This window comes from Aeromonas sp. RU39B (assembly GCF_900156095.1).
In the GTDB taxonomy this organism is placed as follows: Bacteria; Pseudomonadota; Gammaproteobacteria; order Enterobacterales; family Aeromonadaceae; genus Aeromonas.
On sequence record NZ_FTMJ01000020.1, the window covers coordinates 1 to 48,056 of the forward strand.

The 48,056-nt window shown below is 57.3% G+C and carries 43 protein-coding genes and 5 tRNA genes; 40 read left to right on the forward strand and 8 right to left on the reverse strand.

Annotated features, from left to right (window positions below; translation table 11 throughout):
* Positions 1-166 precede the first annotated feature (166 nt).
* The 3 genes from BW958_RS19215 (at position 167) to BW958_RS19225 (ending at position 1,564) form a co-directional block, all read left to right on the forward strand.
* Positions 167-243, forward strand: a tRNA-Asp gene (locus BW958_RS19215).
* Between the two features lie 473 nt (positions 244-716).
* Positions 717-1,358 (forward strand): sigma-70 family RNA polymerase sigma factor, encoded by a 642-nt coding sequence (locus tag BW958_RS19220; RefSeq protein WP_218641786.1) that lies wholly within the window; start codon positions 717-719, stop codon positions 1,356-1,358.
* Positions 1,358-1,564 carry a zf-HC2 domain-containing protein gene (locus BW958_RS19225; RefSeq protein ID WP_076577525.1) on the forward strand — a complete coding sequence of 69 codons (207 nt, stop codon included), beginning with the start codon at positions 1,358-1,360 and terminating at the stop codon, positions 1,562-1,564. Before BW958_RS19220 ends, BW958_RS19225 begins: the two co-directional genes overlap by 1 nt.
* Before the next feature lie 34 nt (positions 1,565-1,598).
* Here BW958_RS19225 and BW958_RS19230 read toward each other — a convergent pair whose 3' ends face one another.
* Genes BW958_RS19230 through BW958_RS19245 form a run of 4 tightly spaced genes read right to left on the reverse strand, consistent with a single transcriptional unit; the run spans position 1,599 to position 4,091 of the window.
* The gene (locus BW958_RS19230) at positions 1,599-2,093 is read right to left on the reverse strand and encodes a DoxX family protein (protein ID WP_076577526.1); all 495 of its coding nucleotides are present in this window, start codon (positions 2,091-2,093) and stop codon (positions 1,599-1,601) included.
* Positions 2,090-2,872 (reverse strand): HvfC/BufC N-terminal domain-containing protein, encoded by a 783-nt coding sequence (locus tag BW958_RS19235; protein WP_076577527.1) that lies wholly within the window; start codon positions 2,870-2,872, stop codon positions 2,090-2,092. The genes BW958_RS19230 and BW958_RS19235 overlap by 4 nt, the downstream gene beginning before the upstream one ends.
* A complete protein-coding gene (locus tag BW958_RS19240) occupies positions 2,859-3,779 on the reverse strand; it encodes an MNIO family bufferin maturase (RefSeq protein WP_076577528.1) in 921 nt (306 codons plus the stop codon). The genes BW958_RS19235 and BW958_RS19240 overlap by 14 nt, the downstream gene beginning before the upstream one ends.
* A gap of 12 nt (positions 3,780-3,791) precedes the next feature.
* A complete protein-coding gene (locus tag BW958_RS19245) occupies positions 3,792-4,091 on the reverse strand; it encodes a BufA1 family periplasmic bufferin-type metallophore (protein WP_076577529.1) in 300 nt (99 codons plus the stop codon).
* A 956-nt stretch (positions 4,092-5,047) separates the two neighbouring features.
* Between BW958_RS19245 and arcA the strand changes: the two genes are divergently transcribed.
* From arcA to BW958_RS19275, 6 genes are all read left to right on the forward strand, one after another.
* Positions 5,048-6,268, forward strand: a complete 1,221-nt coding sequence (gene arcA, locus BW958_RS19250; protein ID WP_076577530.1) for an arginine deiminase — start codon at positions 5,048-5,050, stop codon at positions 6,266-6,268.
* Between the two features lie 61 nt (positions 6,269-6,329).
* A complete protein-coding gene (gene arcC / locus BW958_RS19255) occupies positions 6,330-7,256 on the forward strand; it encodes a carbamate kinase (RefSeq protein WP_076577531.1) in 927 nt (308 codons plus the stop codon).
* Positions 7,257-7,305: 49 nt separating this feature from the next.
* Positions 7,306-8,310: an ornithine carbamoyltransferase gene (argF, locus tag BW958_RS19260; protein WP_076577532.1), complete on the forward strand. Its 1,005-nt coding sequence runs from the start codon at positions 7,306-7,308 to the stop codon at positions 8,308-8,310.
* A 120-nt stretch (positions 8,311-8,430) separates the two neighbouring features.
* Positions 8,431-9,834 (forward strand): YfcC family protein, encoded by a 1,404-nt coding sequence (locus tag BW958_RS19265; protein WP_076577533.1) that lies wholly within the window; start codon positions 8,431-8,433, stop codon positions 9,832-9,834.
* Between the two features lie 113 nt (positions 9,835-9,947).
* Positions 9,948-10,436, forward strand: a complete 489-nt coding sequence (locus BW958_RS19270) for a GNAT family N-acetyltransferase (RefSeq protein WP_076577534.1) — start codon at positions 9,948-9,950, stop codon at positions 10,434-10,436.
* Between the two features lie 4 nt (positions 10,437-10,440).
* Positions 10,441-11,316, forward strand: a complete 876-nt coding sequence (locus BW958_RS19275; RefSeq protein ID WP_076577535.1) for an AraC family transcriptional regulator — start codon at positions 10,441-10,443, stop codon at positions 11,314-11,316.
* 42 nt (positions 11,317-11,358) lie between these two features.
* On the opposite strand, the gene BW958_RS19280 is transcribed toward BW958_RS19275, so the two are convergent.
* Positions 11,359-12,261: a DMT family transporter gene (locus tag BW958_RS19280; RefSeq protein WP_076577536.1), complete on the reverse strand. Its 903-nt coding sequence runs from the start codon at positions 12,259-12,261 to the stop codon at positions 11,359-11,361.
* Between the two features lie 166 nt (positions 12,262-12,427).
* On the opposite strand from BW958_RS19280, the gene BW958_RS19285 reads away from it, so the two are divergent.
* From BW958_RS19285 to BW958_RS19305, 5 genes are all read left to right on the forward strand, one after another.
* Entirely contained in the window at positions 12,428-13,978 is a 1,551-nt protein-coding gene (locus BW958_RS19285) for a sensor domain-containing diguanylate cyclase (RefSeq protein WP_076577537.1), read from the forward strand.
* Positions 13,975-15,114, forward strand: coding sequence for an endonuclease/exonuclease/phosphatase family protein (locus BW958_RS19290; protein ID WP_076577538.1), 1,140 nt, complete (start codon positions 13,975-13,977; stop codon positions 15,112-15,114). Before BW958_RS19285 ends, BW958_RS19290 begins: the two co-directional genes overlap by 4 nt.
* Before the next feature lie 49 nt (positions 15,115-15,163).
* A complete protein-coding gene (locus BW958_RS19295) occupies positions 15,164-17,026 on the forward strand; it encodes an ATP-binding protein (protein ID WP_076577539.1) in 1,863 nt (620 codons plus the stop codon).
* Entirely contained in the window at positions 17,023-17,514 is a 492-nt protein-coding gene (locus BW958_RS19300; RefSeq protein ID WP_076577540.1) for a response regulator, read from the forward strand. Before BW958_RS19295 ends, BW958_RS19300 begins: the two co-directional genes overlap by 4 nt.
* 61 nt (positions 17,515-17,575) lie before the next feature.
* Positions 17,576-19,504 carry a DNA topoisomerase III gene (locus BW958_RS19305; RefSeq protein ID WP_076577541.1) on the forward strand — a complete coding sequence of 643 codons (1,929 nt, stop codon included), beginning with the start codon at positions 17,576-17,578 and terminating at the stop codon, positions 19,502-19,504.
* Positions 19,505-19,536: 32 nt separating this feature from the next.
* On the opposite strand, the gene BW958_RS19310 is transcribed toward BW958_RS19305, so the two are convergent.
* Together BW958_RS19310 and BW958_RS19315 are read right to left on the reverse strand one after the other, a co-directional pair.
* Entirely contained in the window at positions 19,537-20,892 is a 1,356-nt protein-coding gene (locus BW958_RS19310; protein WP_076577542.1) for a TrkH family potassium uptake protein, read from the reverse strand.
* Positions 20,889-21,542 (reverse strand): potassium channel family protein, encoded by a 654-nt coding sequence (locus BW958_RS19315; protein WP_076577543.1) that lies wholly within the window; start codon positions 21,540-21,542, stop codon positions 20,889-20,891. The genes BW958_RS19310 and BW958_RS19315 overlap by 4 nt, the downstream gene beginning before the upstream one ends.
* Before the next feature lie 127 nt (positions 21,543-21,669).
* Here BW958_RS19315 and murB point away from each other — a divergent pair, with 127 nt between their 5' ends.
* From murB to BW958_RS19330, 3 genes are all read left to right on the forward strand, one after another.
* Positions 21,670-22,707: a UDP-N-acetylmuramate dehydrogenase gene (gene murB / locus BW958_RS19320; RefSeq protein ID WP_076577544.1), complete on the forward strand. Its 1,038-nt coding sequence runs from the start codon at positions 21,670-21,672 to the stop codon at positions 22,705-22,707.
* Positions 22,704-23,666 carry a bifunctional biotin--[acetyl-CoA-carboxylase] ligase/biotin operon repressor BirA gene (gene birA / locus BW958_RS19325; protein ID WP_076577545.1) on the forward strand — a complete coding sequence of 321 codons (963 nt, stop codon included), beginning with the start codon at positions 22,704-22,706 and terminating at the stop codon, positions 23,664-23,666. Before murB ends, birA begins: the two co-directional genes overlap by 4 nt.
* Before the next feature lie 129 nt (positions 23,667-23,795).
* Positions 23,796-25,118 (forward strand): Na+/H+ antiporter family protein, encoded by a 1,323-nt coding sequence (locus BW958_RS19330; protein WP_076577546.1) that lies wholly within the window; start codon positions 23,796-23,798, stop codon positions 25,116-25,118.
* A gap of 60 nt (positions 25,119-25,178) precedes the next feature.
* On the opposite strand, the gene coaA is transcribed toward BW958_RS19330, so the two are convergent.
* Positions 25,179-26,117: a type I pantothenate kinase gene (coaA, locus tag BW958_RS19335; RefSeq protein WP_179078885.1), complete on the reverse strand. Its 939-nt coding sequence runs from the start codon at positions 26,115-26,117 to the stop codon at positions 25,179-25,181.
* A 262-nt stretch (positions 26,118-26,379) separates the two neighbouring features.
* Here coaA and BW958_RS19340 point away from each other — a divergent pair.
* The 23 genes from BW958_RS19340 (at position 26,380) to gmhB (ending at position 47,734) form a co-directional block, all read left to right on the forward strand.
* Positions 26,380-26,464, forward strand: a tRNA-Tyr gene (locus BW958_RS19340).
* 36 nt (positions 26,465-26,500) lie between these two features.
* A tRNA-Gly gene (locus BW958_RS19345) sits at positions 26,501-26,575 on the forward strand.
* Positions 26,576-26,579: 4 nt separating this feature from the next.
* A tRNA-Thr gene (locus tag BW958_RS19350) sits at positions 26,580-26,655 on the forward strand.
* 96 nt (positions 26,656-26,751) lie between these two features.
* Positions 26,752-27,936, forward strand: coding sequence for an elongation factor Tu (gene tuf, locus BW958_RS19355; RefSeq protein WP_076577548.1), 1,185 nt, complete (start codon positions 26,752-26,754; stop codon positions 27,934-27,936).
* 52 nt (positions 27,937-27,988) lie between these two features.
* Positions 27,989-28,065: transfer RNA gene (locus BW958_RS19360), tRNA-Trp, on the forward strand.
* 60 nt (positions 28,066-28,125) lie between these two features.
* Positions 28,126-28,500, forward strand: coding sequence for a preprotein translocase subunit SecE (gene secE / locus BW958_RS19365; RefSeq protein ID WP_076577549.1), 375 nt, complete (start codon positions 28,126-28,128; stop codon positions 28,498-28,500).
* Positions 28,501-28,509: 9 nt separating this feature from the next.
* The gene (nusG, locus tag BW958_RS19370; protein WP_076577550.1) at positions 28,510-29,061 is read left to right on the forward strand and encodes a transcription termination/antitermination protein NusG; all 552 of its coding nucleotides are present in this window, start codon (positions 28,510-28,512) and stop codon (positions 29,059-29,061) included.
* A gap of 131 nt (positions 29,062-29,192) precedes the next feature.
* Positions 29,193-29,621: a 50S ribosomal protein L11 gene (gene rplK / locus BW958_RS19375; RefSeq protein WP_076577551.1), complete on the forward strand. Its 429-nt coding sequence runs from the start codon at positions 29,193-29,195 to the stop codon at positions 29,619-29,621.
* Between the two features lie 4 nt (positions 29,622-29,625).
* Entirely contained in the window at positions 29,626-30,327 is a 702-nt protein-coding gene (gene rplA / locus BW958_RS19380) for a 50S ribosomal protein L1 (protein WP_076577552.1), read from the forward strand.
* Positions 30,328-30,568: 241 nt separating this feature from the next.
* Positions 30,569-31,066 carry a 50S ribosomal protein L10 gene (gene rplJ / locus BW958_RS19385; RefSeq protein WP_076577553.1) on the forward strand — a complete coding sequence of 166 codons (498 nt, stop codon included), beginning with the start codon at positions 30,569-30,571 and terminating at the stop codon, positions 31,064-31,066.
* A gap of 51 nt (positions 31,067-31,117) precedes the next feature.
* The gene (rplL, locus tag BW958_RS19390) at positions 31,118-31,486 is read left to right on the forward strand and encodes a 50S ribosomal protein L7/L12 (RefSeq protein ID WP_076577554.1); all 369 of its coding nucleotides are present in this window, start codon (positions 31,118-31,120) and stop codon (positions 31,484-31,486) included.
* 220 nt (positions 31,487-31,706) lie between these two features.
* Entirely contained in the window at positions 31,707-35,735 is a 4,029-nt protein-coding gene (gene rpoB / locus BW958_RS19395; RefSeq protein WP_076577555.1) for a DNA-directed RNA polymerase subunit beta, read from the forward strand.
* 93 nt (positions 35,736-35,828) lie between these two features.
* The gene (rpoC, locus tag BW958_RS19400) at positions 35,829-40,133 is read left to right on the forward strand and encodes a DNA-directed RNA polymerase subunit beta' (protein WP_076577556.1); all 4,305 of its coding nucleotides are present in this window, start codon (positions 35,829-35,831) and stop codon (positions 40,131-40,133) included.
* Positions 40,134-40,318: 185 nt separating this feature from the next.
* Entirely contained in the window at positions 40,319-41,035 is a 717-nt protein-coding gene (locus tag BW958_RS19405; RefSeq protein ID WP_076577557.1) for a helix-turn-helix transcriptional regulator, read from the forward strand.
* A 24-nt stretch (positions 41,036-41,059) separates the two neighbouring features.
* Complete coding sequence (locus BW958_RS19410) at positions 41,060-41,440, forward strand: RidA family protein (RefSeq protein WP_076577558.1); 381 nt, start codon at positions 41,060-41,062, stop codon at positions 41,438-41,440.
* Positions 41,441-41,531: 91 nt separating this feature from the next.
* Positions 41,532-41,924 carry a sulfurtransferase complex subunit TusD gene (gene tusD / locus BW958_RS19415; RefSeq protein ID WP_076577559.1) on the forward strand — a complete coding sequence of 131 codons (393 nt, stop codon included), beginning with the start codon at positions 41,532-41,534 and terminating at the stop codon, positions 41,922-41,924.
* A gap of 12 nt (positions 41,925-41,936) precedes the next feature.
* Positions 41,937-42,293, forward strand: a complete 357-nt coding sequence (tusC, locus tag BW958_RS19420) for a sulfurtransferase complex subunit TusC (protein WP_076577560.1) — start codon at positions 41,937-41,939, stop codon at positions 42,291-42,293.
* Between the two features lie 7 nt (positions 42,294-42,300).
* Positions 42,301-42,579 (forward strand): sulfurtransferase complex subunit TusB, encoded by a 279-nt coding sequence (tusB, locus tag BW958_RS19425; protein ID WP_076577561.1) that lies wholly within the window; start codon positions 42,301-42,303, stop codon positions 42,577-42,579.
* A 145-nt stretch (positions 42,580-42,724) separates the two neighbouring features.
* Positions 42,725-43,099, forward strand: coding sequence for a 30S ribosomal protein S12 (rpsL, locus tag BW958_RS19430; protein WP_076577562.1), 375 nt, complete (start codon positions 42,725-42,727; stop codon positions 43,097-43,099).
* Positions 43,100-43,191: 92 nt separating this feature from the next.
* Entirely contained in the window at positions 43,192-43,662 is a 471-nt protein-coding gene (gene rpsG, locus BW958_RS19435) for a 30S ribosomal protein S7 (protein ID WP_076577563.1), read from the forward strand.
* Positions 43,663-43,738: 76 nt separating this feature from the next.
* On the forward strand, positions 43,739-45,844 hold the full coding sequence (gene fusA / locus BW958_RS19440) for an elongation factor G (RefSeq protein WP_076577564.1): 2,106 nt from the start codon (positions 43,739-43,741) through the stop codon (positions 45,842-45,844).
* Positions 45,845-45,899: 55 nt separating this feature from the next.
* Positions 45,900-47,084: an elongation factor Tu gene (gene tuf / locus BW958_RS19445; protein WP_076577565.1), complete on the forward strand. Its 1,185-nt coding sequence runs from the start codon at positions 45,900-45,902 to the stop codon at positions 47,082-47,084.
* 110 nt (positions 47,085-47,194) lie between these two features.
* Positions 47,195-47,734, forward strand: coding sequence for a D-glycero-beta-D-manno-heptose 1,7-bisphosphate 7-phosphatase (gene gmhB / locus BW958_RS19450; protein WP_076577566.1), 540 nt, complete (start codon positions 47,195-47,197; stop codon positions 47,732-47,734).
* Positions 47,735-48,056 lie beyond the last annotated feature (322 nt).

The window sequence follows — 48,056 nt, forward strand, 5'->3', positions numbered from 1 at the left end:
CCTGTATCCTTGCCGAACACAGAAGTGAAACGCCGTAGCGCCGATGGTAGTGTGGCAGATGCCATGTGAGAGTAGGACACTGCCAGGCACCCAATAAGCGATTACGCGGATGCGTAATTGGTCTACGCGAGTGGACAGAGAAATTAGCGAGAAGCTAACCGAATGCGGAGCGGTAGTTCAGTCGGTTAGAATACCGGCCTGTCACGCCGGGGGTCGCGGGTTCGAGTCCCGTCCGCTCCGCCACATTAAAAACAAAAAGCCTAGTCTTGCGACTGGGCTTTTTTTGTTTTTAACGCGGCGTCGCTGGACGACGTGAGGACGTCGGACTGATGTCCTTCGCTTCCAGCCGCTGGCGCGGCTGCCACTCCGCCAACATATTGAAGCCCTGAGGAAGCCCTCAGGGCTTTTTGCTTTGCGGACGACGTTAGGAAGTCGGACTGATGTCCTCCGCCTCTAGCCGCTGGCGCGGCTGCCACCTCGTCTCTGAATTAAGCCCTGGGAAAGATCTCAGGACTTTTGTCTTCGTGTTGCTCTCATTATTTTAATTTCCAAAAGTCGATATACCGATCCGCTCTGTTTGTATCTTGTCCATTCGATGAAATTGAGTACTTCTGCACTTAAAAACGTGGGCGCCCTCATTCTCAGAATGTGATAGGTGACTTCTTGGCAATGTCATGATTTTCTTGAGATCTAGCGATTGAACAGGAGGCGCAGGGATGGAGGAGAGAGGTCCGCAGGAACCAACATCCCGTGTCGTGATGTCGGAGTCTGCCAAAGGAGCCAGCGAGCAGGAGATCATTGATCTGCGTGAGCAGATGCTGCGGTTTGCCCGCTTGCAACTGAAAGACTCTCATCTGGCGGAAGATGCGGTGCAAGAGGCTCTGATTTCGGCCTTACAGGCACGCGAACGATTTTCCGGACGTTCATCGCTGCGGACCTGGGTGTTTGGCATTCTGAAAAACAAGATTGCCAATCAGTTGCGGCAATCCCCTCCCTGGATAACGCTGAGCCAGATGTCGGGGGCGGGGGATGATGAGCAGGACGATCAGGCTCTGCTGGATCAACTGTTTGACCATCATCATCACTGGCAGCCGGCACAGCGTCCCGTTCGCTGGAATCAACCGGATGCCCACGTCGAGGATGGTCACTTCTGGCGAGTATTTGAAGCCTGTCTGGAGTATCTGCCGGATGCACAGGGGCGAGTCTTTATGATGCGTGAGTTTGTGGAGCTGGAAACGTCGGAGATCTGCGCAGCCACCGGAGTTAGCGTCAATAATCTCAACGTGATGTTACATCGTGCTCGCTTGCGGCTACGCCATTGTCTGAAATCGAATTGGTTTGAACAGGAGACGACGTGATGAATTGTGTACAGGCCACCCGTTTACTGTCTGAAGCCATGGATCGTCCGCTGACCTGGCAGGAGCAGGCCCGTTTGAAAGTTCATCTGGCCATATGCACTGGCTGTCGCCAGTTTGGTCAACAGATGCCGGTTTTGCGCCGCATCAGCCGTCTCTATGCTGAAGGAGAAGGCAGTGAGGCCGGCGCTGGAACAAAACATGAATAAAAACAAAGAGCCAGCAATCTGCTGGCTCTTTGGCTTAAGCGGCCTGATAACCAAGGCGCTTGGCTAACCAATGGTCGATGGAAAGCCAGCCGGGACCCCGAAAGATCAATATCAGCAATGCAGTTGCCCAGATACCGTGGGTGGGGTAGGCATCGGGATAAACAAAGATTTCGATGACAGCAGTCATCACTAATAATCCTGCCGCGGCGATCCGGCTTCCCATACCCAATAACAGCATCAGTGCCAATACATGCTCAGCCATTGCCGAGATGATGGCGGCGGGCTCTGGCGATAGGAAAGGGAGGCGGTACTCCTCGGCAAACAGATAGGTGGCTGCGTCGTTAAGATGTGGCCATCCCCATTGCCAGAGTCCGGCCAGAGGATCGACCGCAAAGCCAGTGACTTTGGTTTGACCCGAGCGCCAAAACAGCGCTGCCAGCGAGAAACGCGCTAGCATCGCCAGTGGCCAATACGGCGCTTGTGCCAGGTTAGTCGTGAGTTTCTGCCACGCATCGATGATTGCGCTCATGCCGCAACCCCCAGCGCACTGAAAAGCGGCAGCCGAATCCAATAGGCTAACATCTCGATACGCAGTTGCTCATCGTCCACCGGCATCAACGCTTCTTGCAACGATAAGCCGGCAGCAATGCCGTTGAGGGCAAGGGCAGAGCTGGTACTGAGCTCTATCACCGCAACGCCTTGATCTTCGCGGATAACGCAGAGGGTATGGGGGCGCTGTTGTGGCTCGGGGAGGCGCCCTTGATGATCCAGAGAATAGCCGCTGCGTGCCGCATTCTGACTGGCGGCCCACAACGGCAGGATCTCGTATTGAACATCAATCAGCTGCAGCGCTGGATGCAGCCGAGGTTGGCAGCGTGCCAGCTGCTCTTCATCTTCCAGCAAGCTCTGCCAGTCGCTCAGTGACGGCACGGTAGCATCGGCCGCGTGAAAGCTATTGATGTAGGCTCGCTCCAGTCGTGCCATATCGACACACCAATTCGGTAGTTGCCATTGCGTTTGTTCACTCAACCAACTGGGGAAGCTCTCGCCGTAATGAGCCAGAATGGCTGACTGGGGCGGGTGCTGACACAGATAGTCGAGTGCGAGAGCTGAAAAAGTTTCATGTCCGAGATGATCACGCAACGCTGGAAACGTGTCTGCCAAGGCATCACGCAGTGAAACCAGTACATTGTTGCTATAGACCGCAAAGCGCTGCGCCGGGTCTGAGCCATTCCAGCTGGACAGGCCATCCGGTGCTGCGGCTCCTCGGCTGAGCAGCGCATCGCGCCAATCGTCATACCAGCTCATGATGTGTCTCCTGATGCGCGGGATGGTGTGAGCCTTCGGGCCAGCATTCGGCGGCCAACCGAGCTTCATCCAGCAAGATGCTCAGCTCGGGGATATTCTGATCCCACTCAATCAGGGTCGGGATCGGCCCCGCCAACGCAATCACCAGACGATACAGCTCCCAAACTTCATGGCAGACCCGGCGGTCATGGCTGTCGATAAGGAGTGGTGCACCAAGGCTATCTTGGCTAATAGAGTGGCCAGCGAGATGAATCTCACCGATCTTGGCCAGTGGTAATTGACCCAGATAGGCGAAGATGTCGCGGCCATGATTCTGGGCACTGATCCAGGCGTTGTTGACGTCCAGCAGCAAACCACAGCCGGTGCGGGTGAGCACTTCACCAATAAAGTCTGTTTCGCTGTACTCGGTTGCGGCAAACGAGACATAGGTCGCCGGATTCTCGAGCAAAATGGTCTGGCCGAGCGCTTCCTGCGCTTGGTCTACATGGTCACAGACCCGCGTCAGGCTCTCTGCGGTATAAGGCAGCGGCAGCAGATCGTTGAGGTAAGCCGGATGGTGGCCACTCCAAGCTAAATGTTCGGAAAACTGTGCTGCGCCATAGCGATCCATCAAATTGAGTATGGCCTTGAGATGCTCTCGGTCAGGTACGTGAGCACCACCAATCGACATGCTGACGCCATGCACGGACAGGGCGTAATGCTCCCGAATTTGTGCCAAGTGTCGGTGGAAGGGGCCGCCCGCCACCAGATAGTTTTCGGCATGGATCTCGACAAATCCGATGGCAGCCGGCTGGCTGACCAATTCATTGACATGTTGAGGCTTGAGTCCTATCCCGCAGGCCAGCGGCAATCTTGCCGCCGGCCCACAGAATCCGCCTCGTTCAACCTTGTTGTGACGGGTCGGCATTCAGTGTCTCCATTACATTTTTTCAGCGAAGGCTTCCAGCTGACCGTGGCCAGTCGGAGAGGTGGGAGACTTGAGCGTGGTGCAGGTGCCCGCGGTGACAACCTTGAATGCATTACCCTGATAGTCCTTTTTGGCGGTACCGGCACAGGTGGTTCCAGCGCCCGCCTTGCAATCATTTTGTCCCTTGAGAGCGACCCCGAAGCACTTCTCCATGGCCGGTTTATCGGCTGCGTGAGCCGGCAGAGAGGCCAATGCGATGGCACCGGTCAAGGCGAGGGTCAGGGAGGCGGTCAGGTTGCGGATATTGCTCATGTTGTTTTCTCCTTGGATGTTTGGGTTATCAGAAGGCTGTGCGGCCTTCCTGAGGGTCAGTCGCAAGGAGAAGGGCAGTTATTACAGAGCCACAGAAAAATTTTTGGAAAAAAATCGTACGACCGGGAATGGAGGCATGGTCAAGGCGCTGCGTACGGGCGCCAACGGAAGCGGTGCTGTTGTGGGAAGCCGGTTTCTGGGTTTTCGCTGGCCTCGTGAAACGCGCGATAAGGTAATGACGTTTGTCATATATTCATGTGAGTCATCTCACACAAATTCACGGGATTTCATATCCCAGGACCGCAGTGAAAAAAGTGAATTGCAGCATGGTGAATGAGATGGTGTTTAAGGATGAAACAATCAGCATATTGACTGAATAACTATATGGACGTCGATGTTAAATCGCTTTTCAAAAGTGTTAATGGAAAGGGTGTCCGGGCAATTCAATGATCTGGCTCAATAAAATATCTATGCGGGTGCTATGCAGTCGGTGACTATTTATCTTGGTTTATTCCCAGGTGTGAATGTGTGAATATTCAAATATTTGAATAAAAGATGCCGATTTTGTTTTTGTGCAGCATAAGATGATGATTATTAAATATTTTTTGTTTTTGTTCTTGATAGAAAAAACTGAGGCTTTGTGGATGATGTGGCATGTAAAAGAGAGGCTGAGCGCTTTCTCTGCATGGTTAGTCGATTGCCTTTTTCCGGAAAAGTCAGGATTTGCTATCCCTTTCAAAGAATAAAACCAGAAATTATTCACGCCCGTTCTTATGTGATCCCGCTCTATTTTATCGCTGGTTTGCACAGCTAATCTTCGCTGCGAAAGGCAAAGGCAGGATAGAACATAAGCCAAATACCCTACATACGATATATCCCGCCTTCAGCCATCGAGAACGAATGGAAGGACTCTATTCATTCACTCGCAAGGACCATTGCTAGGACGGAATATCGCCATGAGTAAATTCTTTGTCGGTTCTGAAGTTGGCCAACTGCGTCGTGTCATGCTGCACCGCCCCAACCTCAGCCTGAAGCGCCTCACCCCCTCCAACTGCCAGGATCTGCTGTTTGATGACGTATTGTCAGTTGAGCGCGCTGGCCAGGAGCACGACAAGTTCGCCCAAACCCTGCGTGACCAGGGTGTGGAAGTATTCCTGCTCACTAACCTGCTGACTGAAACCCTGGATGTGCCGGAAGCCAAAGCCTGGCTGCTGCAAAACCAAGTTTCCGATTATCGCCTCGGCACCTCGTTTGCCAATGATGTGCGCTGCTACCTGGCTGACCTGCCCCACCGCGAGCTGGCTCGCACCCTGACCGGCGGTCTGACCTACGGCGAGCTGCCCTACAGCGGCGTCAGCATGGTTGTTGGCATGCATGCTCCGACTGATTTCATCATCGAGCCGCTGCCCAACCATCTGTTTACCCGTGACACCTCCTGCTGGGTGTACGGTGGCGTCTCCATCAACCCGATGGCCAAGGCAGCCCGCCGCCGCGAAACCAACAACGTGCGTGCCATCTACCGCTGGCACCCGATGTTCGCCAACCAGGATTTCACCAAGTACTTCGGCGATGAAGAGCGTGACTACGACAACTCCACCATCGAAGGCGGCGACGTACTGGTTATCGGTCGTGGCAGTGTGCTGATCGGCATGTCCGAGCGCACCACCGCCCAAGGTGTTGAGCACCTGGCTCGCGGCCTGTTCAAGCATGGTCAAGCCAAGCAAGTCATTGCCCTGCAACTGCCGAAACACCGCAGCTGCATGCACCTCGACACCGTGATGACCCATATGGACGTCGATACCTTCTCCGTCTATCCGGAAGTCATGCGCAAGGACACCAAGTGCTGGACTCTGACCGCCGAAGGCTCTACCGGCCTGCGCGTGAAGGAAGAAGGTTACTTCGTCAATGCCATCGAGAAGGCGCTGGGTGTGGATCAGCTGAAGATCATCACCACAGGTGGTGACAGCTTCGAAGCCGAACGTGAGCAGTGGAACGACGCCAACAATGTACTGACCGTGCGTCCGGGTGTGGTCGTTGGCTATGAGCGCAACACCTACACCAACGAGAAGTATGACAAGGCCGGTATCAAGGTTCTGCCGATTCCGGGTGACGAACTGGGTCGTGGCCGTGGCGGTGCTCGCTGCATGAGCTGCCCGATGGAACGCGACGCCATCTAATCAAACTCGAACGGGCGCCCGCTGCGGGCGCCCTGGCAAGAATCTGAACGAGACACCAATCATGAACAAACCAACTGTTGTCGTCGCCCTGGGTGGCAACGCCCTGCTCCGTCGCGGTGAGCCGCTCGAAGCCGATATCCAGCGCAAGAACATCGCTACCGCTGCCAAGACCATTGCCCGCATTGCCGAAGATTACAACGTGGTGCTGGTACACGGTAACGGCCCGCAAGTCGGTCTGCTGGCCCTGCAAAACAGTGCCTATACCAAGGTCTCCCCCTATCCGCTCGACGTACTGGGTGCCGAGTCCCAGGGCATGATCGGCTACATGCTGATTCAAGAGCTGAAGAACCTGATGCCGAGCCGCAATGTCACCGCTCTGCTGACCCAGGTTCAGGTCGACAGCGCCGATCCGGCCTTCACCAATCCAACCAAGTTTATCGGCCCGGTTTACGAAGAAGCCGAAGCACAGCATCTGGCTGCCGAGAAGGGCTGGGTGGTCAAGGCTGATGGCAAGTTCTTCCGCCGCGTGGTGCCGTCCCCGCTGCCCCAGCGCATCGTGGAAGGCGACGCTATCGAATCCCTGATTGCCCAAGGTCACCTGGTGATCTGCACCGGTGGTGGTGGCATTCCGGTGACGTGGGATGGCGAGCGCCTGACCGGTATCGAAGCCGTTATCGACAAGGACATGTCTGCTGCCTATCTGGCCAAGCAGATCAAGGCCGACGCCCTGCTGATCCTGACCGACGCCAATGCCGTCTATCTGGATTGGGGCAAGCCGACCCAGCGTCCGCTGAGCGCTACCACGCCGGTTGAACTGGCTGACATCAAGTTCGACGCCGGCTCGATGGGGCCGAAGATCGACGCCTCTTGCGAATTTGTAAAAGCAACCGGTGGCATGGTCGGGATCGGTGCTCTGGAAGATGGCCTGGCCATCCTCAAGGGTCAAGCCGGTACCAACATCATCCCCCAAGCAACTGTAACAGCGTAGTCAAACCTACTGCCCATTGGTCTGAAACAAATATAAGAGAGAAAACATCATGGCTTATAACCTGCGTAACCGTAACTTCCTGAAACTGCTGGACTTCACCCCGCGCGAAATTCAGTACTTCATCGACTCCGCCATCGAGCTGAAGAAGGCCAAATACGGTGGTTACGAGCAACAGCGCATGAAGGGCAAAAACATCGCCCTGATCTTTGAAAAGACCTCTACCCGTACCCGTTGCGCGTTTGAAGTCGCAGCCTTTGACCAAGGCGCCCAAGTCTCCTACCTCGGCCCGAGTGGTTCCCAGATTGGCCACAAGGAGTCCATGAAGGACACCGCCCGTGTTCTGGGCCGCATGTATGACGGTATCGAGTACCGTGGCTACGGTCAGGAGATCGTGGAAGAGCTGGGTGCTCATGCCGGTGTACCGGTATGGAACGGTCTGACCAACGAATTCCACCCGACCCAAATCCTGGCTGACTTCATGACCATGCTTGAGCACGGCGAAGGCAAGCGTCTGAACCAGATGAAGTTTGCCTACCTGGGTGATGCCCGTAACAACATGGGTAACTCCCTGATGGTCGGCGCCGCCAAGATGGGGATGGATATTCGCCTGGTTGCTCCAAAGGCCTTCTGGCCGGAAGAGGAGCTGGTTGCCAAGTGCCAGCGTATCGCAGAAGAGACCGGTGCTCGCATCACCCTGACCGAAAACGTCAAGGACGGTGTGAAGGGCGTCGACTTCCTCTACACCGACGTATGGGTATCCATGGGTGAGTCCAAGGATGCATGGGATGAGCGCGTCAAGCTGATGACCCCGTATCAGGTCAACATGGACGTGATCAATGCCACCGGCAACCCGAAAGTGAAGTTCATGCACTGCCTGCCCGCGTTCCACAACGATGAAACCACCATGGGCAAGGAAGTGGCTGCGAAGTATGGCATGAAGGGTCTGGAAGTGACCGAGGAGGTGTTCGAGTCTGAGCACTCCATCGTGTTCGACGAGGCCGAAAACCGGATGCACACCATCAAGGCAGTGATGGTTGCTACGCTGGGCGACTAAGGTCGCAGTAGTGGTACCGGGGGGAAACCCCCGGTTTTTCCCCATGTGCAGGCGGCATATTACCTCCAACCCTACAACCACGCCGCCCCATGGTCTACCACCGCACTAGGACAAAGAACTATGACAAAATTCAAGTTCCCATCAGCCTACACCATTCTGTTTGTGCTGATCGCTCTGGTAGCCGCCCTGAGCTGGATTGTGCCCGCCGGCAAATACGACATGACCATGAACGAAGCCCTGGGCAAAGAAGTCCCGGTGGCCGGAACCTACAAGCAGGTCGACTCCAACCCGCAAGGGGTGGTGGATGTTCTGCTGGCTCCGATCGATGGTCTCTACAACCATGAATCCTATGAAGCCGGTGCCATTGACGTCGCCCTGTTCATTCTGATCATCGGTGGCTTCCTCGGCATCGTGACCAAGACCGGTGCCATCGACGCCGGTATCGAGCGCGTGACCGACCGTCTGCGTGGCCGTGAAGAGTGGATGATTCCGATCCTGATGGCCCTGTTTGCTGCTGGCGGTACCATCTATGGCATGGCCGAAGAGTCGCTGCCCTTCTACACCCTGTTGGTGCCGGTGATGATGGCTGCCCGCTTCGACCCGGTCGTGGCTGCGGCTACCGTTCTGCTGGGTGCCGGTATCGGTACGCTGGGCTCCACCATCAACCCGTTTGCCACCGTTATTGCGGCTAACGCTGCCGGTATCGCCTTCACCGACGGTATCTGGCTGCGTGTCGGCATCCTGGCTGTGGGCTGGATCATCTGTGTTGGCTACGTCATGCGTTATGCCAAGATGGTGCGTCAAGATCCGAGCCGATCCTTGGTCGCCGACAAGATGGAAGAGAACAAGGCACACTTCCTCGGCAACAAGGGCCAGGAAATGCTCGAGTTCACCACCACTCGCAAGATCGTGCTGGCGCTGTTCGCTGGTGCCTTCGGGGTGATGATCTACGGTGTGGCCGTGCTGGGCTGGTGGATGGCCGAAATCTCCGGCGTCTTCCTCGCTTCCGCCATCATCGTGGGCCTGATTGCCCGCATGAGCGAAGAGCAGATCACCTCCAACTTCATTGACGGCGCCCGTGACCTGCTTGGCGTGGCCCTGATCATCGGTATCGCCCGCGGTATCGTGGTCATCATGGACAAGGGCATGATCACCCACACCATCCTGCACAGTGCCGAAGGCATGGTGACCGGTCTCTCCACCGTGGTGTTCATCAACGTCATGTACTGGCTGGAAGTGGTGCTCTCTTTTCTGGTGCCGTCCTCTTCCGGTCTGGCCGTACTGACCATGCCGATCATGGCTCCGCTGGCCGATTTCGCCAACGTCAGCCGCGATCTGGTGGTGACTGCCTATCAGTCTGCCTCCGGTATCGTTAACCTGGTGACCCCGACTTCCGCCGTGGTCATGGGGGGTCTGGCCATCGCCCGCGTCCCGTACGTGCGCTGGCTGAAGTGGGTGGCCCCGCTGCTCGGTATCCTGACTGTACTGATCATGGCGTCCCTGAGCCTGGGTGCTGTGCTGTAACGCTAAGATGTTGATACAAGAACCGGGGCTATTGGCTCCGGTTTTTGTTTTTCTGCCCAGGGGTGTCAGCTGAATGCATTTGCGGCATGATGATGGCCATCAAGGAGGGATTCATGCAAATCGAGATTCGCCGCGCCGAGCAGGAAGATGCTGCTGCCTTGCGCGATCTGTACGCCATGCCGGGTGCGCAAAGTGGCACCTTGCAACTGCCTTTTCCATCGCTGGTTATTTGGGAACAACGCCTCACCCCGCGCGAAGGTCACACTGTGCTGGTGGCCGAGGCGGACGGTCTGTTAGTGGGTAACCTCAGTCTGCAGGTCGAGCCCAATCCGCGCCGGCGTCATGTGGCCCATATCGGGATGGCGGTGCGTGATGACTGGGCGGGGCGTGGTGTCGGCAGCCGGCTGATGGCCGCCGCGACCGATCTCGCCGATAACTGGCTGGGCCTGCGCCGCCTCGAATTGACCGTTTACGCCGACAACCTGGCGGCGCTGGCGCTTTATCGTAAAGCCGGTTTCGTCGAAGAGGGGCGGGCGCGCGCCTTTGCTCTGCGTAACGGCGAGCTGGTTGATGCGCTCTATATGGCGCGGCTGCGGGACTAGCCAGATGGTTGACTATCTGCGCCGCTTGCGACCGGCTCTGCGTGCCCTTGAGCAAGATCCGGGCGCGTCGCTGGAGCAACTGGCGAGCCTCTCATGTCTGTCGACCTACCATTTTCACCGGGTGTTTACCGCGGTGACCGGCGAGGGGCCGGGGGAGATGGGGCGCCGGCTAAGACTGGAGCGAGGCGCCCGCACTCTGCGCAATACCCAGCAGAGCATCACCTGCATCGCTCTGGAGGCCGGTTTTGCTAGCTCACAGGCGTTTACCAAAGCCTTTCGCCGCCATTTTGGCATGACGCCGCTGGCGTTTCGTCAGGCGAGCGCCGAGCAAATTCGCAAAATTGGACACACGATGCGCAAGGCCGGACACGCTGCCATTACGGGGTCGGAGTATGGTGAAGATCTCTTAACCACAAGGAGTTTCACCATGAGAACCGAACAGTTGACCGACCGAACCCTGGCCTATATCCGGGTCACCGGCCCCTATGGCGTGGGGTATGACGTGGTCTGTTCCCGGCTCTATCAGTGGGCAGCCGCCCGCGGTCTGGCTGATGGCGAGTGGGTGTTTATTTATCACGATAACCCGGAGATCACCGACCCGGCGCAATGTCGCACCGATATCGGGGTCACGGTCCCGGCGAGCACAGGCGCAGAGGGGGAGGTGGAAATTCAGGTGGTGCCGGCGGGCCGCTATGCCCGCTCCCGCTTCGTGATTACCGATCGCAGCGAATACGGTGCGCGCTGGCAGGATCACATCAACGATATCGTGGCGGCCGGTCTTGAGTTTGATGAGGTGCGCCCCTGCTTTGAGCTGTATCACAGCTCGAGCAACGATCCGGTACGCGATGACGTGAGCTTCTACTCCAGCATTGCGGGTTGAGCGCCAAAAGATGCAAAGGGCGCCTGTTGGCGCCCTGCTTGTTTACCCTTCGCTGGATGGTGCCTGACTACGGCGAGGTGATAGCCAGCGCGGCAATTTCAGCTGGGAGATCAACATCCCGGCCAGCATCAGGGCACTGCCCAGCATGCCGCGGCTGTCCAGATGCTCTCCGAGCAGCAAGACTCCACCGATGGCGGCAAACACCGTCTCCAGACTGAGGATGATGGCAGCGTGGGCCGGATGGGCGTTGCGTTGTCCCAGCACTTGCAGGGTGTAACCGACCCCGACCGAGATCAGTCCGGCGTAGAGCAGCGCTTGCCAGCCAGCCACGGCGCCGGCCACGGTCGGGATCTCCAGCATAAAGGCCACGCACAGGCTCAGTGCGCCGCACACCACAAACTGGGTGGCAGCCAGTTTGATCGGTGCCACCCGGCTCGAGTAGTGATCCAGCACCAGCAGGTGAATAGCCCAAAACAGGGCGCCAGCGACTTGCAGCAGGTCACCAATGTTCATGGTAAACGACTCGGTCACGCTGAGCAGATAGAGCCCCGCCAGCGCGATGGCGGCGCCTACCCAGGTGTTGGTTCCGGTCTTGTGGCGCAGTAGCAGTCCGAGCAGCGGCACCAGAATGATATAGAAACCGGTGATAAAACCGGCCTTGGCCGCGGTGGTATAAAGCAATCCAACCTGCTGCAGCGACGCGGCAGTAAACAGGATCAGACCGGCCCACAGACCACCACGTAGCAGCTCACTGCGCTCACCAGCCGGGGTCGGCGCCGAGCGACGACGCAGCCAGAAAATCAGCGGCAGCAGAGAAAGGGCACCGAGCAGAAAGCGCAGGCCATTAAAGGTATATGGACCCATGTGATCCATACCGAGGCGCTGGGCAACAAAGCCCATCCCCCAGATGGCGGCGGCCATCAGTAACATCAGATTGGATTGCATCTTCTCATCCATGACGGGCAAAACGTGCGGTCATCGACCTGCTTGCCCAGTGTGTCAAAAGATCCATTATGCCCCGATCCGGCCGGTTTTGGACAGGCTTTGAAAGAGCCTGTTATGCTTCACACACGCCCAGTCGGGGGAGTATACGGGAGATGTGCGGGTTGCCATGAGTCGACAAGAGAGCGCCTGGTCCCTGGCAAGACGGATGCGGCTGGCCCTGTTGCTGTTGTTTGTGCCGGTGCTGCTACTGGGGTCTATCTATTACCTGCATTTGAGCTCTGAACTGGAAAAAGAGCTTAAACAAGATTTGATGGATCAGAACCGTCGCATTCGCACTGTCTATGTCACGCCCTATCTGGACAACCTGCAACGGCAGTTCAATCTGCTCTATGAGCGTCTCGATTACCGGGATTTTCTGGCGGCCGATCCGCAGATAATCCAGCGCTATCAGGTGGACTGGCAATTCTTCTTCTCACTGCGTAGCGACCTTAAATATATCTATGTCGGCACCGAGCAGCGGCGAATGTTTATCACGCCGGCCTGGGTCCCGGATGAGCAGTTTGATCCCCGCTATCGCCCCTGGTACCGGCTGGCTCAAGCGCATCCTGACCAGACCGTCTGGGTCCCGCCCTACTATGACTACCTTAATCACGATCTGGTGATGGGCATGTCGCGGGCACTGCTCGATGAACACAAAAGGGTGCGCGGTGTGTTTGCTATCGACTTTGCGCTCAACCGTCTCTCCCGGGTGATGGAAGTGCCCGGCACCCACATGCGCAGCATGCAGATGATAGTGAACCGTAACGGACAGCTGGTGGCTCACCCCGATGACGCCCGTCTGCTCAAAATCATGGAGTATCCCAACTGGTTGCCTCGGCTGCTGGGCCAGGAGGGACAGTTTGTGGACCAGCAGGCGCAGTACTATGTCTCCTATCTGACGCTGCCCCTGCAGGACTGGATATTGATCAGCGTGTTGCCTACCGCCGAGTTGGATAGTATCAAGCACACCGCGCTGCTCAATGTGTTCTACATGGTGGCGCTCTCATCGCTGCTCTATCTGTTGATGGCGCTGATCTGGTCGAGCTATTTTCGGCGCATGCTGGCGGAGCTAAGTGGCGTAATCCGCTCGGCCAGTGGCGATAAAGAAGCGCCGCCACGCACCGCCATGCGCGAGCTGAGCCATGTCTATGCCGAGCTCGATGCAGTGGGTCAGGGTTATGAGTTGGCGCGTCAGCAGGCCAATCTGGATCGATTGACCGGCCTGTATAATCGGCACTTTTTTGACGAGCAGTTGCAAGCGCTGCTCGAGAGCCGGCATCCCTTCTACTTGGGCATGATCGATCTCGATCACTTCAAGCTCATCAACGATACCTATGGCCATCAAACCGGGGATACCGTACTGCGGCGCGTGGCCACTACCGGCATGGCCCTGTTCAGTCAGCACGGTTGGTTCTGCCGTTATGGCGGAGAAGAGCTGGTGGTGATGCTGCTGGTGGACAACGAGCAGCTGGCACTGGCCATGATGGAAGATCTGCGCCAAGAAGTTGCGCTGCTGCATTGGCGTGAAGGTGGCCTGCGGGTGACGCTCAGCGGTGGGCTGGTGCGGGTGCAGGGCGGCGGTCTGGAGTGCCTGCAACGGGTGGATGCGCTAGTCTATGCCGCCAAGCGGCAAGGGCGTAACCAGATCGTCCACGAAGGGGATGGCTCGACACAATGACGGAACTTGGGCATGACCGCGACAGCGTGCGCGTCGCCACCTTTAACGTTGCGCTGGATCGACCGGCGGCGGGTGATCTCACCCGTGAGTTGCTGCAGGGTGGCTCGGCCCAACTGGAGAACCTCGCCGAGATCATCCAGCGGGTGCGCCCTGATATCCTGCTATTGTGCGAGTTTGACCACGATGGTGAGGGGCGTGATGAGCGCGGACTGCATGCCTTCTGTGACCGCTATCTGGCGCAGAGCTGGCATGGCAGCACCCCCATTCATTATCCGGTACGCCGCCTGCTGGCGACCAATACCGGCGAGTTATTGCCGTGCGATCTCGACGGTGACGGGGTGATTCGTGCCCCGCGAGATTGCTTCGGTTTTGGCGATTTTCACGGTCAATATGGGATGGCGCTGCTCTCGCGCTTTCCACTCGATGACGCGCGGGTTCGCAGCTTTCGCCACTTCCCCTGGGCGCGCATGCCTGGTGCCCGTCTGCCACGGCGCTGGTCACCCCCATTGCGCGAGCTGATGCGGCTCTCATCAAAAAACCACCTCGACCTGCCGTTACTCGTCGGCAGTCAGGTGTTGCATCTGCTGGCCATGCACCCGACCCCGCCGGTGTTCAACCCCATTAATCGCGCCCGTAATCATGACGAAGTACGGCTGTTTTATGACTATCTCGATGGGGCCGACTATCTGGTGGATGATGCTGGCCAGGTGGGTGGATTAGCACCGGGCGAACCGTTTGTCCTGCTGGGGGATTTCAATGCTGACCCCTGTGATGGGGACGGAGAGCGCAGCATGATTCGGCGTCTACTGACTCATCCGAGAGTGCAGGGTGGCACGCTGGAAGGGGCACGAGTTCCCCGCTCTGGCGGAGGACTGGCATTTGCGGCAGGGCGACCGCCAAGCCGTGGTGAGCCGGCCTACTGGACCCAGCTTCGTCCTCTGCGGCTCGACTATGTGCTTCCCTCGCGCGAATGCCGCTGGCTGGATAGTGGCGTGTTTTGGCCAGCGCCGGGAGATCCCCTGCGTTATCTGTGTGAGAACGCCGATGGTGAGGAGGGGAAGCGGGTCTCATCGGATCATCGGTTAGTGTGGATCGATCTGCAGCTGCCTCACGCTGTTAACCAGTTCGCAAAATAACTACCTCTTTATTGATATATTTGGGTCAGATTCATGCCGGAGTCTGACCATGCCAACCTTTGCCCTGCTCTGTCTCAGCCCCGATCCGCAGCTGCGTGAACAGTTGTTGATCGACCTGTCATGCTTGCGATCCCACTTTCTGCTGCTGGCAGCCGCGACACCGGCAGATGCGGATCGGCAACTGGCAGCCCTGCAAAGTCAGGGGCAGGCTCCTGCCGTATTGATTCACGACGGGCACTGGCCACAAGAGGTAGCCCTTTTGGCCCGCTCTCACGCGCCATGCCGTCTGCTTGCGCTGCCCGAACACCGATTGCAGGCCGATGAGTTGCACCGCACCGTCACCGGGCTGGCCAGCCAGTTTGTCATGGCGCATCCGCAGGCTGACCTGCTCGACTATGTGCAGGTGCTGGATCAGCGTTCGCTGGTGGAGGCTCATGTCGATCGCAAATTGGCCGAGTACCGCGAAGGTTTCATGGATTACACCCATGACAGTGACGAAGCGGTGTCACAGCAGGTGCTCGACGGATTGCTGCGCTTTTTTGCCGAGCGTGACGAGGGGCATGCCTGTCGGCGCTATAGCCCGGGCCATGTGCTGACCCGCGAGGGGGAGCGCAACGATTTTCTCTGGCTGATTGCCAGCGGCGAAGTGGTGCTACGCAAGCGCGACGAGAGCGGGGTGGAGCAAGAGGTGGTGCGCTATCAGGGCGGGGCGCTGGTGGGTGGTATGTCGTTTGTGACCGGTGAACCGGCGTTCACCACCGGCATCACGCTGGCGCACACCGATGTCATTAAACTCGACAAGCGCCTGTTTGCCGAGGTGATGGGTAGCCAGAGCGATCTGCTGCCGGCGTTTACCAACCTGCTGCTGCGTCACTTTAACCGTCGTCTGCAAAACAGTATCAACACCAAGATGGAGCTGCAGCGTACCCTGCACTCACTGAATGAAGCCTATCGTCAGTTGGTGGAGAACGAAAAGATGGTGATGCTGGGCCAGCTGGTGGCTGGGGTGGCCCACGAGCTGAACAACCCGGTGTCTGCCATTATTCGGGGGAGCGCGACGTTAAGCGAGTTGATCCCGGATCTGGTCAATCTTGATCTGCAGCCTGAGCACAAGACGCTTGGTAATCTTACTTTGTGCCGGGCGATGCAGGTTCAGGCGCTATCGACCAGTGTCCAGCGCGAGCGGGCACGGCAGGCAGAAGGGCGTTTTGGCGACCGGCAGCAGGCCCGGTTGGCGGTGAAGATGCGGCTGGATGATGAGGTGAGCTGGCGCGGCTGGTTCTCTCTGCTCAGCGGCCCCGAGCGCGACGCTTTGTTGTCGCAGCTGGAGCAGTTCCACGAGGCCGGCATGTTCCTGCGCAATATCGAAGTGTGTGCCCGCCGTATCGGCGACCTGGTGCGCAGCCTGAAACAGTATGTGCGCGAAGATAGCCGGGCCCCAGTATTCAGCGATCTGCATGAGGGGCTGGAAGATACCCTGATGATCTTTGAAAACCGGCTCAAGCAGCATGAGGTGGTGCGCGAGTATCAGGATCTGCCGCACCTACGTTGTTACCCGGGTTCGCTGCAACAGGTGTGGACCAACCTGCTGGCCAATGCGCTCGACGCCATGACCGAACCCGGAACACTCAGCGTGCGCACCGCGCAGCCGGAGCCCGGCTGGGTCACGGTTGAGATTGAGGATTCTGGCTGCGGCATTGAAGCCGAGCGGCTGCCGCATATTTTCGAGCTGAACCACACCACCAAACGGGAAGGGCACTTCGGGCTGGGCATCGGCCTGAGCGTCTGCCAGCAGGTGGTGCAGCAACACAGAGGGAGAATCGAGGTGAACTCGACTCCGGGCCAGGGAACCTGCATGCAGGTGTGGCTGCCCCTGGGTGGACCAGACGACAGTGAAGAGGACAAGGCATGAATAAACCCTATCTGATCCTGTGCGTAGATGATGAACGCGAAGTGCTGGATGCCGTCATGCACGACTTGGCGCCACTGCGCAGCCGTTTTGAGCTGGAGGGCGCCGAGAGTGCTGAAGAGGGGATCGCCGTGATTGAAGAGTGGGAAGAGGAGGGCGGCCAACTGGCCCTGATCCTCTGTGACCATATGATGCCCGGCATGCAGGGGGTCGATTTTCTGATCCAACTGAACCGCCGCAGTTTGACCAAGGCCAGCCGCAAGTTGCTGCTGACCGGTCAAGCCGGGCTGGAGGCGACGATCTCGGCGATCAATCAGGGCGGGCTCGATTACTACCTGGCCAAGCCGTGGCAGCCAGAGGAGCTGCGCCGGGTGGTGCGTGAGCAACTGACCGGTTTTGTGCTGAGTCAGGGGGTTGAGGTGGCGCTCGGTTATGCCGCCCTGCTCGATAGCGAAAAGGTCTTTCGCGCTGTGCACGATCAGCCGATCTGACTTGGTATCCGGCCGCAGGGTTAATATACTGTTTGCATATACAGTATGCGAGTAACCCGTCATGCGACTCTTCATTGCCGAGAAGCCCAGTCTCGGGCGCGCCATTGCCGATGTGCTGCCCAAGCCGCACAAGAAAGGGGATGGTTTTATCGAGACCGGGCAAGGTGACATTGTCAGCTGGTGTATCGGCCATCTGCTGGAGCAAGCCGAGCCGGATGCCTACGATGCGTCTTTCAAGCAGTGGCGGATGGAGCATCTGCCGATCGTCCCCGAACGCTGGCAGCTCAACCCCAAGGCCAAAACCAAGGGGCAGCTGGCGGTGCTGCGCAAGCTGATCAAGCAGGCCGATGAAGTGGTACACGCCGGAGACCCTGACCGGGAAGGGCAACTGCTGGTGGATGAGGTGATCGACTACCTCGGTTACCCAAAAAGCAAGCCGGTACGCCGTTGTCTGATTAGCGACATGAATCCGCCCGCCGTGCGCCGGGCCGTGGAGCAGCTGCGTGATAACCACGAGTTCGTGCCGTTGGCGGTCTCGGCATTGGCGCGCACCCGCGCCGACTGGCTGTATGGCATCAACATGACCCGCGCCTACACCCTGGTGGGCCGCAAAGCCGGCTGCGATCAGCTGCTGTCGGTCGGCCGGGTGCAGACTCCGCTGCTGGGGCTGGTGGTGCGGCGGGATCAGGAGATTGCGGCCTTTGTGCCCAAGCCCTTCTATGAAGTGCTGGCCCATTTGCGCAGCGCCGCTGGCGAGCCGTTTAGTGCTAAATGGCTGCCGTCAGAGGCCTGCCTGCCGTGGCAGGACGAAGAGGGGCGAGTGCTCAATCGCAAGCTGGCCGAGAATGTGGTCAACCGTATTCAGGGCCAGAGCGGAACGGTGGAATCGGTTGACGAGAAGGCCAAGAAGCAGGCTGCGCCCCTTCCTTACAACCTCTCCAGCTTGCAGATCGATGCCGCCAAGCGGTTTGGCATGGATGCCAAGCGGGTGCTCGATATCTGTCAGGCGCTTTATGAGCGGCACAAGTTGATTACCTATCCACGTTCTGACAGCCGCCATCTGCCGGCTGAGCACTTTGGCCGTGCCGGACAGGTACGCCAGGCGATTGCCGTGACCGCGCCGGCCCTGGCCAGCGCAGTGGAGAAAGCCGATGGGCGGCTGCGCAGCAAGGCATGGAATGACGGCAAGGTGGAGGCGCATCACGCCATCATCCCGACCGAGAAAAGCGGTAATCCGGCCAGCCTGTCAGCTGATGAGGCCAAGGTGTACGCGCTGGTGGCCCGTCAGTATCTGATGCAGTTTTATCCACCGTTTGAGTACAACGACAGCAAGGTGCTGGTGCGCATTCAGGGTGGCCTGTTTGAGGCGAAAGCGCGCCGTATTCTTAAAGCAGGCTGGAAGAGTCTGCTGGGTGTCGAAGAGGATGACGACGAGGAGCAAGCCGGCACGCTGCCTGCCCTCAAGCAGGGCGACATCGTGCAGTGTGAACGTGGCGAGTTGCTGGAAAAAGTGACCCAGCCGCCCAAACCTTTTACCGATGCGACCTTGCTGGCAGCCATGACCGGGATTGGACGTTATGTGCAGGACCCGGAGATCCGCAAAATCCTGCGCGAGACCGATGGGCTGGGCACCGAAGCCACGCGCGCCGGGATTATCGAGCTGCTGTTCAAGCGTCGCTTCCTGACCCGCCAGGGCAAGAGCATCAAGGCGACGCCGACCGGGCAGGCGCTGATCACCGCGCTGCCGCAAAGCGCCAGTCGCCCGGATATGACGGCGTTGTGGGAGCAGTCACTCGGGCGGATCGGTGAGCGTCAGGAGAGTTATCAGCACTTTATGGGGCCGCTGGAGCAGCAGTTGCGCCAGCTGATCGAGGATGCCCGCACCAGCGATGGCGGTGGGTTTCGCGCTCTGCCCAAGAGTGAGGCTCCCAAGCGCCGTTTTACCCGGCGCAAGAGCAGTGGCAGCAAACGACCGGCGAAAGCCGCCTGAAAGTAGCGAGGGCCCGTGGGGCCCTCGTTGCTTTAACCGGTGTAAACGTTCTCTTCCGGGTAGCGAATTCGGCTCTCGGTCGGACGCGCCAGCATAAAGGCCAGCGTTAAGGGACCAAGACGGCCGCAGATCATCACCAGCACCAGAATGACCTTGCCAATTGGCGTCAACGAGGAGGTGATCCCGGTGGAGAGCCCCACAGTGGCGAACGCTGACACCACCTCGAACATGATCTTATCGAACGGCAGTTTCTCGGTGATCATCAGCAGGAACATGGCGACAAACAGCACCATGGCACTGACGATGATGATGGCCAGCGAACGGGTTACCGCCTGCGCCGAGATCGTTCGGCCAAAGGCCGAGGTGTGCGGCTGTTTGGTCAGAAAGGCGCGGGTTGCCAGAATCACCACGGCGAAGGTGGTCACCTTGATACCACCACCGGTGGAGGAGGTTCCGGCACCGATAAACATCAGCGCCATCATGAACAGCAGTGCCGGCGCCGTGAAATGACCGATATCCACCGTATTGAAACCGGCGGTGCGGGCGCTGGCCGAGTGGAAGAACGCCGCCAGCATCTGGTGGCCGAAGCTGGCACCGGCCAACGTCCCGTGGTTGTTGTGCTCGAGGGCCCAAAACACCAGCGTCCCGATCAGCAGCAGCAACGGGGTGCCGGTCAGCATCAACTTGCTGTGCAACTTGAGCCGGCGCCAGCGCCGTTGACGCACTACATCCATGATGACGCTAAAACCGATACCACCGAGGATCAGCAGGGCGCAAATGGTCAGGCTGATCAGTGAGTCATCGCGATAGTCCATCAAGTTGTTGGCAAACAGCGAGAACCCGGCGTTGTTAAAGGCCGACGCGGCATGGAAGAAGCTGACATAGACGCCATGCTCCCAGCCCATCTCCGGTACCCAGCGGATCGCCATCAGGGCGGTGCCGATCAGTTGGGCGATAAAGGCGAACAGAATGATCCGCTTGACCAGCCGGACTATGTTGATGGAGCCCTCCTGACCGAGCGCCTCTTTGGCCAACACCTGCTGGCGCAGGCTGACCCGCTTGCTCAGCAGGGCCAGTAGCAGCACCGTCATGGTCATCTGACCGAGACCGCCAATCTCCATCAGCAGGATCAGAAATATCTGTCCCTGCAGGGTAAAGACGGTGCCGGTGTCTACCACGCCAAGACCGGTCACGCTGATGGCCGAGGTGGCGGTAAACAGGGCGTCGATCACCGTGACCTGACCGTTGTGGCTGGAGGGTTGCACCAGCAACACGGTCCCGACCAGCAGGATAATCAGGAAACTGTTGAGGATGAGCTTGGCTTCACTCCAGCGGGACTCATCCTGCTGCAGACGGAAGGCGAAGCTGCTGCGCCAGCGACCGGTCATAGGGTGGAAAGCCAGTGGTCGATGGCGTGCTTGTTGCCGGCCAGGATCAGGATGTCACCCAGTTGCAGGTCCATCTTGCCGGTCAGTACGTTGTGCAGCACCTCACCGCGCTTGAGTGCCAGCAGTTGGAACTGGCTCTGTTGCAGCAGATGCAGATCGCCCAAGGTGCGGCCATTTTGCTGCAGACCGATCACGAATTCGGTCAGCACCATGTCGTGGCCCAATTCGAGATAGTCAAACAGGCGGTTGTCGAGCATGCTCTGGGCCACCCGGCGTCCCATGTCCCACTCGGGGTTGATGACCTTGTCGGCCCCCACTTTCTGCAGGATTTTGGCGTGGAACTTGTCCCGAGCCTTGACCCACACCTTCTTCACGCCCGCCTCCTTGAGAACCAGCGTCGTCAGAATGCTGGTTTCGAGGCTGTCACCGATCGCCACAAAGACGATGTCGTAGTCGGCCAGACCCAGTTCCGCGACCGTGGCTTCGTCAGTGGCGTCGGCCACAATAGTGTGGCTGCAGAAGGTGGCCACCTGACGGGTCTTGGTCTCGTCGATATCGATGGCCAGTACCTGAGCATCCTGATGCTCCAGCTCTTCACACAAGGCACTGCCAAAAAGACCCAGCCCGATCACGGCAAATTGGCTGTTCATAGGGATTCCCGCTGAATTGGAAACGATTACTTTAATCCAGGTAAGGATACAGGAAAAGTGGACGCAATTTTTCCGCGACCAATCATTTGAGGTAGACTGACGCCTCTTTCGCACTGGATATTTGCAGATGACACCGCTGCCTCACGCCGAATTGCTCGACTACAACACCTTCTCTCTGCCAGCCGCCGCACAGTGGTTGGTCACGCTCGAATCTCTGACAGAATTTGCCGCCGTGCGCAGCGATCCGCGCTGGAACACGCTGCCGCGTCTGGTGCTCGGTGGCGGCAGCAATGTGTTGTTTACCTGTGATTTTGCCGGCTTGGTGCTGGTCAATCGCCTCAAGGGCATTCGGGTTGAGGATGAGGGCGACCACTGGTTGCTGCATGCGGCAGCGGGTGAGAACTGGCACGAGTTGGTCTGTTACTGCCTGCAGCAGGGGATGCCGGGGCTGGAAAATCTGGCGCTGATCCCGGGCTGTGTTGGGGCAGCGCCGGTGCAGAATATCGGTGCCTACGGCGTTGAGCTGGCGCGTTTCTGTGCCTATGTCGATACCCTGCGTTGGGGGGATGGCGCTGCCGAGCGTATCAGTGCTGACGATTGCCGTTTTGGGTATCGCGACAGCATTTTCAAGCATGAATATCAGGAGTCACACCTGATTGTGGCCGTCGGTCTGCGATTGCCCAAACAGTGGCAACCGGTGCTCTCTTACGGCCCGCTGGCGGCGCTTGGCGATCGGGCCACGCCGCAGGCGGTATTTGATATCGTCTGCGACACCCGCAAGGCCAAGCTGCCTGATCCGGCAGTGCTTGGTAATGCCGGCAGCTTTTTCAAAAATCCGGTGGTGGCGAAGGCACTGGCCGACCGGCTCAAGGCGGATTACCCGTCCATGCCGCTCTACCCGGCGGGTGAGGGGCAGGCCAAGTTGGCGGCGGGTTGGCTTATTGATCAGTGTGGTCTCAAGGGATACGCCATTGGTCAGGCCGCCGTGCATCAAGAGCAAGCGCTGGTGCTGGTCAACCGGGGTGGAGCGCGCGCCGCCGACCTGCTGGCCCTGGCGGCGCATGTCCGCGATACCGTGGCAGCCCGTTTTGGGGTGACACTGGAGCATGAAGTGCGCTTTATGGGCGCGCAGGGTGAAGTGTTTCTGCATGAGGTGATGGCATGAGTCTGACCCCGATCCGCCAGGCGTTGCTGGCGATTCTGGCCGATGGCGAGTTTCACTCCGGCGAGCAACTGGGTGAGCAACTGGGAATCAGTCGGGCGGCGGTCAGTAAACATGTGGCTGCACTCAAGGCACTGGGACTGGATGTTTACAGCCTGACCGGTCGTGGCCATCGATTGGCCTTGCCGCTGGCGCTCTATGATCAAGCGCTGCTGCAAAGTGCCTTGCCGATGGCGCCGGTGCACGTTTTCCCGGTCATCGATTCAACCAACCAGTTTCTGCTGGAGCGGGTGGGGCAGCTGCAATCCGGTTCACTCTGTCTGGCCGAATGTCAGACTGCGGGGCGTGGTCGCCGTGGTAAGCCTTGGGTCTCCCCCTTTGGTTGCCAGCTGATTATCAGCCTCTATTGGCGGCTGGAGCAGGGCATGGCGGCCGTTATGGGGCTGAGCCTCGCGGTGGGGGTGGCGGTGGTCGACGCACTGGAATCGCTCGGTTATCACGGTGTTCAGCTCAAGTGGCCCAACGACATTTATTACGAAGGGCGCAAATTGGCCGGCATTCTGGTTGAGATGAGCGGTAGTGCCGGCAGCCTCTGTCACCTGGTCGTCGGGGTCGGCATCAATCTGGCGATGCCTGATCGCGAAGCCGAGAAGATCGATCAAGCCTGGGTCGAACTACGAGAACTGAGCCGTGATCCGGTGGATCGCAACCAGCTTGCCGTCAGTGTTGGTCGCAGCCTGCAAGAGACCATGCTGCGCTTTGAACGTGACGGACTGGCGCCGTTTGTGGAGCGCTGGAATCAGCTCGACAGTTTCAGTGGCCGGCCGGTCAAGTTACTGATGGGCGAGCGGGAAGTATTTGGTATCGCTCGCGGCATCGATGATCGTGGCGCCCTGCGACTCGAAACCGAGCAGGGCATGGCGCTGTTTGTGGGTGGTGAGGTGTCGCTGCGTCCGCAATGAGCCGGCGCAGCCAGTAGTTTGTCTGGCTGGAACTGAACCAGCCAGATTTTTCTAGACATTCCTGCCGAAGTTGGCCAATTTAGGCGCCCTTTTCTGCAACTTGCGACCTGCAAAAATAAAGGAAATGCAATGAACCCTGTTGTCGTCGCGGTCAGTCTGATGCTGGTGCTCAGTCTGTTGCGCATCAATGTCGTCGTGTCACTGAGTATCGGTGCCATTGTCGGCGGTCTGGTGGGCGGTCTCTCGCTCTCTGATACCCTGTCAACCTTCACCGGTGGTTTGGGTGGCGGCGCCGAGATTGCGCTCTCCTACGCCATGTTGGGCGCCTTTGCGGTGGCAATCTCCCGCTCCGGTATCACCGACTTGCTGGCCAACAAGGTGATCAGCCAGCTGGGCAAAGAGGCCTCGCCGGGCCAAATACTGTGGGTCAAGAGCCTGCTGCTGGTGGCTATCCTGCTGGTCTCTATCTCGTCGCAAAACCTGATCCCGGTGCATATTGCCTTTATTCCGATCCTGATCCCGCCGCTGCTGCATGTGATGGCGCAGATGCAGATCGACCGCCGTCAGGTGGCCTGCATCATCACCTTTGGCCTGACCGCTACCTATATGCTGCTGCCGGTCGGCTTTGGCGGGATTTTTCTCAACACCATCCTCGCCAAGAACCTGATTGACAACGGGGTGCCGGTCGCGCCGGGGCAACTGACGCTGGCCATGGCCATTCCGGTTGCCGGTATGTTCCTCGGGCTGCTGGTGGCGGTGTTCTTCTCTTATCGCAAACCACGCCAATACGATCTGGACAAGATTCTGGCTGCCGAGCCGGAAACCGTGGATCTCAATCTCAACCACATCTGGGTCGCGCTGCTGGCGATTGCCGTGGCACTTGGCTTGCAATTGACCACCGACAGCATTGTGCTGGGAGCCTTGGCCGGCTTTATCATCTTTACGCTGGGCGGGGTGATTCCGTTTCGGCAGAGCCAGGACGCCTTTACTCAAGGCGTGCGTATGATGTCGCTGATCGGCTTTATCATGATCTCGGCCGCTGGCTTTGCTGCGGTGATGAAGGCGACCCACGGGGTGGACACGCTGGTGCAGTCGGTCTCCGGCATGATGGCCGGTCACAAGGGAATGGCGGCGTTCTTGATGCTGTTTGTCGGCTTGCTGATCACCATGGGGATCGGCTCGTCCTTCTCGACCGTCCCGATCATCGCCACCATCTATGTGCCGCTGTGCGTGCAACTCGGCTTCTCGCCGCTGGCGACCATCGCGCTGGTCGGTGCGGCCGGTGCGCTGGGTGATGCTGGCTCGCCTGCCTCGGACTCCACGCTGGGGCCGACATCGGGCCTCAATGCCGATGGTCAGCATGACCATATCTGGGACAGCGTGGTGCCGACCTTTATCCACTACAACATCCCGTTGCTGGTGTTTGGCTGGATTGCGGCCATGGTGCTGTAATGTGTTGACTTGAAATGAAAAAAGGTGGCATATGCCACCTTTTTTCATTCTCTGAATCGCTTATTTGCGAAGCTTGACCTGTTCGACCGCATGCTGTGGTCCCTTGGTCAGGATCAGATTGGCCCGCTCGCGGGTGGGCAGGATGTTTTCCACCAGATTGCGGTAGTTGATCTCTTCCCAGATGTTGTTGGCAATCCCGGTGGCCTCCGCTTCCGACAACTGGGCATAGTGGTGGAAGTAGGAGTTGGGGTCTGAAAACGCGCCGCTGCGAAATTTCAGGAAGCGATCGATGTACCAGCTGCGCAGCAAGTCATCATCGGCATCGACATAGATGGAGAAGTCGACGAAGTCGGAGACAAACACCCGGTGAGGCTGCTCTGGATAGTCCATGCCGCTTTGCAGTACGTTGAGTCCTTCCAGAATCAGAATATCCGGCTGCTCCACCACCTTCTTCTCATCAGGAATGATGTCGTACACCAAGTGCGAATAGACCGGAGCTTCAACCTGCTCGTGCCCGGCGCGGACATTGGCGACAAATTCCACCAGATGACGAATATCGTAAGACTCGGGGAAGCCCTTGCGGCGCATCAGTCCGCGCTTTTCCAGCTCATCATTGGGGTAGAGGAAACCGTCAGTGGTGATCAGTTCGACCTTGGGGTGATCGGCCCAGCGCTCGAGCAGCGCCTGCAAAATACGCGCGGTGGTGCTTTTGCCGCCGGCTACACTGCCAGCGATGCTGATGATATAGGGCGTATTGCTACGAGCTTGCCCAAGAAACTGTTCCAGCACGCGGCTGCGACGTTGCTTGGCCCGGACATAGAGATTGATGAGACGCGACAGTGGCAGATAGATAGCCTCTACCTCACTCAACGATACCCGTTCATTGATGCCGCGCAGGGTTTGTAAGTCCTGTTCGGTAAGGGTGAGCGGGACCGAATCACGCAGTGTTGCCCATTGCTCACGGGTAAATTGCAGGTAGGGATTATGCTCTCTTGTCATGGTGTTATCGTTCGTTGACCGGGCACGGCGACCATACACCATGGGGGGGGGAGCCACAAGAAAAAGCAGGATAGGGGGCCGGAAGAGGGGAAAAGGTGATACTTTTGCCGATCTGACGCGGCTTTTGCGCTTTCGATCTGTTGCATCACCCCTGCGCTTACAATAAAATGCGCGACGCTTTAGTGTCGGCTGTGTCTTTTGTACGTAATCACAGCCATCACAACGGGTGCAAGCATTATTCCGTTGCGACACTGGGGTGAACGGAGGGGTTCCCGAGCGGCCAAAGGGATCAGACTGTAAATCTGACGGCTCTGCCTTCGAAGGTTCGAATCCTTCTCCCTCCACCATTTCTCTGCGGTATGAGTTATCTGGGTTAGAGAAATGCGGGCATCGTATAATGGCTATTACCTCAGCCTTCCAAGCTGATGATGCGGGTTCGATTCCCGCTGCCCGCTCCAAGATGCTGATATAGCTCAGTCGGTAGAGCGCATCCTTGGTAAGGATGAGGTCGGCAGTTCGATTCTGCCTATCAGCACCACGTCTTGCCTGCCCCAGCGTAATCCATCCGCATGTAATAAACTGTTCTGTGGTTAGCTTGCCACCGCGTACTCAGCGTTAGTTTAGAGGGACGATCATGTCTAAAGAGAAATTTGAGCGTAATAAACCGCACGTTAACGTGGGTACCATCGGCCACGTTGACCACGGTAAGACCACCCTGACCGCCGCTATCACCAACGTGCTGGCCAAGCACTTCGGTGGTAAGGCTTTCGCCTTCGACCAAATCGACAAGGCACCGGAAGAGCGTGAGCGTGGTATCACCATCAACACCTCCCACGTAGAATACGACACTGCTACCCGTCACTACGCCCACGTAGATTGCCCGGGTCACGCCGACTACGTTAAGAACATGATCACCGGTGCTGCCCAGATGGACGGCGCAATCCTGGTAGTAGCTGCCACTGACGGCCCGATGCCGCAAACCCGTGAGCACATCCTGCTGGGTCGCCAGGTAGGCGTTCCGTACATCATCGTGTTCATGAACAAGTGCGACATGGTTGATGACGAAGAGCTGCTCGAACTGGTTGAGATGGAAGTTCGTGAACTGCTGTCCGAGTACGACTTCCCGGGTGATGACCTGCCGGTTGTTCGTGGTTCTGCTCTGAAGGCCCTGGAAGGCGACGCCGCTTGGGAAGAGAAGATCCTGGAACTGGCCACCCACCTGGATACCTACATTCCGGAGCCGGAGCGCGCAATCGACATGCCGTTCCTGATGCCGATCGAAGACGTATTCTCTATCGCAGGCCGTGGTACTGTAGTAACCGGTCGTGTAGAGCGCGGTATCGTGAAGGTAGGTGAAGAAGTGGAAATCGTAGGTATCAAGGATACCTCGAATACCACTTGTACCGGTGTTGAAATGTTCCGTAAGCTGCTGGACGAAGGTCGTGCAGGCGAGAACATCGGCGCACTGCTGCGTGGCGTGAAGCGTGAAGACGTAGAGCGTGGTCAAGTACTGGCCAAGCCGGGTACCATCACCCCGCACACCAAGTTCGAATCTGAAGTGTACGTTCTGTCCAAGGAAGAAGGTGGTCGTCACACCCCGTTCTTCAAGGGCTACCGTCCGCAGTTCTACTTCCGTACTACCGACGTGACCGGAACCATCGAGCTGCCGGAAGGCGTAGAGATGGTGATGCCGGGCGACAACATCAAGATGGTTGTTACCCTGATCTGCCCGATCGCGATGGACGAAGGTCTGCGCTTCGCAATCCGTGAAGGCGGCCGTACCGTTGGCGCCGGCGTTGTAGCCAAGGTTATCGAGTAATCCAGGCTTACAATGGTTGATGAAAGCCCCTATACTAGGGGCTTTCTTATGCAGGGGCGTAGTTCGAATTGGTAGAACAGCGGTCTCCAAAACCGATGGTTGGGGGTTCGAATCCCTCCGCCCCTGCCAAATACCTCGCCATGTGCGGGGCTTTTGTGTCTTTGATAACGTCAGATACAGGTAGGTTGTATGAGTGTGAATACTGAGAGCCAAGGCGGAAGCAAGGATACCCTGCTTTGGGGCCTGGTTTTCATCATCCTGGCAGCCGCAGTGGTGGGTAACTACCTGCTGAGTGGCGGAGTGTCAGTCATCGTCCGCGCTGTGGGTGTGGTCGTTGTGATCGCGGTTGCCGGTGCGCTGGCGCTGCAAACCACCAAGGGTAAGGCCACACTGGCATTTGCCCGTGAATCCCGCCTTGAAGTGCGCAAGGTCGTATGGCCGACCCGTCAGGAAGCCATTCAGACAACCCTGATTGTGCTGGCGGTGACTGCCGTTATGGGTCTGCTGCTGTTTGTACTGGATGGCGCCCTGGTCTGGTTGGTCAATATCATTACCGGTGTGTAAGGAAAAACCATGACTGAGCAACGTGAACAACGTATGAGATGGTATGTCGTGCAGGCATTCTCTGGCTATGAAGGCCGGGTTGCCAAATCCCTGCGCGAGCATATCAAGATGCACGGCATGGAAGACAAGTTTGGCGAAGTGCTGGTCCCGACCGAAGAAGTGGTCGAGATGCGTGCTGGCCAGAAGCGCAAGAGTGAGCGCAAGTTTTTCCCGGGTTATGTCCTGGTCCAAATGGTCATGGACGAAACCAGCTGGCACTTGGTACGTAACGTGCCACGTGTCATGGGCTTTATCGGCGGTACCTCCGATCGCCCAGCACCGATTTCCGACAAGGAAGCCGATGCCATTCTGAACCGTCTGCAAGATGCGCACGACAAGCCGAAGCCGAAGACCCTCTTCGAACCGGGCGAAATGGTGCGTGTGGCCGATGGTCCGTTTGCCGATTTCAACGGCGTGGTAGAAGAAGTCGACTACGAAAAGAGCCGCCTGAAGGTGTCGGTTCTGATCTTCGGTCGTTCTACTCCGGTAGAACTGGACTTCAGCCAGGTCGAGAAAGGCTGATTAAATCCTGCACGTTCAGGTTGTCAGGGGTGGTGAATCTCACTATAATTCGCTGCCCCTTTTTAGTTGGGGAGCCGTTATCAGGAGCAAGTCTCCGAGGCGCTAGAACCCATTTTTGAGGTAATTTTGTAATGGCTAAGAAAGTCACAGCTTATATCAAGCTGCAAGTTAAGGCTGGTAGTGCTAACCCGAGCCCTCCCGTAGGTCCTGCTCTGGGTCAACACGGTGTGAACATCATGGAATTCTGTAAGGCGTTTAACGCCCGTACAGAAAAGCTGGAAAAGGGTGCTCCGACTCCGGTCGTTATCACCGTTTACAGCGACCGTTCCTTCACCTTCGAAACCAAGACTCCGCCCGCTTCCTTCCTGCTGAAGAAGGCTGCTGGTATCACGTCTGGTTCTTCCAAGCCGCACAAGGACAAGGTTGGTAAAGTGACCATTGCCCAGCTGGAAGAGATCGCCAAGACCAAAGAGCCGGACATGACTGGTGCCGATCTGGCTGCCAAGGTTCGTTGCATCGCCGGTTCCGCCCGTTCCATGGGCCTGGTAGTGGAGGAATAAGACGATGGCCAAACTGTCCAAGCGCATGCGCGTTATTCGCGAAAAAGTTGACGGTACCAAAGAGTACGGCATCAACGAAGCCATTGCTCTGCTGAAAGAGCTGGCTACCGCCAAGTTCGTTGAGAGTGTTGACGTTGCTGTCAACCTCGGCATCGACGCTCGTAAGTCTGACCAAAACGTCCGTGGCGCCACTGTGCTGCCGCACGGCACCGGTCGTGACGTTCGCGTTGCTGTGTTCACCCAAGGTGCCAACGCCGAAGCCGCCAAGGCTGCCGGTGCTGACCTGGTGGGCATGGATGACCTGGCCGACATGGTCAAGAAGGGTGAAATGAACTTCGACGTCGTCATCGCCTCTCCGGATGCCATGCGCGTTGTAGGTCAACTGGGTCAAATCCTGGGCCCGCGTGGTCTGATGCCGAACCCGAAGGTTGGTACTGTAACTCCGAACGTTGCCGAAGCGGTCAAGAACGCCAAGGCCGGTCAGGTTCGTTATCGTAACGACAAGAACGGTATCATCCACACCACCCTGGGCAAGGTATCCTTCAACGAAGCTCAACTGAAGGAAAACCTCGAAGCTCTGCTGGTTGCCCTGAAAAAGGCCAAGCCGGCATCTGCCAAGGGTCAGTTCATCAAGAAGGTAAGCATCTCCACCACTATGGGTGCAGGTGTTGCAGTTGACCAGGGTTCCCTGGACGCTCAAGCCTAATTGATTTTACAAGGCGCAAAATTTGACCTATAATTTTGCGCCTTGAATTTGGTTGGGGGCTTCGACCTCCGTCCAAGACCGCAGGTGGTTGAAAAGCCTTAATTTTCCTGCGTAGACGGTGCCGGAAACCCAGCGAGAGAGAATTATTTCTCTTCTGGAATCCTGCCACCGATATCGTCCCCGCAAGGGGTATTCATTCTCTGGGTCACGGTGGCCCAGGTTATATCCAGGAGTTAAGCCAATGGCATTGGGACTCGAAGACAAGAAGCAGATCGTTGCTGAAGTCGCCGAAGCTGCCAAAGGCGCTCTGTCCGCAGTAGTTGCCGATTCTCGCGGCGTTACTGTAGACAAGATGACCGCCCTGCGTAAGAGCGCTCGTGAAGCTGGTGTGTATATGCGCGTTGTGCGTAACACCCTGCTGCGTCGCGCTGTTGAAGGTACCGAATTCGCGTGCCTGAACGACGCATTCAGCGGTCCGACCCTGATCGCATTCTCCAACGAACACCCGGGCGCTGCTGCTCGTCTGTTCAAAGAGTTTGCCAAAGCGAACCAAAAGTTCGAGATCAAGGCCGGCGCTTTTAACGGTGAGTTTATCGCCGCTGCACAAATTGATCGTCTGGCTACGCTGCCGACTTACGAAGAAGCTCTTGCAAAGCTGATGGCTACCATGAAGGAAGCCGCCGCTGGCAAACTGGTTCGTACTATCGCTGCTATCCGCGATCAGAAAGAAGCTGCTTGATTCTCGCCTCTATAGGCAGTTTAAGTTATTTCAACATCAGGAATTTTTGTCATGTCTATCACTAAAGACCAAATCATCGAAGCCGTTGCTTCCATGTCCGTAATGGACGTAGTTGAGCTGATCTCCGCTATGGAAGAGAAGTTCGGTGTTTCTGCCGCTGCTGCTGTAATGGCTGGCCCGGCTGCTGCTGCTGAAGCTGTAGAAGAGAAGACCGAGTTCGACGTAGTTCTGACCAACGCTGGTGCCAACAAGGTAGCTGTAATCAAGGCTGTCCGCGCTGCCACCGGTCTGGGCCTGAAGGAAGCCAAGGATCTGGTAGAATCCGCTCCGGCTAACCTGAAGGAAGGCATCTCCAAGGACGAAGCTGAAGCTCTGAAGAAAGAGCTGGAAGCTGCCGGTGCCGCGGTTGAGATCAAGTAATCTGCATTTATGTAGGTTAGCCTGACGCAAATCAGGCTAGGGCTGGTGAACTTTTGTTCACCGGCCCTTTTGCGCTGTAGACTGAGAGCATTTCACACCGTTTTCGTCTCTCAGAATTGCAGCCCTGGACGTTATCTTAGTCCGGTCTACAAAAACGGTGTTGAGACAGAGCTGCCCCGTTGGGCAGAGTGGGTCACTTATCAGCGAGCTGAGGAACCCTATGGTTTACTCTTATACCGAAAAAAAACGCATTCGTAAGGACTTCGGTAAGCGAGACCAGGTACTGGACACGCCTTATCTGTTGTCCATTCAGCTGGACTCCTTCAAGCAGTTCATCGAGGCTGACCCGGAAGGTGCGTACGGCCTTGAAGCCGCCTTCCGTAGCGTTTTCCCGATCACCAGTTACTCCGGTAGTGCTGAGCTTCAGTATGTCAGCTATCGCCTGGGTGAGCCGGTATTTGACGTAAAAGAATGCCAAATCCGTGGAGTGACCTACTCCGCGCCGCTGCGCGTCAAACTTCGCATGGTCCTGTATGATCGTGAAGCAGCAGCCGGCACCGTCAAAGATATCAAGGAACAAGAAGTATACATGGGCGAAATTCCGCTCATGACCGATAACGGTACCTTCGTCATCAACGGTACCGAGCGTGTTATCGTCTCCCAGCTGCACCGCAGCCCGGGTGTATTCTTCGACCACGACAAGGGCAAGACCCACTCCTCCGGTAAGGTCCTGTATAACGCTCGCGTTATTCCCTACCGTGGTTCCTGGCTGGACTTCGAGTTCGATGCGAAAGACAACCTGTTTGTCCGTATCGACCGTCGTCGCAAGCTGCCTGCGTCTATCATCCTGCGCGCCCTGGATTTCACGACTGAAGAGATCCTGACCACCTTCTTCGAAACCATCCGTTTCGAAATCAAGGATGGCAAGCTGATGATGGATCTGGTGCCCGAGCGCCTGCGTGGTGACACTGCGACCTTCGACATCATCGCCAATGGTGCTGTGATTGTTGAGAAGGGCCGTCGTATCACTGCCCGTCATATTCGCCAGCTGGAAAAAGATGCTGTCACCCAGATCGAGGTGCCGGTTGAATATATTGTGGGCAAGGTTTCCGCCAAGGAATACGTGCACCCGCAAACCAGCGACATGGTCGTCACCGCCAACCAGGAACTGAGCCTGGAAGCGATTGCCAACCTGTCCCAAGCCGGCTTCAAGCATTTCGAGGTTCTGTTCACTAACGAACTGGACCACGGTGCTTATATGTCCGAGACCCTGCGCATCGACTCCAGCACCAACCGTCTGGAAGCGCTGGTAGAAATCTACCGCATGATGCGTCCGGGCGAGCCGCCTACTCGTGATGCTGCCGAGCAGCTGTTCGAGAACCTGTTCTTCTCTTCAGATCGTTATGATCTCTCCACCGTTGGCCGCATGAAGTTCAACCGCCGCCTCGGTCGTGAAGATGAAACCGGTGCTGGCGTGCTGACCAAGGATGACATCGTTGATGTCATGAAGCGCCTGATCGACATCCGTAACGGTAACGACGAAGTGGACGATATCGACCACCTCGGTAACCGTCGTATCCGTTCGGTCGGTGAAATGGCCGAAAACCAGTTCCGCGTCGGTCTGGTCCGTGTTGAGCGTGCCGTCAAGGAGCGCCTCTCGTTGGGCGACTTGGATGCACTGATGCCGCAGGATCTGATCAACGCCAAGCCGATCTCCGCCGCAGTCAAGGAGTTCTTTGGTTCCAGCCAGCTGTCTCAGTTCATGGACCAAAACAACCCGCTGTCCGAAGTGACCCACAAGCGTCGTATCTCCGCGCTGGGCCCGGGCGGTCTGACTCGTGAGCGTGCCGGCTTTGAAGTCCGTGACGTACACCCGACTCACTACGGTCGTCTGTGCCCGATCGAGACTCCTGAAGGTCCGAACATCGGTCTGATCAACTCCCTGTCGGTTTACTCGCGTACCAACGAGTATGGTTTCCTTGAGACTCCGTATCGCAAGGTTATCGACGGTGTGATCACCGACGAGGTTGAATACCTCTCTGCTATCGAAGAAGGCAAGTACGTGATCGCTCAGGCTAACGCCGCGACCACCGAAGAGGGCCGCCTGAAGGACGAGCTGATTCCTTGCCGTCACAAGGGTGAATCCACCTTCATGAACGCCGATCAGATCCAGTACATGGATGTGAGCCCGCAACAGATCGTTTCCGTTGCTGCGGCCCTGATCCCGTTCCTCGAACACGATGACGCGAACCGTGCACTGATGGGTTCGAACATGCAACGTCAGGCCGTCCCGACCCTGCGCTCCGACAAGCCGCTGGTTGGTACCGGTATGGAACGTGCTGTTGCCGTTGACTCCGGTGTGACCGTGGTTGCCAAGCGTGGCGGTGTGATCGACCAGGTCGACTCCTCCCGCATCGTGATCAAGGTTAATGAAGATGAGCTGATGCCGGGCGAAGCCGGTATCGACATCTACAACCTGACCAAGTACACCCGTTCCAACCAGAACACCTGTATCAACCAGCGTCCGTGCGTGATGCTCGGTGAGCCGGTGATGGCGGGTGACGTGCTGGCTGACGGTCCGTCTACCGATCTGGGTGAACTGGCTCTGGGTCAGAACCTGCGCGTCGCGTTCATGCCGTGGAACGGTTACAACTTCGAAGACTCCATCCTGCTTAACGAGCGAATCGTTCAGGAAGACCGTCTGACCACCATCCACATCCAGGAACTGGCCTGTATCTCCCGTGATACCAAGCTGGGCCCGGAAGAGATCACTGCCGACATCCCGAACGTGGGTGAAGCCGCGCTGTCCAAGCTGGACGAGTCCGGTATCGTCTACGTCGGTGCCGAAGTGAAGGGTGGCGATATTCTGGTTGGTAAGGTGACCCCGAAGGGCGAAACCCAACTGACCCCGGAAGAGAAGCTGCTGCGCGCTATCTTCGGTGAGAAGGCCTCCGATGTGAAGGACTCCTCCCTGCGTGTGCCGAACGGCGTCTACGGTACCGTGGTCGACGTGCAAGTCTTTACCCGCGATGGCGTGGAAAAAGACAAGCGTGCCAAGGAAATCGAAGAGATGCAGCTGAAGCAGGCCAAGAAGGACCTGACCGAGGAGTTCAAGATCCTCGAGAACGGTATCTTCGGTCGTGCCCACAACCTGCTGATCTCTGCCGGTTACAGCGAAGCCAAACTGACTGGTATGGATCGCGCCAAGTGGTTCGAGCTGGCCATCGAAGACGAAGGCAAGCAGACCGAGCTGGAGCAGATCGCCGAGCAGCATGTCGAGCTGAGAGCCGACTTCGACAAGAAGTTCGAGAACAAGCGTCGCAAGATCATCCAGGGCGATGACCTGGCGCCGGGCGTGCTGAAGATCGTCAAGGTTTACCTTGCCGTGAAGCGTCGCATCCAGCCGGGTGACAAGATGGCGGGTCGTCACGGTAACAAGGGTGTGGTCTCCAAGATCAACCCGGTTGAAGATATGCCGCATGACGAGTTTGGCCGTCCGGTCGACATCGTTCTGAACCCGCTGGGCGTACCGTCTCGTATGAACATCGGTCAGATCCTTGAAGTTCACCTCGGCCTCGCAGCCAAGGGGATCGGCGAGAAGATCGATCGCATGGTCAAGGAGCAGCGCGAACTGCACGAAATGCGCAACTTCCTGCAACAGGTCTATGACCTGGGCGAGAAGGATAGCCAGCAGGTCGATATCGCCGAGCTCTCCGACGACGAAGTTCGTACCCTGGTTGAGAACCTGCGTAAGGGTCTGCCGGTCGCGACTCCGGTGTTCGACGGTGCCAAAGAGCGTGAAATCAAGGCGCTGCTGAAGCTGGCTGACCTGCCGGAATCCGGTCAGATCACCCTGATTGACGGTCGTACCGGCAAGCCGTTCGAGCGTAAGGTTACCGTTGGCTACATGTACATGCTGAAGCTGAACCACCTGGTAGACGACAAGATGCACGCGCGTTCTACCGGTTCCTACAGCCTGGTTACCCAGCAGCCGCTGGGTGGTAAGGCTCAATTCGGTGGTCAGCGTTTCGGTGAGATGGAAGTGTGGGCCCTGGAGGCTTACGGTGCAGCATATACCCTGCAGGAGATGCTGACCGTCAAGTCTGACGATGTGAACGGCCGTACCAAGATGTACAAGAACATCGTGGATGGCGACCACCGTATGGAGCCGGGCATGCCCGAATCCTTCAACGTACTGCTGAAGGAAATCCGCTCCCTGGGTATCAACATCGAGCTGGAAGAAGAGTAAGAGCAGGCTCTTATTGTTCGCAAATTGACGTGGGCGCCCCGCTGTATCAAGCAGTAAGGGGCGCCGAGGTTAAACTCCTGACAGGGGAAACACGTGAAAGACTTACTCAAGTTTTTGAAGGCTCAGACCAAGACCGAAGAGTTTGATAGCATCAAAATCGGTCTGGCCTCGCCCGATATGATCCGTTCGTGGTCATTCGGTGAGGTCAAGAAGCCTGAGACCATCAACTACCGTACCTTCAAGCCGGAGCGCGATGGTCTGTTCTGTGCCCGTATCTTCGGGCCGGTGAAGGACTACGAGTGTCTGTGCGGCAAGTACAAGCGTCTCAAGCATCGCGGTGTGATCTGCGAGAAGTGCGGCGTTGAAGTGACCCAGACCAAGGTGCGCCGTGAGCGTATGGGCCACATCGAGCTGGCCAGCCCGACCGCCCACATCTGGTTCCTGAAGTCGCTGCCGTCCCGTATCGGCCTGCTGCTGGACATGACCCTGCGTGACATCGAGCGCGTGCTCTACTTCGAATCCTATGTGGTGATCGAAGCCGGCATGACCAACCTCGAGCGTAGCCAGATGCTGACTGAAGAGCAGTACCTGGACGCGCTGGAAGAGTGGGGCGACGAGTTCGACGCCAAGATGGGTGCCGAAGCCATCCTCGAGCTGCTGCGCGGCATCGATCTGGAAGGCGAAGTGCGCACCATGCGCGAAGAGCTGGATCAAACCAACTCCGAAACCAAGCGCAAGAAGACCACCAAGCGTCTGAAGCTGATGGAGGCCTTCCTGCAATCCGGCAACAAGCCGGAGTGGATGATCATGACCGTGCTGCCGGTGCTGCCGCCGGATCTGCGCCCGCTGGTACCGCTCGACGGTGGCCGCTTTGCGACCTCCGATCTGAACGATCTGTACCGCCGCGTGATCAACCGTAACAACCGTCTGAAGCGTCTGCTGGATCTGGCTGCACCGGACATCATCGTGCGCAACGAAAAGCGCATGCTGCAAGAGTCTGTTGATGCCCTGCTGGATAACGGCCGTCGTGGTCGTGCCATCACTGGTTCCAACAAGCGTCCGCTGAAGTCGCTGGCTGACATGATCAAGGGTAAGCAAGGCCGTTTCCGTCAGAACCTGCTCGGTAAGCGCGTTGACTACTCCGGTCGTTCGGTTATCACCGTAGGTCCGACCCTGCGTCTGCACCAGTGCGGTCTGCCGAAGAAGATGGCCCTCGAGCTGTTCAAGCCCTTCATCTATGGCAAGCTGGAAGCCCGTGGTCTGGCGACCACCATCAAGGCTGCCAAGAAGATGGTAGAGCGCGAAGAAGCCGTCGTATGGGATATTCTCGACGAAGTGATTCGCGAACACCCGGTCATGCTGAACCGTGCGCCGACCCTGCACCGTCTGGGTATCCAGGCGTTCGAACCGACCCTGGTCGAAGGTAAGGCCATCCAGCTGCACCCGCTGGTGTGTGCTGCGTTTAACGCGGACTTTGACGGTGACCAGATGGCGGTGCACGTACCGCTGACCCTGGAAGCCCAGCTCGAAGCGCGCGCGCTGATGATGTCTACCAACAACATCCTGTCCCCTGCGTCCGGTGAGCCGATCATCGTTCCGTCCCAGGACGTGGTATTGGGTCTGTACTACATGACCCGCGCCCGTATCGGTGCCAAGGGCGAAGGCATGGTGCTGTCCAGCCCGAAGGAAGCCGAGAAGGTTTACCGCGCCGGTCTGGCTGACCTGCATGCTCGCGTCAAGTGCCGTATCACCGAGTACGTGAAGAACGAAGCCGGTGAACTGGTTGCCAAGACCGAACTGAAGAGCACCACCGTTGGTCGTGCGATCCTGAGCCTGATCCTGCCAAAGGGCATGGAGTATGCGCTGATCGACGAGCCGAAGGTGCTGACGGCTGCCGAACAGGCTGATCTGGATGCCAATCCGCAAAACTGGATCAAGTATGTGTCCAACAAGGCGCTGGGCAAGAAGCTCATCTCCCGCCTGTTGAACACCTGCTATCGTAAGCAGGGCCTGAAGGACACCGTTATCTTCGCTGACCAGCTGATGTATACCGGTTTCCACTATGCTGCGCTGTCCGGTGCCTCTGTTGGTATCGACGACATGCTGATCCCGGACGCCAAGAAGGACATCATTGCTGGCGCCGAAGCGGAAGTTGCCGAGATCCAGGACCAGTTCCTGTCTGGTCTGGTGACTGCCGGCGAACGCTACAACAAGGTTATCGACATTTGGGCCAGCGCCAACGAGCGTGTATCCAAGGCCATGATGGAGAACCTGTCCAAGGAGCGTGCGGTTAACAGCCTGGGCGAAGAAGAAGAGCAAGCTTCTTTCAACAGCATCTTTATGATGGCCGACTCCGGTGCACGGGGTTCTGCTGCCCAGATTCGTCAGCTGGCCGGTATGCGTGGTCTGATGGCGAAGCCGGACGGCTCGATCATCGAAACCCCGATCGTGGCAAACTTCCGTGAAGGCCTGAACGTACTGCAGTACTTCATCTCCACTCACGGTGCACGTAAGGGTCTGGCGGATACCGCACTGAAGACCGCAAACTCCGGTTACCTGACCCGTCGTCTGGTTGACGTGGCCCAGGACATGGTCGTGACCGAAAGCGACTGTGGTACTACCGAAGGTCTGTGGATGGCGCCCCTCATTGAGGGTGGCGACGTGGTCGAGCCGCTGCGTGAGCGCGTCCTGGGTCGTGTCGTGGCTGAAGATGTATTCAAGCCGGGCTCCGATGAGGAAGTGCTGGTAGCACGTAACACCCTGCTCGACGAGCGTCTGTGTGACCTGCTGGAGCGCAACTCGGTTGACCGTGTGAAGGTACGTTCTGCCATCACCTGTGAAACTGACTTCGGTATCTGTGCCCACTGCTACGGTCGTGACCTGGCCCGTGGTCACCTGGTCAACGGTGGTGAAGCGGTTGGCGTTATCGCTGCCCAATCCATCGGTGAGCCGGGTACCCAGCTGACCATGCGTACGTTCCACATCGGTGGTGCCGCATCTCGTGCCGCGGCCGAGAGCAGCATCCAGGTGAAGAACACCGGTACCATCAAGCTGCAAAACGCCAAGTTCGTTCACAACAGTGACGACAAGCTGGTTATCACCTCCCGTTCGACCGAACTGACCATTATGGATGAGCTCGGCCGTACCAAGGAAAGCCACAAGCTGCCCTACGGTTCCGTACTGGAAGTGAAGGATGCCCAACCGGTTTCCGCTGGTGAAATCGTTGCTAACTGGGACCCGCACACCCACCCGATCATCACTGAAGTGGCCGGTCGTATTCACTTCGAACACATGATCGATGGCGTGACCATCACTCGTCAGACCGACGAACTGACTGGTCTCTCCTCTATCGTAGTGCTGGACGTTAACGAGCGTCCGAGCGCCGGTAAGGAGATGCGTCCGACCGTGAAACTGGTCGATGCAAACGGTAAGGACATGATGATCCCGGGTACCGACGTGGCTGCTCAGTACTTCCTGCCGGGCAAGGCGATCGTTAACCTCGACGACGGTGCTACCGTGAACGTGGGTGACGCGGTTGCGCGTATCCCGCAAGAGTCCGGCGGTACCAAGGACATCACCGGTGGTCTGCCGCGTGTTGCCGACCTGTTCGAAGCGCGTCAACCGAAAGAACCGGCTATCCTGGCCGAGATCTCCGGTACCATCTCCTTCGGTAAGGAGACCAAGGGCAAGCGTCGTCTGGTGATCACTCCGACCGAAGGCGGCGAAGCCTACGAGGAGATGATTCCGAAGTGGCGTAACCTGAACGTCTTCGAAGGTGAAAAGGTCACCAAGGGTGAAGTGCTGGCCGACGGTCCGGAATCTGCGCACGACATTCTGCGTCTGCGTGGTATCAGCCCGGTTGCCAACTACATCGTTAACGAAGTGCAAGACGTTTACCGTCTGCAAGGCGTTAAGATCAACGACAAGCACATCGAAGTCATCGTTCGTCAGATGCTGCGTAAGTGCGAGATCATGAGCTCCGGTGATTCCGAGTTCATCGATGGTGAGCAGGTTGAAGTGGCTCGCGTGAACATCGCTAACCGCAGACTGCTTGCAGAAGGCAAGATGCCGGCTACCTTCCGCCACGTGCTGATGGGTATCACCAAGGCTTCTCTGAGCACCGAGTCCTTCATCTCCGCGGCCTCCTTCCAGGAGACCACCCGCGTTCTGACCGAAGCCGCTGTGGGTGGCAAGCGTGACGAACTGCGCGGCCTGAAGGAAAACGTGATCGTGGGTCGTCTGATCCCGGCTGGTACTGGCTTTGCCTACCACCAGGGCCGTATCAACAAGCGTGCAGCTGCTGCCCGTGACGTTGGTGTGCCGCAGGTGACTGCCGATGAAGCAGAGCAGAATCTGGCCGATCTGCTCAATGCTGCCGGTAGCTTCGGCGAAGAGTAATGCTGATTGAAAAGGGCTCCTCAGGGAGCCCTTTTTTTGTCTCTGTGTTTTCCTGCGGGAGAGAACAGAGCCAAGACAGGATGATCTGACTCAAGCTTGCGACGTAAAAAATCAAAAAAAGTTGACAAGTTTCAGCCAGCTCTGAAAACTCGGCATGGAAACGTAGTTTTGACAGGGAGAACAGGATGACGGTCGGTATCGAAGAGGCATTATTGCCCGAAGAGGCTCCGATTGGCCGTAAGTTCACCGCAGAAGACAGGGAATTGTTAAATTCGTACGAAGGGGTCGTAATGGGCATGGCCGAGCTATTCGGCAAGCATTGCGAAGTCGTGCTGCACTCCCTGGAAAACCTGCATGAGTCGGTCATCATGATAGCCAATGGTTTCAACACGGGACGGACAGTGGGGGCGCCAATCACCGATTTGGCATTGCGCATGCTCAAGGATATCGAGACCACCGGTCTTGACCATACCCAGAGCTATTACACCCGCAGCCGCACTGGTGCGTTGATGAAGTCCACGACCATTGCCATCCGCAATCGCGGGCGGCATGTGATCGGGCTGATTTGTGTCAACTTGCACATCAACGCCCCGTTTCACGAGTTTGTCGCCGAGTTCTTTCCAACTCCGCAGCAGGCCGAGAAGCACACGCCGGAGACCTTCGCCAACAGCGTGGAAGAGCTGGTCGCCCAGACCGTCGACAACACCATTGCCGAAATCAACCGTGACCCGACTGTGGCCAACAACGCCAAAAACCGCTTTATCGTCACTCAACTGTTCGAGAAGGGGATCTTTGATATCAAAGATTCCATTAATCTGGTGGCGGACAAGCTCAACATATCCAAACATACCGTCTACCTCTACATCCGGCAGCGCAAGCAGGGTGAGGACGAGAACGAATAACTGCCAACAGGGGGAAAAAGCTTCATGGCAAAACAGATCGTTGCAACTGACAAGGCCCCGGCCGCCATCGGTCCCTATGTTCAGGCTACCCGTTTGGGCGACCTGATCTTCACCTCCGGTCAAATCCCGCTGGATCCGTCCACCATGGAGATCGTGGCTGGCGGCATCGAAGCCCAGGCCGAACAGGTGATGAAGAACCTGATCGCCATTTTGGACCAAGCCGGCTCTGGCACTGCCAAAGTACTCAAAACCACCTGCTTCCTGAGCGACATGAACCATTTCGCCGCTTTCAATCAGGTGTATGCCAAGTACTTCGGTGACTCAGCCCCGGCCCGCTCCTGTGTTGAAGTTGCCCGTCTGCCCAAAGACGTTCTGGTTGAAGTTGAAGCGATCGCTTACGTCTAAACCGTCTGTCGGTGAAAAAGCCCCTGCGGGGGCTTTTTTGTTGCTGATTGTCTCACCTAAAATCTTTGCTACACCCTAGCGGAGCAGCGCCATGAGCCTCAGTTTTGCCATTCTGGTTACCGCCGCACCCTACGGCAGCGAGCGAGCCCATACTGCGTACCGCTTTGCCTGCCAGGTGCTGGCGCAGGGGCATCGCATCAGCCATCTCTTCTTTTACCAAGAGGGGGTGAGCAATGCTAACTTTCTGCATGCACCGGCCAGCGATGAAGTCGATTTAGTGAGGCAGTGGCAGACGTTGGCCAGTGAGCACGGTATCCGGCTGGATGTGTGTGTGGCGGCAGCCATGCGCCGTGGCGTCGTCGATGAGCAGGAAGGGCGTAGCGCCGGCAAGGCACAATTCAACCTGAGTGCGCCGTTTGTGTTGAGTGGTCTGGGTCAGTTGGCCGAGGCCGCCATCGAAGCCGACCGGTTTGTCCAGTTTTAAGGAGTGGTCAGCATGAATGCGATTGCCTTTATCAGCCGGCATGCGCCGCACGGGACCGCTCATGGGCGCGAAGGGCTTGATGCCCTTTTGGCGACCTCTGCCCTGACCGACGATCTGGCGCTGTTTCTGATTGAAGATGGCGTCTATCAACTACTCGCTGACCAGCAGCCCGGCCCCATCGGTCAGCGCCACTATGCTCCGACATTCCGGATGCTGGCGCTTTATGATATTGAGCAGGTGTATGTGTGTGCCGATTCACTGGCCGCACGCGGATTGAGCCCCGAGCAACTGGTCATCCCGGTCACGCTCCTGTCACGCGAAGCGATTACGCTGCGCTGGCGGGATTTCCCTGTCCATATCGACTTCTGAGGTCCCCATGCTGCATCTGGTGATGGATTCTCCTTTTCAGACCCGGGCGCTGGAGCAGTGTCTGGCTTATCGCGCCGAGGATGACGGGATTGTGTTGTTGCAAGACGGGGTGATTGCCGCCTGCACCGCTGCGTCAGTCGCCAGGCTTGCCGGCCTGCCGCTCTATGTATTGCAGGAAGATGTGCTGGCGCGTGGATTGACGACACAGATCGGTACCATGATCACCATGGCTGATCTGGTCGATCTGATAGCCGAAACCGGCTCGCCGCAGCGCTGGGCAGGTTAACGCCGGAGCACCTCCTGCGATCAGGGATGCACCAAGATCTGTATAAATCTTGACTCAACTGGCCGGTGGACCTAAAATTTCGCGTCCCCGTGTCTGCGGGGAGGATTTTTCACATGTTTATGAAGTCATTATCAGGAGCCTTTTGATGGCAACTATCAACCAGCTGGTGCGCAAGCCGCGTGTCAAGAACGTGTACAAGAGCAACGTTCCGGCACTCGAAGCCTGCCCTCAGAAGCGTGGCGTATGCACCCGTGTATACACCACCACCCCGAAGAAGCCGAACTCCGCACTGCGTAAAGTTTGCCGTGTGCGTCTGACCAACGGTTTCGAAGTCACCTCCTACATCGGCGGTGAAGGTCACAACCTGCAAGAGCACAGTGTTGTTCTGATCCGTGGCGGTCGTGTTAAGGACCTGCCGGGTGTGCGTTATCACACCGTTCGCGGCGCTCTGGACTGCGCTGGCGTTAAGGATCGTAAGCAGAGCCGCTCCAAGTACGGCGTGAAGCGTCCGAAAGCTTAATGGTTCTCCGTTAAGTAAGGCCAAACGTTCATACGTTTCTAGTTAATACTATCTAGTTTTGGGTAACCCCTGAAGTTCACGGAGAATTTGAAATGCCAAGACGTCGTGTTGTTGGTCAGCGTAAAATCCTGCCGGATCCCAAGTTCGGATCTGAGCTGCTGGCCAAATTCGTCAACGTAGTAATGGTTGACGGTAAGAAATCTGTTTCCGAAGCCATCGTATACGGTGCGCTGGATATCATTGCCACCAAGACTGGCAAAGATCACCTGGCCGTATTCGAAGAAGCTCTGGACAACATCCGTCCGGCCGTCGAAGTTAAGTCTCGTCGTGTCGGTGGTGCAACCTATCAAGTGCCGGTAGAAGTTCGTCCGGTACGTCGCAATGCACTGGCTATGCGTTGGTTGGTTGAGGCCGCTCGTAAACGTGGTGAAAAATCTATGGCTCAGCGCCTGGCAGGTGAACTGCTGGATGCTGCCGAGAACAAAGGCGCCTCCGTCAAGAAGCGTGAAGACGTACACCGTATGGCCGAAGCCAACAAGGCTTTCGCTCACTTCCGCTGGTAATCCGCCTGCGCAGGGCCTTCGGGCTCTGCGCATCTTTTGAAAACCTAAGGACATCTGCCTTAGTAAGAGGATGACAATGGCTCGTACAACCCCCATTGAGCGCTACCGTAATATCGGTATCTCCGCTCACATCGACGCCGGTAAGACCACTACCACCGAGCGCGTACTGTTCTACACCGGTGTGAACCACAAGATCGGTGAAGTGCACGACGGCGCCGCTACCATGGACTGGATGGAGCAGGAACAGGAACGTGGTATCACCATCACTTCCGCTGCGACCACCGCATTCTGGTCCGGTATGGGTAAGCAATTCCAACCGCACCGCATCAACATCATCGACACCCCGGGTCACGTTGACTTCACCATCGAAGTAGAGCGTTCCATGCGTGTTCTTGACGGTGCTGTGATGGTTTACTGCGCCGTTGGTGGCGTTCAGCCGCAATCCGAAACCGTATGGCGTCAAGCCAACAAGTACAAGGTTCCCCGTATCGCGTTCGTCAACAAGATGGACCGTACTGGCGCCAACTTCCTGCGCTGTGTTGAGCAGATCAAGACTCGCCTGAAGGGTACCCCGGTTGCACTGCAACTGAACATCGGTGCTGAAGAGAACTTCAAGGGCGTCATCGACCTCGTCAAGATGAAAGCCATCAACTGGAACGAAAATGACCAAGGCGTCACCTTCACTTATGAAGACGTTCCGGCTGAACTCGAAGAGAAAGCACTCGAGCTGCGTCAAGATCTGATCGAAGCCGCTGCTGAAGCTTCCGAAGAGCTGATGGAAAAGTACCTCGGTGGCGAAGATCTGACCGAGGAAGAGATCAAGGGTGCTCTGCGTCAGCGCGTGCTGAAGAACGAGATCATCCTGGTGACCTGTGGCTCCGCGTTCAAGAACAAGGGCGTACAGGCCATGCTGGACGCCGTGATCGAATACCTGCCGGCTCCGACCGACGTTCCGGCTATCGACGGCCTGAAGATGGACGGCGAGACCAAGGACGAGCGTCACGCTTCCGATGACGAGCCGTTCTCTGCTCTGGCATTCAAGATCGCGACCGACCCGTTCGTTGGTAACCTGACCTTCTTCCGCGTCTACTCCGGTGTGGTTAACTCCGGTGACTCCGTGCTGAACTCCGTTAAGGATCGCCGTGAGCGCTTTGGCCGTATCGTTCAGATGCACGCCAACAAGCGTGAAGAAATCAAGGAAGTACGCGCTGGTGACATCGCTGCTGCCATCGGTCTGAAGGACGTCACCACTGGTGACACCCTGTGTGACGAAAAGTCTCCGATCATCCTCGAGCGTATGGAATTCCCCGAGCCGGTAATCTCCATCGCCGTTGAGCCGAAGACCAAGGCTGACCAAGAGAAGATGGGCCTGGCTCTGGGCCGTCTGGCTCAGGAAGACCCGTCGTTCCGCGTATGGACCGACGAGGAATCCGGTCAGACCATCATCGCCGGTATGGGCGAGCTGCACCTGGACATCATCGTTGACCGTATGAAGCGTGAGTTCAAGGTGGAAGCTAACGTAGGTAAGCCGCAGGTTGCCTATCGTGAAACCATCCGTGGCAAGGCTATCGACATCACCGGTAAGCACGCCAAGCAGTCTGGTGGTCGCGGTCAGTACGGTCACGTTGTGATCGACATGTACCCGCTGGAAGAAGGCAAGGGCTACGAATTTGTCAACGACATCAAGGGCGGTGTGATTCCGGGCGAATTCATCCCTGGCGTTGACAAGGGCGTTCAGGAACAACTGAAGTCCGGCCCGCTGGCTGGCTACCCGGTTGTTGACCTGGGTGTGCGTCTGCACTTCGGTTCTTACCACGATGTGGACTCCTCCGAACTCGCGTTCAAGATCGCAGCTTCTATGGCGTTCAAGGAAGGCTTCATGAAGGCCAGCCCTGTTCTGCTCGAGCCGGTCATGAAAGTTGAAGTCGAAACTCCGGAAGACTACATGGGTGACGTTATCGGCGACCTGAACCGTCGTCGTGGCATCATCGAAGGTATGGAAGATGGCCCGTCCGGCAAGATCGTACGTGGTATGGTTCCGCTGGCTGAAATGTTCGGCTACGCTACCGACCTGCGTTCTGCTACCCAAGGCCGCGCTTCCTACTCCATGGAGTTCGGTAAGTACGCTGAAGCTCCGAACAACATTGCCCAGGCAGTGATTGACGAGCGTAAGAGCAAGTAATAACAGTTTCCCCCGCCTACGACGGTAGGCGGGTTTAACCTAGAAGGACTACGTCGTGTCTAAAGAGAAATTTGAGCGTAATAAACCGCACGTAAACGTGGGCACCATCGGCCACGTTGACCACGGTAAGACCACCCTGACCGCCGCTATCACCAACGTGCTGGCCAAGCACTTCGGTGGTAAGGCTTTCGCCTTCGACCAAATCGACAAGGCACCGGAAGAGCGTGAGCGTGGTATCACCATCAACACCTCCCACGTAGAATACGACACCGCTACCCGTCACTACGCCCACGTAGATTGCCCGGGTCACGCCGACTACGTTAAGAACATGATCACCGGTGCTGCCCAAATGGACGGCGCAATCCTGGTAGTAGCTGCCACTGACGGCCCGATGCCGCAAACCCGTGAGCACATCCTGCTGGGTCGCCAGGTAGGCGTTCCGTACATCATCGTGTTCATGAACAAGTGCGACATGGTTGATGACGAAGAGCTGCTCGAACTGGTTGAGATGGAAGTTCGTGAACTGCTGTCCGAGTACGACTTCCCGGGTGATGACCTGCCGGTTGTTCGTGGTTCTGCTCTGAAGGCCCTGGAAGGCGACGCCGCTTGGGAAGAGAAGATCCTGGAACTGGCCACCCACCTGGATACCTACATTCCGGAGCCGGAGCGCGCAATCGACATGCCGTTCCTGATGCCGATCGAAGACGTATTCTCTATCGCAGGCCGTGGTACTGTAGTAACCGGTCGTGTAGAGCGCGGTATCGTGAAGGTAGGTGAAGAAGTGGAAATCGTAGGTATCAAGGATACCTCGAAGACCACTTGTACCGGTGTTGAAATGTTCCGTAAGCTGCTGGACGAAGGTCGTGCAGGCGAGAACATCGGCGCACTGCTGCGTGGCGTGAAGCGTGAAGACGTAGAGCGTGGTCAGGTACTGGCCAAGCCGGGCACCATCACCCCGCACACCAAGTTCGAATCTGAAGTGTACGTTCTGTCCAAGGAAGAAGGTGGTCGTCATACCCCGTTCTTCAAGGGCTACCGTCCGCAGTTCTACTTCCGTACAACCGACGTGACCGGAACCATCGAACTGCCGGAAGGCGTAGAGATGGTGATGCCGGGCGACAACATCAAGATGGTTGTTACCCTGATCTGCCCGATCGCGATGGACGAAGGTCTGCGCTTCGCAATCCGTGAAGGCGGCCGTACCGTTGGCGCCGGCGTTGTAGCCAAGGTTATCGAGTAATCGATTCCTGCTATGCGCGCTCAAGGGGGTGGCTTCGGCCGCCCCTTTTGTTTTTCCGCTTTTGGCTCTGTGCCATAATCGACGGGCAATATTTCCAAGAGGTAGTCAGCGTGGCCAAGTCCGCAATTTTTCTCGACCGTGATGGCGTCATCAATGAAGACACCGGCTATGTCAGCCAGGTCGATGATTTTCATTTTCTGCCCGGTGCTATTGAGGCGCTGCAGCTACTTAAGAAGAAAGGCTATCTTCTGGTGGTAGTGACCAATCAGTCCGGGATTGCCCGTGGCTATTTCAGTGAAGATGACTTTATGAATCTCACCGAGTGGATGGACTGGTCCCTGGCCGATCGTGATGTGGATCTGGATGGGATCTATTTCTGCCCGCATCACCCGGACCATGGCCCGACCTGTGACTGCCGCAAACCCGAACCGGGTATGCTGCTCTCTGCAGCTAAAGAGCTGAAGATCGATCTGGCTTCTTCCTGGATGGTGGGTGACAAGACTGCCGACATTCGTGCTGGTATTAATGCTGGTGTGAAAAACACGGTGCTGGTGCGTACCGGTAAGGCACTCAGTGATGAGGGGATGAAACTTGCCTCTGCGGTGTACGATGATCTGCTGGCCTTCGCCAAAGCGGTGCCTGCAGCCTAAACTGTCAATTTTGGTCGCTTGTTGAGCGAACGAGCGCCAAGATCCTGTTTTTTGCAATCTAGCTATTGCCAACGATTTTCGCGGGCCTATAATGCGCCTCCATCGACAGGGCAACGCAGCATACGCAGCGAGCCGGTCGAAGTGAGAAAAAGCCTTGTGAAATAAGGCTTGACTCACACCGGGATGTGCGTAGAATGCCACTCCCGTCGCGATGAGAATCGCGCAGCTCTTTAACAAATTGAATCAAGCAATCTGTGTGGGCACTCGCAGGATTGAAGCATCAAAAACAATTTTTGATTTTCAATGTCTGATGAAGTGACCA

What these genes read in the sequence shown, in the direction of transcription:
- BW958_RS19240 (WP_076577528.1), bottom strand. Translation starts at nt 3,779, where the DNA reads ATGCCGACCCGTCACAACAAGGTTGAACGAGGCGGATTCTGTGGGCCG.
- BW958_RS19410 (WP_076577558.1), top strand. Translation starts at nt 41,060, where the DNA reads ATGGCAAAACAGATCGTTGCAACTGACAAGGCCCCGGCCGCCATCGGT.
- arcC (WP_076577531.1), top strand. Translation starts at nt 6,330, where the DNA reads ATGAACAAACCAACTGTTGTCGTCGCCCTGGGTGGCAACGCCCTGCTC.
- BW958_RS19285 (WP_076577537.1), top strand. Translation starts at nt 12,428, where the DNA reads ATGAGTCGACAAGAGAGCGCCTGGTCCCTGGCAAGACGGATGCGGCTG.
- BW958_RS19220 (WP_218641786.1), top strand. Translation starts at nt 717, where the DNA reads ATGGAGGAGAGAGGTCCGCAGGAACCAACATCCCGTGTCGTGATGTCG.
- BW958_RS19295 (WP_076577539.1), top strand. Translation starts at nt 15,164, where the DNA reads ATGCCAACCTTTGCCCTGCTCTGTCTCAGCCCCGATCCGCAGCTGCGT.
- rplJ (WP_076577553.1), top strand. Translation starts at nt 30,569, where the DNA reads ATGGCATTGGGACTCGAAGACAAGAAGCAGATCGTTGCTGAAGTCGCC.
- coaA (WP_179078885.1), bottom strand. Translation starts at nt 26,117, where the DNA reads ATGACAAGAGAGCATAATCCCTACCTGCAATTTACCCGTGAGCAATGG.
- BW958_RS19275 (WP_076577535.1), top strand. Translation starts at nt 10,441, where the DNA reads ATGGTTGACTATCTGCGCCGCTTGCGACCGGCTCTGCGTGCCCTTGAG.
- BW958_RS19290 (WP_076577538.1), top strand. Translation starts at nt 13,975, where the DNA reads ATGACGGAACTTGGGCATGACCGCGACAGCGTGCGCGTCGCCACCTTT.
- BW958_RS19405 (WP_076577557.1), top strand. Translation starts at nt 40,319, where the DNA reads ATGACGGTCGGTATCGAAGAGGCATTATTGCCCGAAGAGGCTCCGATT.
- BW958_RS19245 (WP_076577529.1), bottom strand. Translation starts at nt 4,091, where the DNA reads ATGAGCAATATCCGCAACCTGACCGCCTCCCTGACCCTCGCCTTGACC.
- tusD (WP_076577559.1), top strand. Translation starts at nt 41,532, where the DNA reads ATGAGCCTCAGTTTTGCCATTCTGGTTACCGCCGCACCCTACGGCAGC.
- tusB (WP_076577561.1), top strand. Translation starts at nt 42,301, where the DNA reads ATGCTGCATCTGGTGATGGATTCTCCTTTTCAGACCCGGGCGCTGGAG.
- BW958_RS19305 (WP_076577541.1), top strand. Translation starts at nt 17,576, where the DNA reads ATGCGACTCTTCATTGCCGAGAAGCCCAGTCTCGGGCGCGCCATTGCC.
- rpsL (WP_076577562.1), top strand. Translation starts at nt 42,725, where the DNA reads ATGGCAACTATCAACCAGCTGGTGCGCAAGCCGCGTGTCAAGAACGTG.
- BW958_RS19315 (WP_076577543.1), bottom strand. Translation starts at nt 21,542, where the DNA reads ATGAACAGCCAATTTGCCGTGATCGGGCTGGGTCTTTTTGGCAGTGCC.
- rplL (WP_076577554.1), top strand. Translation starts at nt 31,118, where the DNA reads ATGTCTATCACTAAAGACCAAATCATCGAAGCCGTTGCTTCCATGTCC.
- BW958_RS19280 (WP_076577536.1), bottom strand. Translation starts at nt 12,261, where the DNA reads ATGCAATCCAATCTGATGTTACTGATGGCCGCCGCCATCTGGGGGATG.
- BW958_RS19310 (WP_076577542.1), bottom strand. Translation starts at nt 20,892, where the DNA reads ATGACCGGTCGCTGGCGCAGCAGCTTCGCCTTCCGTCTGCAGCAGGAT.
- rpoB (WP_076577555.1), top strand. Translation starts at nt 31,707, where the DNA reads ATGGTTTACTCTTATACCGAAAAAAAACGCATTCGTAAGGACTTCGGT.
- BW958_RS19225 (WP_076577525.1), top strand. Translation starts at nt 1,358, where the DNA reads ATGAATTGTGTACAGGCCACCCGTTTACTGTCTGAAGCCATGGATCGT.
- BW958_RS19270 (WP_076577534.1), top strand. Translation starts at nt 9,948, where the DNA reads ATGCAAATCGAGATTCGCCGCGCCGAGCAGGAAGATGCTGCTGCCTTG.
- BW958_RS19235 (WP_076577527.1), bottom strand. Translation starts at nt 2,872, where the DNA reads ATGAGCTGGTATGACGATTGGCGCGATGCGCTGCTCAGCCGAGGAGCC.
- birA (WP_076577545.1), top strand. Translation starts at nt 22,704, where the DNA reads ATGAGTCTGACCCCGATCCGCCAGGCGTTGCTGGCGATTCTGGCCGAT.
- rplA (WP_076577552.1), top strand. Translation starts at nt 29,626, where the DNA reads ATGGCCAAACTGTCCAAGCGCATGCGCGTTATTCGCGAAAAAGTTGAC.
- BW958_RS19265 (WP_076577533.1), top strand. Translation starts at nt 8,431, where the DNA reads ATGACAAAATTCAAGTTCCCATCAGCCTACACCATTCTGTTTGTGCTG.
- murB (WP_076577544.1), top strand. Translation starts at nt 21,670, where the DNA reads ATGACACCGCTGCCTCACGCCGAATTGCTCGACTACAACACCTTCTCT.
- tusC (WP_076577560.1), top strand. Translation starts at nt 41,937, where the DNA reads ATGAATGCGATTGCCTTTATCAGCCGGCATGCGCCGCACGGGACCGCT.
- nusG (WP_076577550.1), top strand. Translation starts at nt 28,510, where the DNA reads ATGACTGAGCAACGTGAACAACGTATGAGATGGTATGTCGTGCAGGCA.
- tuf (WP_076577548.1), top strand. Translation starts at nt 26,752, where the DNA reads ATGTCTAAAGAGAAATTTGAGCGTAATAAACCGCACGTTAACGTGGGT.
- rplK (WP_076577551.1), top strand. Translation starts at nt 29,193, where the DNA reads ATGGCTAAGAAAGTCACAGCTTATATCAAGCTGCAAGTTAAGGCTGGT.
- arcA (WP_076577530.1), top strand. Translation starts at nt 5,048, where the DNA reads ATGAGTAAATTCTTTGTCGGTTCTGAAGTTGGCCAACTGCGTCGTGTC.
- fusA (WP_076577564.1), top strand. Translation starts at nt 43,739, where the DNA reads ATGGCTCGTACAACCCCCATTGAGCGCTACCGTAATATCGGTATCTCC.
- rpsG (WP_076577563.1), top strand. Translation starts at nt 43,192, where the DNA reads ATGCCAAGACGTCGTGTTGTTGGTCAGCGTAAAATCCTGCCGGATCCC.
- BW958_RS19230 (WP_076577526.1), bottom strand. Translation starts at nt 2,093, where the DNA reads ATGAGCGCAATCATCGATGCGTGGCAGAAACTCACGACTAACCTGGCA.
- argF (WP_076577532.1), top strand. Translation starts at nt 7,306, where the DNA reads ATGGCTTATAACCTGCGTAACCGTAACTTCCTGAAACTGCTGGACTTC.
- secE (WP_076577549.1), top strand. Translation starts at nt 28,126, where the DNA reads ATGAGTGTGAATACTGAGAGCCAAGGCGGAAGCAAGGATACCCTGCTT.
- BW958_RS19300 (WP_076577540.1), top strand. Translation starts at nt 17,023, where the DNA reads ATGAATAAACCCTATCTGATCCTGTGCGTAGATGATGAACGCGAAGTG.
- BW958_RS19330 (WP_076577546.1), top strand. Translation starts at nt 23,796, where the DNA reads ATGAACCCTGTTGTCGTCGCGGTCAGTCTGATGCTGGTGCTCAGTCTG.